The 57,671-nt window shown below is 42.6% G+C and carries 52 protein-coding genes (2 of these 52 running past the window's edge); 19 read left to right on the forward strand and 33 right to left on the reverse strand.

What is annotated here, in order from left to right; all coding sequences use genetic code 11:
• Positions 1 to 1,590, reverse strand: the 5' portion of a protein-coding gene (locus tag IGJ74_RS11385) for a beta-glucoside-specific PTS transporter subunit IIABC (RefSeq protein ID WP_218192953.1). It extends 243 nt beyond the left edge of the window; 1,590 of the gene's 1,833 nt are visible here — the first part of the coding sequence; it begins with the start codon at positions 1,588 to 1,590; its stop codon lies beyond the left edge, outside the window.
• Between the two features lie 336 nt (positions 1,591 to 1,926).
• Here IGJ74_RS11385 and IGJ74_RS11390 point away from each other — a divergent pair, with 336 nt between their 5' ends.
• From IGJ74_RS11390 to IGJ74_RS11425, 8 genes are all read left to right on the forward strand, one after another.
• On the forward strand, positions 1,927 to 2,817 hold the full coding sequence (locus IGJ74_RS11390; RefSeq protein ID WP_218192952.1) for a dihydrodipicolinate synthase family protein: 891 nt from the start codon (positions 1,927 to 1,929) through the stop codon (positions 2,815 to 2,817).
• Positions 2,818 to 2,839: 22 nt separating this feature from the next.
• On the forward strand, positions 2,840 to 3,487 hold the full coding sequence (locus tag IGJ74_RS11395; protein WP_086299345.1) for an HD domain-containing protein: 648 nt from the start codon (positions 2,840 to 2,842) through the stop codon (positions 3,485 to 3,487).
• A gap of 316 nt (positions 3,488 to 3,803) precedes the next feature.
• Positions 3,804 to 4,868: an ABC transporter permease gene (locus IGJ74_RS11400; protein ID WP_005235249.1), complete on the forward strand. Its 1,065-nt coding sequence runs from the start codon at positions 3,804 to 3,806 to the stop codon at positions 4,866 to 4,868.
• A gap of 11 nt (positions 4,869 to 4,879) precedes the next feature.
• Positions 4,880 to 5,596, forward strand: a complete 717-nt coding sequence (locus IGJ74_RS11405) for an ABC transporter ATP-binding protein (protein ID WP_016620478.1) — start codon at positions 4,880 to 4,882, stop codon at positions 5,594 to 5,596.
• Entirely contained in the window at positions 5,593 to 7,080 is a 1,488-nt protein-coding gene (locus IGJ74_RS11410; protein ID WP_005235239.1) for a phytoene desaturase family protein, read from the forward strand. The genes IGJ74_RS11405 and IGJ74_RS11410 overlap by 4 nt, the downstream gene beginning before the upstream one ends.
• Positions 7,070 to 7,993, forward strand: coding sequence for a phytoene/squalene synthase family protein (locus IGJ74_RS11415; RefSeq protein WP_016620479.1), 924 nt, complete (start codon positions 7,070 to 7,072; stop codon positions 7,991 to 7,993). Before IGJ74_RS11410 ends, IGJ74_RS11415 begins: the two co-directional genes overlap by 11 nt.
• A gap of 2 nt (positions 7,994 to 7,995) precedes the next feature.
• Complete coding sequence (locus IGJ74_RS11420; RefSeq protein WP_008378578.1) at positions 7,996 to 8,556, forward strand: TetR/AcrR family transcriptional regulator; 561 nt, start codon at positions 7,996 to 7,998, stop codon at positions 8,554 to 8,556.
• A 99-nt stretch (positions 8,557 to 8,655) separates the two neighbouring features.
• Positions 8,656 to 9,234 (forward strand): TMEM175 family protein, encoded by a 579-nt coding sequence (locus IGJ74_RS11425; protein WP_042890962.1) that lies wholly within the window; start codon positions 8,656 to 8,658, stop codon positions 9,232 to 9,234.
• Between the two features lie 106 nt (positions 9,235 to 9,340).
• On the opposite strand, the gene IGJ74_RS11430 is transcribed toward IGJ74_RS11425, so the two are convergent.
• The 9 genes from IGJ74_RS11430 to IGJ74_RS11470 form a co-directional block, all read right to left on the reverse strand.
• Positions 9,341 to 10,345 carry a sugar kinase gene (locus IGJ74_RS11430; protein ID WP_016620482.1) on the reverse strand — a complete coding sequence of 335 codons (1,005 nt, stop codon included), beginning with the start codon at positions 10,343 to 10,345 and terminating at the stop codon, positions 9,341 to 9,343.
• A gap of 10 nt (positions 10,346 to 10,355) precedes the next feature.
• Entirely contained in the window at positions 10,356 to 11,105 is a 750-nt protein-coding gene (gene dagF / locus IGJ74_RS11435; RefSeq protein WP_194188318.1) for a 2-dehydro-3-deoxy-phosphogluconate aldolase, read from the reverse strand.
• A complete protein-coding gene (locus IGJ74_RS11440; protein WP_194188319.1) occupies positions 11,102 to 12,208 on the reverse strand; it encodes a DgaE family pyridoxal phosphate-dependent ammonia lyase in 1,107 nt (368 codons plus the stop codon). Before IGJ74_RS11440 ends, dagF begins: the two co-directional genes overlap by 4 nt.
• Positions 12,192 to 13,304 (reverse strand): amidohydrolase/deacetylase family metallohydrolase, encoded by a 1,113-nt coding sequence (locus tag IGJ74_RS11445; RefSeq protein WP_194188320.1) that lies wholly within the window; start codon positions 13,302 to 13,304, stop codon positions 12,192 to 12,194. Before IGJ74_RS11445 ends, IGJ74_RS11440 begins: the two co-directional genes overlap by 17 nt.
• Before the next feature lie 4 nt (positions 13,305 to 13,308).
• A complete protein-coding gene (locus IGJ74_RS11450; RefSeq protein ID WP_061054292.1) occupies positions 13,309 to 14,403 on the reverse strand; it encodes a DUF871 domain-containing protein in 1,095 nt (364 codons plus the stop codon).
• Position 14,404: 1 nt separating this feature from the next.
• Entirely contained in the window at positions 14,405 to 14,656 is a 252-nt protein-coding gene (locus tag IGJ74_RS11455; RefSeq protein ID WP_005235223.1) for a hypothetical protein, read from the reverse strand.
• A gap of 28 nt (positions 14,657 to 14,684) precedes the next feature.
• A complete protein-coding gene (locus IGJ74_RS11460) occupies positions 14,685 to 15,983 on the reverse strand; it encodes a PTS sugar transporter subunit IIC (RefSeq protein WP_194188321.1) in 1,299 nt (432 codons plus the stop codon).
• A gap of 387 nt (positions 15,984 to 16,370) precedes the next feature.
• Complete coding sequence (locus tag IGJ74_RS11465) at positions 16,371 to 17,675, reverse strand: PTS transporter subunit EIIC (protein ID WP_194188322.1); 1,305 nt, start codon at positions 17,673 to 17,675, stop codon at positions 16,371 to 16,373.
• A 12-nt stretch (positions 17,676 to 17,687) separates the two neighbouring features.
• Entirely contained in the window at positions 17,688 to 19,079 is a 1,392-nt protein-coding gene (locus tag IGJ74_RS11470; RefSeq protein WP_194188323.1) for a glycoside hydrolase family 1 protein, read from the reverse strand.
• A gap of 171 nt (positions 19,080 to 19,250) precedes the next feature.
• Here IGJ74_RS11470 and IGJ74_RS11475 point away from each other — a divergent pair, with 171 nt between their 5' ends.
• Positions 19,251 to 20,021 (forward strand): MurR/RpiR family transcriptional regulator, encoded by a 771-nt coding sequence (locus tag IGJ74_RS11475; protein WP_086299339.1) that lies wholly within the window; start codon positions 19,251 to 19,253, stop codon positions 20,019 to 20,021.
• Positions 20,022 to 20,044: 23 nt separating this feature from the next.
• On the opposite strand, the gene IGJ74_RS11480 is transcribed toward IGJ74_RS11475, so the two are convergent.
• The 5 genes from IGJ74_RS11480 to IGJ74_RS11500 all read right to left on the reverse strand — a co-directional run bounded on the left by IGJ74_RS11480 (position 20,045) and on the right by IGJ74_RS11500 (position 24,253).
• A complete protein-coding gene (locus IGJ74_RS11480) occupies positions 20,045 to 20,782 on the reverse strand; it encodes a MurR/RpiR family transcriptional regulator (RefSeq protein ID WP_194188324.1) in 738 nt (245 codons plus the stop codon).
• A 14-nt stretch (positions 20,783 to 20,796) separates the two neighbouring features.
• Positions 20,797 to 21,300 (reverse strand): GNAT family N-acetyltransferase, encoded by a 504-nt coding sequence (locus tag IGJ74_RS11485; RefSeq protein WP_005235209.1) that lies wholly within the window; start codon positions 21,298 to 21,300, stop codon positions 20,797 to 20,799.
• 549 nt (positions 21,301 to 21,849) lie between these two features.
• On the reverse strand, positions 21,850 to 22,020 hold the full coding sequence (locus IGJ74_RS11490) for a hypothetical protein (protein ID WP_005235207.1): 171 nt from the start codon (positions 22,018 to 22,020) through the stop codon (positions 21,850 to 21,852).
• 131 nt (positions 22,021 to 22,151) lie between these two features.
• A complete protein-coding gene (locus IGJ74_RS11495; protein WP_005235206.1) occupies positions 22,152 to 23,027 on the reverse strand; it encodes a cation diffusion facilitator family transporter in 876 nt (291 codons plus the stop codon).
• 200 nt (positions 23,028 to 23,227) lie between these two features.
• Positions 23,228 to 24,253 carry an NAD(P)/FAD-dependent oxidoreductase gene (locus tag IGJ74_RS11500; protein ID WP_005235204.1) on the reverse strand — a complete coding sequence of 342 codons (1,026 nt, stop codon included), beginning with the start codon at positions 24,251 to 24,253 and terminating at the stop codon, positions 23,228 to 23,230.
• A 266-nt stretch (positions 24,254 to 24,519) separates the two neighbouring features.
• Here IGJ74_RS11500 and IGJ74_RS11505 point away from each other — a divergent pair, with 266 nt between their 5' ends.
• Both IGJ74_RS11505 and mprF read left to right on the forward strand, forming a co-directional pair.
• On the forward strand, positions 24,520 to 25,245 hold the full coding sequence (locus tag IGJ74_RS11505) for an alpha/beta fold hydrolase (protein WP_005235202.1): 726 nt from the start codon (positions 24,520 to 24,522) through the stop codon (positions 25,243 to 25,245).
• Between the two features lie 2 nt (positions 25,246 to 25,247).
• Positions 25,248 to 27,794: a bifunctional lysylphosphatidylglycerol flippase/synthetase MprF gene (gene mprF, locus IGJ74_RS11510; RefSeq protein ID WP_218192951.1), complete on the forward strand. Its 2,547-nt coding sequence runs from the start codon at positions 25,248 to 25,250 to the stop codon at positions 27,792 to 27,794.
• Between the two features lie 65 nt (positions 27,795 to 27,859).
• Here the strand turns inward: mprF and IGJ74_RS11515 are convergent, their stop codons facing one another.
• Complete coding sequence (locus IGJ74_RS11515) at positions 27,860 to 28,819, reverse strand: SPFH domain-containing protein (protein WP_005235198.1); 960 nt, start codon at positions 28,817 to 28,819, stop codon at positions 27,860 to 27,862.
• Entirely contained in the window at positions 28,816 to 29,091 is a 276-nt protein-coding gene (locus IGJ74_RS11520) for a hypothetical protein (protein WP_016620494.1), read from the reverse strand. Before IGJ74_RS11520 ends, IGJ74_RS11515 begins: the two co-directional genes overlap by 4 nt.
• 185 nt (positions 29,092 to 29,276) lie before the next feature.
• Between IGJ74_RS11520 and IGJ74_RS11525 the strand changes: the two genes are divergently transcribed.
• The gene (locus IGJ74_RS11525) at positions 29,277 to 29,687 is read left to right on the forward strand and encodes an organic hydroperoxide resistance protein (RefSeq protein ID WP_034872372.1); all 411 of its coding nucleotides are present in this window, start codon (positions 29,277 to 29,279) and stop codon (positions 29,685 to 29,687) included.
• A 58-nt stretch (positions 29,688 to 29,745) separates the two neighbouring features.
• Positions 29,746 to 30,180 (forward strand): MarR family winged helix-turn-helix transcriptional regulator, encoded by a 435-nt coding sequence (locus IGJ74_RS11530; protein WP_061054296.1) that lies wholly within the window; start codon positions 29,746 to 29,748, stop codon positions 30,178 to 30,180.
• A 50-nt stretch (positions 30,181 to 30,230) separates the two neighbouring features.
• On the opposite strand, the gene IGJ74_RS11535 is transcribed toward IGJ74_RS11530, so the two are convergent.
• Together IGJ74_RS11535 and IGJ74_RS11540 are read right to left on the reverse strand one after the other, a co-directional pair.
• The gene (locus IGJ74_RS11535; protein WP_008378626.1) at positions 30,231 to 30,593 is read right to left on the reverse strand and encodes a hypothetical protein; all 363 of its coding nucleotides are present in this window, start codon (positions 30,591 to 30,593) and stop codon (positions 30,231 to 30,233) included.
• A gap of 278 nt (positions 30,594 to 30,871) precedes the next feature.
• Complete coding sequence (locus IGJ74_RS11540) at positions 30,872 to 31,240, reverse strand: DUF7006 family protein (protein WP_005235188.1); 369 nt, start codon at positions 31,238 to 31,240, stop codon at positions 30,872 to 30,874.
• A gap of 453 nt (positions 31,241 to 31,693) precedes the next feature.
• On the opposite strand from IGJ74_RS11540, the gene IGJ74_RS11545 reads away from it, so the two are divergent.
• Entirely contained in the window at positions 31,694 to 31,870 is a 177-nt protein-coding gene (locus IGJ74_RS11545) for an acetyl-CoA carboxylase (protein WP_086373083.1), read from the forward strand.
• A gap of 55 nt (positions 31,871 to 31,925) precedes the next feature.
• On the opposite strand, the gene IGJ74_RS11550 is transcribed toward IGJ74_RS11545, so the two are convergent.
• Genes IGJ74_RS11550 through IGJ74_RS11560 form a run of 3 tightly spaced genes read right to left on the reverse strand, consistent with a single transcriptional unit; the run spans position 31,926 to position 35,793 of the window.
• Positions 31,926 to 34,088: a lectin-like domain-containing protein gene (locus IGJ74_RS11550; protein WP_061054298.1), complete on the reverse strand. Its 2,163-nt coding sequence runs from the start codon at positions 34,086 to 34,088 to the stop codon at positions 31,926 to 31,928.
• 18 nt (positions 34,089 to 34,106) lie between these two features.
• The gene (locus tag IGJ74_RS11555) at positions 34,107 to 35,156 is read right to left on the reverse strand and encodes a DUF916 and DUF3324 domain-containing protein (protein WP_218192950.1); all 1,050 of its coding nucleotides are present in this window, start codon (positions 35,154 to 35,156) and stop codon (positions 34,107 to 34,109) included.
• Positions 35,157 to 35,172: 16 nt separating this feature from the next.
• Positions 35,173 to 35,793: a WxL domain-containing protein gene (locus IGJ74_RS11560; protein WP_005235179.1), complete on the reverse strand. Its 621-nt coding sequence runs from the start codon at positions 35,791 to 35,793 to the stop codon at positions 35,173 to 35,175.
• Positions 35,794 to 35,932: 139 nt separating this feature from the next.
• Between IGJ74_RS11560 and IGJ74_RS11565 the strand changes: the two genes are divergently transcribed.
• Complete coding sequence (locus IGJ74_RS11565) at positions 35,933 to 37,438, forward strand: helix-turn-helix domain-containing protein (RefSeq protein WP_218192949.1); 1,506 nt, start codon at positions 35,933 to 35,935, stop codon at positions 37,436 to 37,438.
• Positions 37,439 to 37,520: 82 nt separating this feature from the next.
• Here the strand turns inward: IGJ74_RS11565 and IGJ74_RS11570 are convergent, their stop codons facing one another.
• The 7 genes from IGJ74_RS11570 to IGJ74_RS11600 all read right to left on the reverse strand — a co-directional run bounded on the left by IGJ74_RS11570 (position 37,521) and on the right by IGJ74_RS11600 (position 47,177).
• The gene (locus tag IGJ74_RS11570) at positions 37,521 to 38,408 is read right to left on the reverse strand and encodes an SDR family oxidoreductase (RefSeq protein WP_005235175.1); all 888 of its coding nucleotides are present in this window, start codon (positions 38,406 to 38,408) and stop codon (positions 37,521 to 37,523) included.
• Positions 38,409 to 38,653: 245 nt separating this feature from the next.
• A complete protein-coding gene (locus IGJ74_RS11575; RefSeq protein ID WP_218192948.1) occupies positions 38,654 to 40,354 on the reverse strand; it encodes a DUF4091 domain-containing protein in 1,701 nt (566 codons plus the stop codon).
• 2 nt (positions 40,355 to 40,356) lie between these two features.
• Positions 40,357 to 41,328 (reverse strand): alpha/beta hydrolase, encoded by a 972-nt coding sequence (locus IGJ74_RS11580; RefSeq protein ID WP_061054302.1) that lies wholly within the window; start codon positions 41,326 to 41,328, stop codon positions 40,357 to 40,359.
• 3 nt (positions 41,329 to 41,331) lie between these two features.
• Positions 41,332 to 42,696, reverse strand: coding sequence for a glycoside hydrolase family 1 protein (locus tag IGJ74_RS11585; RefSeq protein WP_218192947.1), 1,365 nt, complete (start codon positions 42,694 to 42,696; stop codon positions 41,332 to 41,334).
• Positions 42,689 to 43,594: an ROK family protein gene (locus IGJ74_RS11590; RefSeq protein ID WP_061054304.1), complete on the reverse strand. Its 906-nt coding sequence runs from the start codon at positions 43,592 to 43,594 to the stop codon at positions 42,689 to 42,691. Before IGJ74_RS11590 ends, IGJ74_RS11585 begins: the two co-directional genes overlap by 8 nt.
• A gap of 9 nt (positions 43,595 to 43,603) precedes the next feature.
• On the reverse strand, positions 43,604 to 44,956 hold the full coding sequence (locus IGJ74_RS11595; protein ID WP_144330551.1) for a PTS sugar transporter subunit IIC: 1,353 nt from the start codon (positions 44,954 to 44,956) through the stop codon (positions 43,604 to 43,606).
• Positions 44,957 to 44,975: 19 nt separating this feature from the next.
• A complete protein-coding gene (locus IGJ74_RS11600; RefSeq protein WP_144330550.1) occupies positions 44,976 to 47,177 on the reverse strand; it encodes a glycoside hydrolase family 3 N-terminal domain-containing protein in 2,202 nt (733 codons plus the stop codon).
• Positions 47,178 to 47,277: 100 nt separating this feature from the next.
• Between IGJ74_RS11600 and IGJ74_RS11605 the strand changes: the two genes are divergently transcribed.
• From IGJ74_RS11605 to IGJ74_RS11615, 3 genes are all read left to right on the forward strand, one after another.
• Complete coding sequence (locus IGJ74_RS11605) at positions 47,278 to 48,513, forward strand: helix-turn-helix domain-containing protein (protein WP_016613441.1); 1,236 nt, start codon at positions 47,278 to 47,280, stop codon at positions 48,511 to 48,513.
• 106 nt (positions 48,514 to 48,619) lie between these two features.
• Complete coding sequence (locus IGJ74_RS11610; RefSeq protein ID WP_005235163.1) at positions 48,620 to 48,877, forward strand: hypothetical protein; 258 nt, start codon at positions 48,620 to 48,622, stop codon at positions 48,875 to 48,877.
• Positions 48,878 to 49,223: 346 nt separating this feature from the next.
• Positions 49,224 to 49,439, forward strand: a complete 216-nt coding sequence (locus IGJ74_RS11615; RefSeq protein ID WP_061054308.1) for a hypothetical protein — start codon at positions 49,224 to 49,226, stop codon at positions 49,437 to 49,439.
• 20 nt (positions 49,440 to 49,459) lie between these two features.
• On the opposite strand, the gene IGJ74_RS11620 is transcribed toward IGJ74_RS11615, so the two are convergent.
• The 3 genes from IGJ74_RS11620 to IGJ74_RS11630 form a co-directional block, all read right to left on the reverse strand.
• A complete protein-coding gene (locus IGJ74_RS11620) occupies positions 49,460 to 50,929 on the reverse strand; it encodes a glycoside hydrolase family 1 protein (RefSeq protein ID WP_086299326.1) in 1,470 nt (489 codons plus the stop codon).
• Positions 50,930 to 51,020: 91 nt separating this feature from the next.
• Positions 51,021 to 52,922 carry a beta-glucoside-specific PTS transporter subunit IIABC gene (locus tag IGJ74_RS11625; protein ID WP_016613444.1) on the reverse strand — a complete coding sequence of 634 codons (1,902 nt, stop codon included), beginning with the start codon at positions 52,920 to 52,922 and terminating at the stop codon, positions 51,021 to 51,023.
• Positions 52,923 to 53,091: 169 nt separating this feature from the next.
• Positions 53,092 to 53,934, reverse strand: coding sequence for a PRD domain-containing protein (locus IGJ74_RS11630; protein ID WP_008378663.1), 843 nt, complete (start codon positions 53,932 to 53,934; stop codon positions 53,092 to 53,094).
• 1,048 nt (positions 53,935 to 54,982) lie between these two features.
• Between IGJ74_RS11630 and IGJ74_RS11635 the strand changes: the two genes are divergently transcribed.
• Positions 54,983 to 55,846 carry an Rgg/GadR/MutR family transcriptional regulator gene (locus IGJ74_RS11635; protein ID WP_218192945.1) on the forward strand — a complete coding sequence of 288 codons (864 nt, stop codon included), beginning with the start codon at positions 54,983 to 54,985 and terminating at the stop codon, positions 55,844 to 55,846.
• A 311-nt stretch (positions 55,847 to 56,157) separates the two neighbouring features.
• Here the strand turns inward: IGJ74_RS11635 and IGJ74_RS11640 are convergent, their stop codons facing one another.
• Positions 56,158 to 57,671: the 3' portion of an oligopeptide ABC transporter substrate-binding protein gene (locus IGJ74_RS11640; protein ID WP_008378667.1), read on the reverse strand. Its footprint extends 280 nt past the window's final position; only the last 1,514 of its 1,794 coding nucleotides appear in the window; the start codon falls outside the window, past its right edge; it ends in the stop codon at positions 56,158 to 56,160.

Raw genomic sequence — 57,671 nt, forward strand, 5'->3', positions numbered from 1 at the left:
AAAGAGCAATTCTGCGCCATTACGAGTTTTTAACCCGATCGCATGGTTGGTTTCAAACAACATCGTGATTTCGCCATCTTCCGGTGCGATCAATTCGCCAGACGTCGGGATAATCCCGAAACCTTCTCCAATCATACCGCTTGAAAAGACTTCATCGTTGACTTCAGATAGGGCTACCACTTGGCCTTCTACTGGTTTACTCAATACTTCGGCTTTCGGATCGGCAACTGTCGTCTTATTTTCCACTGTTTTTTCTTTGAATAAGAAAAGGACAAGGACGAAGGAAACAGCAAAGGATACCCCTAACGTGACTAATGCCCACACAAGATTCATCGGGTTGGCTTCATCGACGAACATAGTGATACTTGCTAGACCGGGACCAACTAATGCGAAGGCCTTGATGGCAAATAACCCAGCCACTGCACCACCAACTAGGCTGGAAGCCATCACGCCGTAAAGCACTCGTTTGTGCAGGATCGTCACCCCATACAAAGCAGGCTCGGTGATGCCAAAAAGGGCGGAGATGCCTGCAGAAACAGCGGTTGAACGAAGTTTTTGGTCTTTGGTCCGAACACTCACCGCAAAACAAGCACCGGCTTCTGCGATGTTATGTGCCAATGAGGCAGGTAAGTATAACAGCTCTGCCCCCATCTCACTCATGGACGAAACAGCATAAGGAATCATAGCTTTGTGCATACCGGTAACCACCATCAATGGTAAAACAGCGGCTAAGATCCCCGTTGCCACCCAACCTAAATGGGCATACAGCCAAATGATCGCTGCTGAGAAAATCGTTCCGACTTCAAAGCCTAATGGGCCTAAAATCAATAAAGCAACTGGAACCGTAATAACTAAGCTCATCATTGGAACAAAGAAGATACGGATCGGTTTTGGTGAGATTCGGGTAAACAGTTTTTCAATTTGAGCGTAAAATAAAACCGTTAAAATGGCTGGAAATACTTGTGACGCATAAGCGATATTTTGTAAACCGAAGCCCATGAAAGCTGCGCCATCTGTCAATAGTGTCGTTAGTTCAGGCAAAATCAAGGCACCGACAGCGGAAACCGCCACCAATTGGTTGACCTTTAATTTATTTGCCGTGGTGATCGCCACTAAAATCGGTAAGAAATACAATGGTGCGCCACCGATCAGATTCAAAATTTGATACGTCTGGCTCGTATTGTCCATCAATCCAGTGACAGAAGCAAGTAACAGTAAGGATTTCAAGACGCCCCCTCCAGCGACTGCTGGAATCAACGGTTGAAAAATCGAGATAATAAAATCAAGCAGGACCGCACCCCACGATTGTTTTTGTTTGCCTTCACTTCCTCCATCCGCTGTTAGCTCATGACCTAACACGTTCATAACCTCATCATACACTTCGACGACATCATTGCCGATGATGACTTGGCATTGGACATTTTGTCGCACCCCAATCACGCCATCGACTTTTTCCAAGGCATCTTTTTGTACGAGGCTATTGTCTTTTAAGGTAAAGCGCAAGCGTGTGGAGCAATGTTCCAAATGTGCGATATTTTCTTTTCCGCCAATCAACTCAACGATGGCAGTTGCCGTTTCTTTTACATTCATAATTTTCTTCTCCTTTAATTAGTTTTCCTTTGTTGGCCAAACAAAGAAAAAAGCAGGCAGCACCTACAAAAACATTGAACGGAATCCAACGATCCCTTCCATGTTTTTTATAGGTCCTGCCTGCATTACCAGTCACATGCCTGTTTTATTACTTGCATAATACCATGCTTTATTTGAAAACGCAACCACCGTTTTAAAAATATTTTGCTAAGCCTTTTGCTGAAACGAGAAGTTTGTTACACTTAGTGGATAATCAGTTATTTCGTCTTCCTTGGCTTGCACCAGAAGCAAGAAGAACATCGCTGGCTAAACGTATCACAAGAAAGGATGAATCGGATGACTTCATTGAATCACTCACTGCATGTTGCCGTCCCCACAGCATTTGTCCATGCAGAAAGACTTGACACGAAAAGGACGATCGCTCATATCTTGCAACTGCAAAAGCAAGGGATCAAATCGGTTTTGGTGTGTGGCTCCACCGGTGAACAGCATTCATTGACTTTAACAGAAAAAAAACAGCTTCTACATGCCTTAGCGCAAGAAACCAGCTGGGCAGCCGATTTCGAAGTCCTCTTCGGTTTAGCTGGCATTGTATTTCATGAAACGCTCGCGTTGGCAGAAACAATCAGCAAAAATCCCCGAATCGATGGTGTGGTTTTAGGCTTTCCCCCTTATCTTTGCCTGACCCAAAAGGAAGCCGTCCTCTATGCTCAGGGATTGATCCATACTTGCGAAAAACCAGTTATTTTATACAACAATCCCCGCCGCACGGGCTTTGATTTATCTGCAGAAAGTCTCTTGACCTTGATCGCTGACCCTCGGGTGATCGGCTTAAAAGAAGCTGGCAGTAAGGAGCGAGTGCCTCAAATAAAAACAAAGACGGCTGCCGATTTTCGTTTTTATGCTGGTGGTGAAGCGGACTTGGCGGAAAAGGTCGCACTAGGGTTTAACGGGCTGTCATCAATGGCAGGAAACCTTTGTCCCGAGGAGATCCAGGTGATTTGGCAAGGGTTACTCAAAGGTGCTGCAACGATTTCTACGTCGAATGAATGGCAGAAAATGGAACAAGCAGCTGCCGGCGATCCAACAGATACCATCAGCTATCTTCCGTGGCTCAAGCAGCAAATCACCATTGATGGACAGCCCTTTGGCTTTTGTCGTCAGCCGCTAGGTCTAGAAACGAGTGATCGGTTTAGCACTGGCTCAATTCCTCCTCATCTAGCATAAGAAAGGCAGGAGAACCAGATAAATGAAGATTGATCCACAACTAAAGCACTATATTGAAAGCTCCATCATCCCACAATACAACCAATTGGATAGCAGTCACTCCCCAGCGCACGTCCACCAAGTGATCCAAAATAGTTTTGAGATTGCTGAAACATTGCCTGTTGACCTGAATATCGTCTATACGGTAGCTGCCTACCATGATATCGGCTTGCTCTATGGCCGCAAAAACCACGAAAGCAATTCCCGCAAGATCGTTGAACAAGATGCTGTGTTGCCACGCTTTTTCTCTCCTCCAGTCATTTCAATGATCGGCGAAGCAGTAGAAGACCATCGCGCCTCGCTGCCCTATGAGCCTCGCTCGCTTTATGGCAAAATTATTTCCGAAGCCGATCGTGACTTAGATTTTGAGCGAATCCTCAAGCGAACCTTGCTTTTTGCTTATGAGAAAAAGCAACTCACAGATCTAGAACAATTGCACCAAGAAGCGTATCAGTACATTTCAAAGAAATATGGTCCTCAAAGTGAGCTGAAGGTTTGTTTGGATTATCGCAAAAACCAAGACGGTTTGGCGATCATTTATCAAAAGTTAGCACAACCTGAAAGCTTTCGTCACTCCTTTGAAAAAATCGTGCCGTTAGTTATCGCTACAAGCAAAGAAACTGACGATTGACACTTTGATCCAGCACCAGACTTTAAATAGAAACCCTCTGATTTCAAAATACGCCAAGTGTTTGCGTGCGCTGAATCAGAGGGCTTTTATTGTTATTCTAGTTCTTTTTTCACGGAAGTCGCCCCTCTCCTTCATTGCTCAAACGATTCTATCGAAATAAAAGAGCAGTAATTGGTTTTCTTCAATCGACAGACGCCCTTCTAAATAACCTTCCTTTTTTCACCGAATTTACTCTTTGTAAGCAAGATAGTTTGCTGAAAATAAAAAAAATGGTATTTTTATTTTATCAAGTGATAAAATAATAGGAGGAATCGTTATGTTTTTGGCAATCAATGAAATACGCCATTCCAAATTGCGTTACGCCCTAGTCACAGGAGTCATGTTTTTAATCGCCTATCTGGTCTTTTTTTTAACTGGCTTAGCGTATGGGTTGGCTCAAGATAATCGGATGGCGGTCGACAAATGGGAGGCAGATCAAATTTTGTTGACTGAAGAAGCAAATGATAATTTAAACATGTCGATGCTTCCTCGCAGTCTTTATGACGAAGTCGATGCACCAGAAAAAGCTGTTTTGGCGCAAACCGCTGGGGTAGTGACTAAAGAAGACAACGGTGAAAAAGTCGATGTCACCTTTTTCGGCATTGATCCAGATCAATTTCTAGCACCAAATATTACCGATGGCGAGATGTTTGCGTCAGATGATGAAGCGGTCGCAGACAGCAGCATTGAGGAAGAATACGGGATTTCCATTGGTGACACCATCAAATTAGCCGGCAGTGACAAAAAATTGAAAATCGTCGGTTTTACAGATAACGCCCGCTTCAGTGTTGCTCCGGTCCTCTACACCTCGATCGGTGCCTATCAAGAAATTCGTTTTGAAAAAGAAGATGATTCAGAAAATGCCCGTATCAACGCGATCGTAACTCGTGGCAAAATCAAAGAAGTGCCAGATGATCTAGTCGCTACGGATATCAGCAAATTTATTAATGAATTGCCTGGTTACAACGCACAAGTGCTGACCTTTGGCTTTATGATCGGGTTCTTGATCGTGATCGCTGCCATCGTTATCGGTATTTTTATCTATGTGCTAACGATGCAAAAATCAGAAATTTTCGGTGTCATGAAAGCCCAAGGGATCTCTAGCCGCTACATTGCTTTTTCGGTGATTGCCCAAACGTTCTTATTGGCAACCTCGGGTGTTTTGATCGGTGGGTTGGCAACGATCGGTACCGCCCTCGTGTTACCTGCAGCAGTGCCATTCCAAATCAATCTATTATTCTTTGCTAGTATCAGTGTAATGATGATTCTGATCGCGATGCTAGGTGCTTTCTTCTCGGTGCGAACGATTGTAAAAATCGACCCATTGAAAGCAATCGGATAGGAGGAAAAAACATGAGTGCCATTGAATTCAAACAAGTCAAAAAATCATTTAAAGATGGGGACGCGACGATTGAAGCCTTGAAAGAAACCAACTTTTCGGTAGAAAAAGGCGAATTTGTCGCCATCATCGGTCCTTCCGGCTCTGGGAAAAGTACCTTTCTGACGATTGCCGGTGGTCTACAAGCTCCCTCTGAAGGCGAAGTATTTATCAATGACGAACCCTTTAGTAAACAAAAAGAAAAGCAAAGGGCAAAAACTCGTTTCAAAAAAATCGGCTTTATTTTACAAGCTTCCAACCTTGTCCCTTTTTTGACGGTCAAAAAGCAACTTCAATTGGTGGATAAGGTCAGCAAAAAACCCCAAGAGCAATCAGCTACTGAATTGTTTGAACAACTAGGGATTGAAAAGCTGCAGAACAAATACCCCGATGAACTATCTGGTGGTGAAAGGCAGCGTGTGGCTATTGCCCGAGCGCTCTATCATGATCCCACCATCATTTTGGCAGATGAACCAACGGCGAGTCTTGATTCAAAAAAAGCCGTCGAAGTCGTCAAAATCTTAGCAAAAGAAACCAAAGAAAAACAAAAAGCCACCATTATGGTGACCCATGATACCCGTTTGACAGATTATTGTGATCGGGTCCTCGTCATGAAGGATGGCGTTTTAGAAGAAAAAGAACACACGAAAAAAGAAGCCGAATCAAGTGATTCGCAGAAGGAGCAAGCATGAAAAAAATTATTGTTGTCGGTGCGGGCGTGTCAGGATTAGCTGCTGCTGTCCGTTTGCAAAAACTTGGCTATGACGTCACCCTCTACGAAAAAGAAGGTCAACCTGGGGGCAAAATGAATCAGATCAAGGAAAACGGCTTTACCTTTGATGTGGGACCCACCATCGTGATGATGCCTGAAATTTATCGTGAAGTGTTTGAATTTGCTGGCGTTGATCCGAATGACTATATTCCTATGGAGAAAGTCGATCCGATGCTGCAGCTGTATTTTGCTCAAGACGAACCGCTGACCTTCTCAAACGACTTAGTAGAATTGACCAAAACGCTAGAAGCGATCTCGGAAGAAGATGCTCAAGGCTATTTTGCCTTTTTAGCAGATATTTACAAACGCTATGTGATCGCCAAAGAGTCCTTCATCACCAAGTCGTTTCGGACATGGCGAGACTTTTACAATCCCAAATCATTATGGGCAGGGTTAAAGCTGCGAACGTTTAGTGACGCCTACTCTTCCATTTCTAAATTTGTCAAAGATGATCGCCTGCGAAAATCATTGGCGTTTCAAACCTTGTATATCGGTGTCTCCCCTTACCAAGGGCCGTCCCTTTATACCATCATCCCTATGATCGAGTTGATGTATGGGGTCTATTTCATCAAAGGCGGCATGTATACATTAGCCACTGGTATGGCACGTTTGTTCCAAGAATTAGGCGGAACGATCCATTACAATACCCCAATCGATGAATTATTGATCGAAAACAAGCAAACCAAAGGCGTTCGTGTCAATGGAGAAACGATCACCGCAGATGCTGTGATTTGTGCGGCTGATTTTCCTTATGCTATGGAAAGCTTGATTCCTGATGAATCAAAACGCGGCAAATACACCAATCAAAAAATCGCTTCGATGGATTACTCTTGTTCTTGTTTCTTGCTTTATTTAGGACTGGACAAAAAATATGAAGATAGCGCACTCCATAGCATTTATTTTGCCAATGATTTCAAACGCAATGTAGACGATCTTTTCGAGGCTGGCAAGCTGCCAGAAGATCCATCCTTCTACTTGTATCGTCCAACCCTGAAAGATGCTTCCTTAGCACCTGATGGTCAAGAAGGTCTTTATGTTTTAGTCCCAGTACCTGAATTATCTAAATTTGATCAATGGACGGATGAAACGATCCAAAGCTACCGCCAGCAGATCATTGGATTATTAAAAGAAAAAACGATCTTTACGGATATCGATGAACACATCGTGTATGAAAAAATGTATACGCCAGATACGTTCAATGATCGGTTCAATGCTTACAACGGTGCGACATTTGGCTTGAAACCAACCTTGGCGCAAAGCAATTACTATCGTCCCCATAATAAATTTGATTATGCAGAAGGCCTATACTTCTGCGGCAGCAGTACGCATCCGGGAGCGGGTGTGCCAATCGTGATGCAAAGTGCCAAGTTAGCTGTGGAGGAGTTGTTAAAAGATGACCGTTAAATCATTAAGCGTCTTTGATGAATACGACAACGATTTTTTATACTGTGAGGCCATCATAAAAAAGCATTCGAAAAACTTTCATACCGCCTTTTCTCAATTGCCAAAAGACAAAGCACGCGCCGTCTATGCCGTCTACGCCTTTTGTCGACGTGCCGATGATGCCGTCGATGAAAAGCAAGACCCATTGTTGATCGAAGCCATGAAAAAACGCTTGGAAAAAATACAAGAACTATTAACCGGCGATGCGATCGACTTGCCGCAAGCCATCAAGGAAGAAGATCCTGATGAAGCCATTTGGCGGGCATTGACCCTTTCTTTCCAACAGTTTGACCTACAGTTTCAGCCCTTTTTCGATCTATTGGTGGGACAAAAACAAGACCTTGACTTCCAGCAGCCCACCTCTGAAAAAGAGCTTTCCGACTATAGTTACTACGTAGCCGGCAGTGTGGGTCTGATGCTCTTGCCGATTCTCTCACAAACAGCCGCTGCGATTCAAGAGCCCGCCATAAAATTGGGTGAAGCGATGCAACGCACCAATATTTTACGTGATATTGGCGAGGATCTGCGAATGGGCCGCATCTATTTGCCACAAACGGTCTTGGCGCAATTCAACCTTTCGCGAGAGGCATTAGCAGCTGGCAATCAAAACCAGCAGTTTATCGAGATGTGGGAACACGAAGCGCAACTTGCTGAGACGCTTTATCAGGAATCTTTTGTCATGATGCCGCAAATCGATGAAGATTGCCGTGAAGCTCTATTAGCAGCTGCTTTGATCTATCGGGAAATCTTGACTGTGATCCGCAAAAACAACTATCAAGTATTTGCTGAAAAAACAGCGGTACCGAAACAACGGAAAATCCAACTTTTGTTTACCGCGAAAAAAATGCTTCGTCAGGAACGTTGGGAGGGCTGACTTTGAACTTGCGAGAAAAAATATTACGAGTCGCAGAAAACCTGTTTATGCAGCAGGGGTATCAAGCAACTTCTACTAGACAGATCGCAGAAGCCGTCGGCATCACCCAACCCAATCTTTATTATCACTTCAAAGGCAAAGAAGCCATCTATTATGAAGTGATGGTCTCTTTGGCACAAGAGGTTTCTGGAAAACTAAATCAGACTGTTGAAGATACTTCCTTGACGATCTCTGAAAAAATCTTAAACATGTTTCTTTTTTTAAGAAGTCGGCATCGCATCAATTTTTATATGATGATGCACGACATTCAGCATACCGTTTCTGAGGACACTTCAAAAAAACTGTACTTGCTTTGGCGGAAAAATTACAAAGAACCGTTTCTTGACTTGTTCCGTCGCAGTGATTCCAATCTTCGTTCGGATGTCGATCCAGAATTTGTTACCAGCCAGTTGTTAGTGCTGATGGCGGCTCACTTGGACTCACCGGGAAAAGAAGACAAAATGCCAGAAGCGATCGATTTGTTTTTATTCGGTGCACTAGGCAGTGGGCCAATTGCGAAATAGCGAGTCCAATTGGGTAATGCGCGAGAAAAATTATTAGACGAATTTCTGACAATCGCGTACACTGATCCTGTAAACTGGAACATAAAAGGATGGATGTACATGTCAAAAAATCGAATCGAAGCCTTTACGGATGCGGTCATTGCGATCGTAATGACCTTATTAGTACTGGAATTGCACCAGCCCGAAGGCGATACATTTGCTTCTTTTTTAGGAGTGGAACAGCAATTTATTATTTATTTGATCAGCTTTGTGATGTTAGCGATCTATTGGAACAATCACCATCATCTATTTCAAGTAGTATCTAAAATTGACGGTTGGACCTTGTGGGCGAATCATTTATTGATCCTGGCACTAACCCTCTTTCCTTTTGTAACGTCATGGGTCAGTCGTTATCCAGTCGCTCTTGCCCCTCAGCTGCTATACGGGTCTGTCATTTTATTGACGGATTTCAGCTATTTCCTTGTAGGAAAGTCCTTGGTGCGTGCCAACCCTGACAATCAAGCCATCGTAGAACTGTTTCGCGGATACAAGAAACTCTACTTTACGTTGTTTATCAACGTGCTGGCATTGCTCCTCGGCTGGCTGGTCCATCCACTACTTATCATCACGCTGGATAGTCTCGTGCTATTGTTGTGGGTGATCCCTGAGAAAAAAGTAGAAACCTTTTTAAAACAATAAAAACACTTGCGGTCTTCTCCTAAAAGCGATGGATGATTGCGCAAAAGCAGCCGATTGTTCTGCTTTTGCGCAGTTATCCATCAAGAGAAGGACGCAAGTGTTTTTTCTAGCGAATCAAGTCTTTTCCTGGTGCCTGTAAGACTTGTTCCACTTGTTCTTTGGTGGTTAATGGGACATCTCCCAGCATCGTATGAGCCAATACAGCATTCGTGATTGCAAAATCAGCGGTGCGTTGGAGCGACCATTTTTCGGCATAGCCTAATAATACACCAGCGGCATAGGCATCCCCTGCCCCGATCCGATCCAATACTTGCAGCAGCTGCGGTGCCGTTTCATAGGCATCCTGCGCCGTAATGATTCTTCCACTGATAAATTGCTTGTCTTCCACGGCTAGACGGCGTGTCCCGCAGAACCATTCTAGTTGATACTGGTCAATAAAGGATTGGATCAACGCAAGCTCGGCTCCTTCTGTTTCCTCTAAGGGATATGCCAGCAGCTCCTCCAAGTCACGGACAGAGCCGAAAACTAGATCACAATAAGGTAGAATCGTTTCATACCGTTGTTTTAGTACCTCACGATTTAATTCTTCATTCAAGCTTGGGCGGAAGTTAAAATCAAAGCAGACGCGAATCTGCTTTACATGGGCCTGTTTCGCCAAAGCCAATGCAGTTTGCCAGGTTTTCTCAGTCAAACTAAGAGAGATCCCGCAAATATGAATGAGATCGACTGTTTCTAGAAATCCATCGATGGCATATTCTTCTGGACCTGAAACGCCAAAGGAACTATGATGGCGATTTTGATAAGTCACGTAAGTCGGACGAGCGCCGTAGCCGATCTCGGCGAAATAACTGCCGATATGGCTGTATTTTTTGCCAACAAATGCTGTTTGAATCCCATAGGAACGCAAGCTGGCTTTCGCCGTATCCCCTAAACGGTTGGCTGGCACTTGTGTCAGCATCGACGTCGTTAAGCCGAAATGCGCCAAATTGCCTAACAGATTGACCCCTGTTCCTGTAAAATCCATCCGCAAAGAGTGGGTCTGTTCCAGTGTTCGATATTCTGGTGGCGTCAATCGCATCATTACCTCACCGTAAGCACCGATCCGCATCATTGATCCCTCCCTATTTGGCTGCTGCCAACACCTTTTTCGTCATTTCTGCTAATGTCTGTACATCTTCAGGGCGTGTGTCCCCTGTTTCGCCATCGATGATCGAGCTGTAAATATGTGGAATGATTTTTTTTACTCCTGCATCAACAGCGATCTGCAAGATTTCTTCAAAGTTTTCTAAATCGATGCCGCCGGTCGGTTCCAAATAAAAATCATTCGCAGCACAAGCCTCTGCTACTGCTTGATACTCTGCTTTATGAGCCAACCCTTTCATTGGAAAATACTTGATAGAACTAGCCCCCATGTCTTTTAATAAAGCGATCGCTGTTTCGACGGGGACTTCTGCAGCTGGAGTTTGTGAACTCAATGGTCCAGTAGCAATATTGACATAGCCGACTTTTCCGGTTGGTGAAACAAGGGCATTGACGATCGTTTCAGATTGTCCTAACAAAGCTCGTGAGGTCCCTGCCCCCGTGAATACTTGGTTGACATGCTGTGGCTGTAGAACAGCGGAAATTCGGGAGACCATTTCACTTTGGTTGGGGTCGCCAGCACCAAGCCCTACAGAAAGGGCATTATTTGTTGCCGCTTGATAGTTCTTCATGTCAGCGATAGCTGCCTCATCGCTAGCATAATTTTTTGATAAAACACCTAGGACGATGTTGCCCTCTGCTGCTTCATAACAAGCTTTCGCATTTTCAATAGAGTTTGCTAACACATTCAGACAGATACGGTCAGCGAAATAATTGGGTGAAGTTTTCATTTTTGGGTTGCTCCTAACATAATTTCTTGTAAGCGATCGGTGATCACTGCCATTTCTTGTTCATTGACTGCTCGGATATCAAATTCAATAATGCCGTTATTGGCTTGGTATTCACGGGTATAAATCGCTGGTTCTCCCGCTTTTAGCGCGTCGATCACTGCTTTGGCACTTGGTTCTTTCACTTTGACACTCGCTCGATAAATGTCTCTGCCAGCGCTATCTTGAACGATTTTTGCTTCGAAACCAGTGATTTCATTGATTGCCGCAATAAATGGTTGTAGGCGCTCTTGCATCGAAGCGCCAGATTCTGTTCCCTCCGCTAGATAATCCGTCACGGCTTGGGTAAATCCGAGAATATTGTCTTTACCGATTTTCATTGCTCGACCAATACCTTTGGATTGCAGGCGCACCCAAGAGACATAGGGCTGCTTGCCGATCACTAAGCCAGCACTTGGTCCTGACAGTGCTTTCGCACCTGAATAGATCACTAAATCAGCACCTGCTTGGGCATAGGCAAACAAATCTTCCTCAGCAGCCGCATCAACGATCAATGGAAGATCGTGTGCCTTGGCAACTTGGGCCGTTTCTGCTACCGTCAGCATACTTTTTTGAACGGTGTGATGACTCTTTATGTAGAGGATTGCCGCTGTTTCGGGCGTGATCATCTGTTCAATGTGCTCGGGTGTGCACATATTGGCATAGCCTGCTTCCACGACTTTTCCGCCCCCTTGCGCCACCATCACTTCCACCGGTGTGCCATAATCTACGTTGTGGCCTTTGGGCAAAATGATCTCCCGCTTGCTGATTTTCTCACTATATGGGTGGTACAAATGATAGCTGTCTCCTTGACCGATGAGTGCCGCCACTGATTGGGCGATTCCCGCCGAAGCGGAAGAAACGATTTGCGCATCTTCCGTTTTCAACAATTTTGCTAAATAGGCACCGGTTTTTTCTGCTAGATCTGCCATTTCAAAGAAATGCTCCCCGCCATAGCGCTGGGCTGCAAGCACGCCTTCGCTGACTTTCGAGACACCTAGAATCGTCATTTTGCCAGAAGCATTGATGACTTCTTTCAAGCCTAGTTCTTCAATATTCAGTGTCAAAAAGTTCCCCTCCTATCACCGCTTTTTGCGGCACGATCTGTTGTGTCGTGATTCGGCGATTGCCGTTAGAATCCGTCAATTCCTTTTCGCCCTCTTCAAAGCGGAAAATCGTAAAATCAGCATCATATCCCAATGCGATCTCGCCTTTGTTCTGTAAATGAAATTGCTTCGCAGGGGCACTGGTCACCTTCTCGATGATCTCACGCCAATCATACCCTACGACCGCTAATTTTTCCATAGTCGTCGCTAAATCAAAAACAGGTCCATTGGTACGATTGCGGATGTAGATATCCGTACTAATGGAAGAAGCCTTTAGCTGATTGGCAAAGGCCGTCTCCGCCACATCAAAATTGAAACTGTCTGTCCCATGACCAATATCGAAGACCAAGCCTTTTTCATAGGCAGCAAAGACGAAAGGCTTGATGGTTTGGTTCGTCTGATCCAAAATCCCATTGGCTTTGCCGTTAAAGCAATGGGTCACCACATCACCTGCTTCCAATTCAGCGAGAATCTCTGCTAAATTCGGTGGTGCTGAACCAATATGGACCATCAGAGGCAACGGTTGATTTTCAGCTTGGATCGCTTTGGCTAATTTCAACGGCGTGATGCCATTTTCGCCGATCACCGTTTTACTCATTCGGGCTTTGATCCCGACGATAAAGTCAGGAAACTTCTGCAACGCTTCTTTGACCAATTCTTTTTTGACTTTTGACAGATCCGCAAGTTCATCCTGCTCTACGATCCCCCATTTGGAAATATTGACTAAAGCAAAGACATTGGTTTTGGCTTCTTTGGCTAAATCATAAAACCGATGGATATTTTCGGCGCCAGTCGTCCCCGCATCGATAACGGTCGTGACGCCTTGTTTGACACCGATCTCGTCTGGATAATCATAATAGAGCGTCATTTCCTCGAAACAATGGACATGGTCATCGATCCAACCAGCTGACAAGAACTCCCCTTCTGCTAAGGTCAGCTCTTGTTTCGCCTGCTCCTTCAACGTGGGTGCCAAAGCAGTGATTTTGCCGTCTTGAACCCCAATATCAAATACTTCTTCATCGATCGTGTGGGCTTGACGAATAATCAAATCAAACATTTCGTTACACCTTCCTCTCTGTGAAAGTGAATTTCGACCAAGGATGGATAAAGGGCAGCAGAACTAACTCTTGTTCGACGATCGAACCGATTTTATTTTTTCGTGGGTCTGAGTGAGGCTCTAGCACTACTTGCAGCTCGTTTTTGTACTTGCCAAAACGATCATTGCCGATCACAACATCCCCTCGTTGAAAGACTCCTTCGTGGTCATGAGCAGGATTGTCATGGTTCTTATACTTTTTACGAACTTCTGTGGAACGGATCATCCGATCGGTGATGTCGCCTCGACGGTAATGCTGCTCGTCCAGGGCGATTTGGCGTTCAACTTCATTGATTTCAGGCACAAATTCAATCGCAAATGCGGTCTGGTAGCGATCAATCGCTCCTAGTGCCGCCAATTCTGCTTCCGAAGCATAAGCATTGCCGATAATGACATCATCAATCAAGCCTGTGGCAAACAAATGCTTTGCGGCAGTTTCTACAGGCATTCTTCGGTGCATTTCTAAGGTCGGTAAGCCATCATTGATATCCCAAGGTCCGATCGTTCCCGTTTGAGAAGAGATAAATGCGGCGGTTCGAATGCCTTTTTCCTTGAAACGACGACTGCATTTTTCAAAGAAATCATAGGGTAAGGCAGTCCCTTCTTGCGGATAGAAATTGTGGCAGCCGTATAAGTAAGGAATGTTGGCTTGATAGGTCAAAATATTGTCTAAATACGCCACATCATTGCTCATATTCAATTCAACAGCTAAACCAAAGGGATTATAGGTCAACATCGCTTCTTTGTTGCCGTCAAAACCTAAATCTAAACGAATTCCATCGGCACCTAGTTCATGGAAAAAGGTCAAATCATCATAGGAGATGCCTAGTTCAGAAAAGATGGCTGGTGCCACGTCTAAAATCGTTTCATAGCCTAATCCTTTGGCAAAATCAATCAACGCTTTAAATTTTTTCTGCACGTTTTCTTTGCCGTCACTCACTTCCAACATACTCATAAAAATGCGGCTAAAGCCATAATCATGGGCTAATTGCAGATAGGCTTTATCTGTTTCAAAATCACTGTGATCGGGATACACCGATACTCCTAGTTTTCTTTTCAACTTATCTCATCCTCATTTCTTCATAAAAAGCAGTAAAACGTGTCAGTAAAAGCGAACTGCAAACAATCGTCGCCGTCATCGTCAAAAATGGTCCCCACGGAAACTGACGGCTCAGTAGGATCGCTGCAGCAACGCCAAGAATCCCGAACAAAAGCATCCGCCAAAACGGCACTTCTTGAATTTTTTTCCCTTGTGCTGATTTTGTTAACCAAATTTGACAACCAAAAAATAAACAAATGGCATAAATCCCCATGTTTGCACCTCACTCTTTTTTGTTTTGCTTAAGCGGCTGTTTCTTCTTCTTGCTCTCGAGCAATCTGCTGTTTCTCAAAGACTTTAAAGAATGGGTAATAGATTGCGAGTGTGATAAAGAAGTTGACGATCACTAAAATCGCTGCTGCGATACTCCAGTCCGTACTCATCCAGGCGGCGATTGGTGCTGGAATGGCAAACCCAAGTCTGGCAGCCATCATCGGTACAACACCGGTAATGGTAGCGAAGTAAGAAATCGTTGTCGTAATCAACGGTGCCACCAAGAAAGGAATACCTAAGATTGGGTTCATTACGATCGGTGCACCGAAAATCACTGGTTCATTGATATTGAATAGGCCTGGCAAGATGGACAAACGGCCCAATTGTTTCAAGTATTTTGATTTGGAGAAGAAGAACAAAACGACCAACGCTAAGGTCGTACCGGCTCCACCGATCCATACGAACCATTGTAAAAATTGTTCTGTAAAAATATTAGGCAATTCATGCGCATTGCCAGATGCTTGGAAGGCTTCCATATTTTCAGCAATGGAAATATCCCAAAATGGACGAATGACAGGACCCATGATGGCTGGTCCATGAATCCCCAGTACCCAGAAGAAACAGATCAAGAAGACAGTCAATAAACCACCAAACAAGCTGTTACCCGCTAGCACGTCTTTTAACGGCATCAACAAATTACTTAAAAAGCCATTGATATCAAAACCAAGCATATGACGGATCACCCAGAATAAAATCAGGATCGCTCCACCGGGAATCAACGCCATGAATGAATTCGTCACTTCTGGCGGCACACCATCTGGCATTTTGATGGTGATGTTTTTTTCGATAAAGAAACGATAGATTTCAACGGACAAGATTGCCGTAACGATCGCGCCAAACAAAGAGCCGGAGCCTAGGTTGGCCACATTGATATAACGTCCGGCATCAATGATACCTTCCACAGAATCAAAGACTCGCAACGGTGGTGCAGCGGTTACAAGAAAGGACATCGTTGCTAAAATACCCGCAGTCAATGAATCCAGCTTGTAGCTTTTGGCTAGCGATGAAGCAATCCCATACGTTGCATATAATGCCAATAATCCGACTGTATAACGAAATGGAATATCCAAAACTTCCCGATACGGTTCGATCACCGCAGCGACCGATTCAATGGGGAAATTCAGCAAAATCGTAAAGAACGACCCAACGATCGTTAATGGTAAAGTAGCGATGATCCCCTTTCGAATCGCTACCATGTGCCGTTGCATCCCCACTTTATTTGCAATCGGCATCAATTTCTGTTCAATAAATTCTACAAACCCTTTCATAATTGCCTCCTTAGTTTATAACATTATAATGTTTATACAAGGATAATAGCACAGAGGATCAAGGTTCGTAAATAGTTTTTTAAACAGTAGATAGAATAATCTTTTCGCAATAACATTTCTTACAGTAACCATCAAGCGTCCTATCGTTGTCCTTTCGGTCGATACTGATACATAAATCGATTTTGGATGACGGTACAATTGATGATAAGTAACAAAATGAAAACTGGCGCCAAAGGAGTGCGGATCAACAGGAAAAACAAACTGAGTAAGAAAAGTAAGGAAACAAGTAATAGTTTCCAAAAAGCCAGCGTGATTCTAGCATTATTTTTTTCTAAAAGAAGATGGGTCAGAAAAATCAAGAGCAAACAACTCACTACTAGAACCATTCTACTCACCTTCTTTAACTGTTTCTAGCTCTTGCGCCACTTGAAGTTTCTCAAATGCTTTGAAGAATGGATAATAAATCGCTAACGAAACGAAGAAACAGACGAAGACCATCAAACAAGCAACCCAATTCCAATTTGAGGTAATCAATGCGCCAAGAGGTGCGGGAATCGAAAATGGTGGTTTGACCATCATCTTAGGCATCCAATCTAAAGCGGTAACGATATAGACTAAGATAGTATTAGCGATTGGCACAAGAATAAACGGAATTGCCAACAGTGGATTCATCACAATTGGCGTCCCAAAGATCATCGGTTCATTAATATTAAAAATCCCTGGTAAAATGGAAAGACGACCCAATTGTTTTAAATAGTTTGAACGAGAGAACATAAACAAAACAACCAATGCAAGCGTTGATCCAGTACCACCCATTTGCGCATACCATTGATAAAATTGTTCGGTAAAAAGATTTGGTAGATCAAAGGCAGACATACCGTTTTGGAATAATTCCGCATTTTCTAAAATTGCTTGATCCCAAAATGGACGAATGATGGGTCCTAAAACGGCATGGCCATGAATACCCAATACCCAGAAAACGCAGATAACAAATTGTGTGATGATTCCGCCAACCAAATTATTGCCTGTTAAGAAACCTTTTAAAGGAGAGATGGCGATCGTCAGTAATCCATTTAAATCGAAGCCGAAAAAGTGGCGCGGAATCCAAAAGACTAAGATAACCAGCAAGGTTGGTAGGAGTGCCGCAAAGGATTCGCCTACAACAGGCGGTACGCCTTCTGGCATCTTGATTTCCAAGTTTTTTGCTTTCGTAAAATGATAAATCTCTACTGAAACTAGCGCCGCAATGATCGCACCGAATAATCCTTGTGATCCAAGTGAAGCAATGGGTAAATACCTTCCTGCAAGTACGGCATCTCCTGTCGTGCTGATGCCTTCCGCCAAATTGATTGGAACGACCATTAAAATCGTCGCTAACATGGATAAAAACCCACTTGTTATCCGATCGAGTTTGTAACTAGCACCTAAGTTGGAGCCGATCGTAAATGAGGCATAGAGAGACATTAGCCCCACCGTAAATCGAAAAGGAATGTCAAGTGCCGGTAAATAAGGAGCGACCCATTCGGTATAACCAGGAATCGGCAAATTTAAAATAATGGTGAAAAAAGAGCCAACGATCGTGAGCGGCAAAATAGAAATCAACCCATTTCGAATTGCCTGCAAGTGCCGCTGCTGTCCAATAGCATTGGCAATCGGTAATAACTTCATTGCAACCGAGTCTAAAACTTTCATTATAAAAACCTCCTAAAATTCGTTTGAAAAACCATTTCTTTGAATCACTTCTTTAAACCATAGACCAGACTTTTTCACCGTTTTTTCTCCTGTTTCTAAATCTAAGCGATAAAAGCCATAGCGATTTTTGAACGCATTTTGCCAACTCCAACAGTCCACAAATGTCCACATGTGATACCCCAGACAGTTACTCCCCTCCGTCATTGCTTGGTGAAGCTCAATTAAATGCTCTTTTAAAAAAGCAATCCGATAGTTGTCTTGTACTTGCCCCCCTTCGATAAATGTTTCTTCTCCCTGAATCCCGATACCATTTTCTGAAACAAACCAATCAATATTCCCGTATTCTAACTGGATTTTTTTGGCGATATCATACAAGCCATGAGGATAAATCTCAATCCCCCTTGAAGTATTCATCCTTCTGCCGGGCATCTCGTAATCATCGTAAAACCATTCTGGCGAAAAAACTCCCTCGGGATTAGGCAATGATTCTTTGGCTTTCACTCGCCGTGGACGGTAATAATTGATCCCTAACAGATCAATCGTTGTTTCAGCAATCAAGGCAAGATCCTGTTCTTCCACTCGTGGCATTTGGTCGTAGCACGTTAAAATAGCCTTTAACTCTTGAGGGTAACGACCTTTTAATATCGCTTCATTAAGGGAGCGAGTATAGAAGAGGTCTGCCATTTCCGCTGCCTTTAAGTCGGCAGGATGCTGGCTTCTTGGGTAAACTGGGATCACATCCATGATGATACCGATTTTTCCTTGATAAGTTCCTTGTCGAAAGACCTTAACTGCCTCACAGTGAGCAAGGATGATATGGTGAAGTACTTGTGCCGCTCGTTTAAAATCAACTACATAAGGATAGTGCCGGTCATGCAAATAGCCGGCTTCTGCTGGAATCATCGGCTCATTAAAGGTAAACCAGTACGCAACTTTCTCATGAAATAAATCAAAACAAATTTTCGCATACGCCCGATACGCTTCGATGACCTCACGATTTTCAAATCCGCCGATTTCTTGTAATTTCATTGGCATGTCAAAGTGATAAAGATTGATAAACGGTTTGATGCCTCTTTGATTTAATCCATCAAGCATTCTGGTATAAAAGTCAACTGCTTCTGGATTGACTTCCCCTGTACCTTCGGGAATAAGACGTGACCAAGAGATCGAAGTCCGAAAAGAATTAAAAGAAAGTGCCGCCATTCGATCCAGATCCGCTTCCATTTCCTGATAAAACCTTGATGTATGTTCTGTTGTAACTCCTTCAAAAAACCGATGGTTATAGTTTTTTGATGCATAATCCCAAATGTTTTCTCCTTTCTTGTCTCCAGCTATCGTTCCTTCTGATTGTGTCGCACTCGTTGCTGCACCCCAGAAAAAATTCTTTGAAAAATTATACTCCATGTCGCCCTCCTACAATTCCTTTTTTACTAAGCGAAGCATCCGCTTACATCGTTGAACAACGAAAGTATAGCATGAAGTAAAATCAATATAATGTTATAATCCAAAATAGAGAACGTTTTCATCCCTTGTCATTTGTTCCACAAAAAAAACACTTTGCTACGGAGGTGCATCATGCTTTTTCTTGACTACAATCCTGAACTTACTGCACTAGAATACGAGGTTTACCGATTTGTATCAAAAAACTTGGCTTCAGTGTCTAAAATGAAGATGAAAGAACTTGCCAAAGAGACCCATACCAGTACTGCTAGTATTAGCCGCTTTTGCAAGAAATTTGAATGTGATACGTTTACCGAATTTAAGATCAATTTGCGCTTTTACTTAGATTCTCTCGTAAAATCCAAAATATCCGATAGTGATGAATCTCAAACAATTGATTTCTTAAAGCGAGTAAACCAGCCCTTTTTATCTGAGAGAATCAATCGAGCAACAGAGATTCTTAAGAACAAAAGCTTCGTTCTATTTATTGGATCAGGCTTATCTGAAACGATTGCGGAATATGGCGCACTCTATTTTACTGACTTGGGAAAAACGGCATTAAAAGTTGACGATCCCTCAAATTATCCTATCGACTGGTTTCCAGAAGACATATTGTGCAAAACCGGTATCATTGTTTTGTCGATTTCTGGGGAAACACAAGAAATGATTCGATACTTACAAAAGTTAAATCAAAAAGATTGTCAGATAATTGCCATCACGAATACGGAAGATTCAACCATCAGCCAGTTATCCGACTTAACGGTGCCCTATTACATTGAAAGAGAGACCATTTTTAAAGCTAGTCAAAAAAAAGAGAAAACCATTGAACTGACTTCTCAGCTACCAGCAATCTATTTAATTGAAAAAATTGCCAAAAGAATACGCCTATCAGAAGAACTTCTCTGATAGGCGTAGGTAGTTTTAATTATTCAGCGGCCTTCACAATCAGTAACTAAATCAAATAAAAGTTCCACCAAATAAATGGCTGGAATTTGTGAGGACAATGAATCAGCTTCTTGATTATCGGAATAATAATAAGCAAAATTTCGCTCAGATAGTTTAGCAATTGACGTTGTTGAACGATTTGTCAGTGAAATGGTTGAAATTCCAGCGAGGCTACATTCAGTGATCAAAGATTCAAGGAATGGATCGGCGCCTTTATTAGAAAAGACTAGCAACGTGGTTTCGCTACTTAAGGTTCGCCAAACGGATTTAATCGATGTTGCTTCTTCCTCTACGCTCACGATCTTATCTAAACGTGCAAACTTTTGTTGGGCATAGCTCAAAGCAAGTGTCGATTCCCTATCACTGGCTAAGATCAAAAGTTTTGCTTTACTTATTCTTTTGGCGATCGTTAATAATGCTTCTCGATAGAAGGATTCATCCATACGTTCAAAAAAATAGTGCAGGGCTTTTTTATCTTGTTTGAATAATCGATTAGTCTTTCCTTGTTTCTGTAACGTCTTTTTCAATTTGATTTTAAATTCTGAAAAACCTTCGCAATCAAATTTTCGACAAAACCGCAGAACAGTCGTTGAGCTAGTTTTTGTTGTATCAGCCAGTTCACGAATAGACATCGAACAGACTTCTGCTTGCTGATTTAAAACGTATTGAAATAGTTGCCATTCTTTCTTACTGAACGACTTATTCTTGGCAGTGAGTTCCATTCGTTTTCTCCTTGTTACGCCCCTTCGTCTCCAGCAATCTTCTTCTCATAAATAAAATCATCCATAACAAATCCCGAACCAATCGTAACGGTGCGTTCAGAAACGCGTTCAAAGCCGCGATGTTCATAAACAGCGATCGCCTGCTGATTTTGTTTGTTGACGTTTAAATGCAACGTTTTGCCTGAGGCGATTTCCTCATACCAATCAAAGACTTGGCTGGCATAGCCTTTGCCTCTTGTGGATAGGTGGAGATACAATTTACTTAAATAAATCTGCTGCGGCGTTTCTTCATACGCTGTATACCCCACTGCTTGGTCACCTTCCATTAGTAAAAGATAGACGGCTCCTTGCTGGACTTCGTTTTGAATCGCTGCTGGTGATTGATAATGAGCCAGCATATACGCGACTTGATCCGAACCAATGATTGGTGTAAACACTTCTGGCCAGATTTCTTTGATCAAACGATCCAACGTTTGGAAGTCTTCTGGTGATTGAATGATTTTTTGTGTAATTGCCATAAGAATCCCTTCTCTCTGTTGCTGTGCGAAACAGAAACTCGCTTATAAATATCTCTATTATAAGGGAAGAACCAAAAAAAGAAAGGGCACGTTGAATAAAGATCCCTAAAAGTTTCAAAAGATGGTAAACTAGAAGTGAAAAAAAGGTGACGAAAAGGAGGTAGCAACACGATGCAACTCTTACAACTACTTTTACTGGCAATCATTTTTGTTTCTTTCTTCATGGTGTTGATTGGATGGGTTTTATCGATGACCAATGGCTTGATCTTTTCTCGTTTTCCTTAGCAATTTAAAGCACACGCTCATGATCCTAACTATGAAAAAGAACGACAAGCAGGCAAGCGCTTGAAAGAGATTATATTTCGACGCATTATTCCTTTAGGAATAGCCTCTTTGCTCGTCTATGGATTAACCGCACTATTAAACGTCCTTTAAAAGTTTTTAAAAAGACTTGGACAAATCAAAAAAAAACCAGCATCTTTTCCTGTTGATCAATGCTCCTTTCGCTTTCGCTGTGGGGAACATCAATGCATAAGATGCCGGTTTTTTTTATTTGCTTACTGCTGCTTTAGAGGCTTGAACTTTTTTCAGTAAAGCGAAGAGGACTTGGCTATCATCGATAGCCGCAATATATTGTTGGCAAATTGCCATCATTTCTGTTTCATCCATTTTATCTAAAGAAATAACTAATTCATTTTCTACTACCTGCTTATTATTCATAGGGCTCCCTACTTTCTTCCTTTGTTACCTCTAGTTTGCCATGAATGAGCAGGTTCCGTAAGAACTTTTCAGTTTACAAACAGGAAACGGGTGGTTTACATCCTTGTCCTACCAAGGTTTTTCCAGAAAATTTATTCGGTAGCTGGCTCAATGTGGATGTCAGTATCAAACACCTGAAAACGATCAGCTAAGAGATCTTCAATAGCATCTGCCACGTTATGACTCTTTTCAACCGTCAAAGATTTGTCCATCGTCACGACGACATCAAGAAAAACATTGGCGCCATACATTCTTCCTCGAATCGATTTAACAGATTTCACTTCAGAAAAACCAGCGATTGCCGCTTCATACTCCACGACTAACGATTCATCAAACCCATCAGAAAGTGAAAAGGCACTCTCGCGAAAAATATCAACGGCGGTTTTGATAATCAAAAGAGCTACCACGATCGCAGTCAAACTGTCTAACCAACCGATACCAAATGAGGCGGCAAAAATAGCGATCGCCGTTCCAATACTCGTCCACGCATCGCTGCGGTTGTCTTTAGCAGCTGCTAGCAAAGCGGAGCTTTTTACGCGAGCGGATAATCGCTTATTGTAGTAATACATACCATACATCAAAATAGCTGAAATGATACCGACGACTGCCGCAATCATATCGGGACTTTGCGTTTCACCGAGTAGAATCGTTTGAATGGAGGACCATAAAACCTGCAGACCGACCGCCAGCATAATCAAGGATGTTACGAGACTCGCCACATTTTCTGCTTTCCAATGACCATATTTATGGTCTTCATCTGCTGGCTTTTGAGCCAAACGCAAACCGATCAAAACAGCGATAGACGCTACGATATCCGTCGCATTGTTTAATCCATCCGCCCATAATCCTTCAGAGTTTGCCAAACGACCAATAACTAGTTTGGCGATGGAAACAAAAATGTAGGCAACGATACTTAAGATAGCGCCTCTTTCTGCTTGTTTTAATTCTGCATATCTTGTTTGATTCATGTCATCCCCTCCAATTAGTCAACTTGAAAATAATAGCTGAAATTTTCATCAATTGCATCATTTATTTGAGAGATTTTATTTTTTAGGAGTGGCAAACATTCACTTCTAGTGAAACGAATTTCTGTTCTGAGGTTACCAAAAAAACAGGACTCCCAAGGGAATCCTGTTTTTTGCTTTTTTTCTTTCACAAAGAATCGCTGCTACTCGTTCACCAGCAGCTGTCGATTTCTTTCACTGAATTTCTCATTATGGGAAGAAACCATCGCCTGTGGGACACTGGTCGGCTCTAAATAGTGTTTGATTTGGTTGACTGCTTGCGCAGCATCTTGAAAGGCGCCTGCCAAAAGATTCACTTTGCCTTTGAAGTAATGGATGTCACCAGCTGCAAACACACCGGGATGGCTGGTTTTTGTTGGAATCTCACAGTTCAAATAAAAATCTTCATGACGCGCGAGATCAAAGGAAACTTTATCTAACAAGGCACTGTCCCGGTCATAGCCATGTTGGATCAACAAATGATCGCATAAAAAATCGATCGTTTCTTGGTTAGCACTGTTTTTTAATCTTAGAACCATATTGAAGGTTTCGGCTTGATTCACCCCGTCAATCGTGTGATTCATCAGCACTTGAATCCCTTCTGCTTTCATCTTCTTTACTTGTGCTTCATGGGCCTTCAATTTCTCGCCCCGATAACAAAGCGAAACTTTTGCCCCATAAGACGCCGCTTCAATCGCATAATCAACTGCTGCATCCCCGCCGCCAGAGATCACAAGATGTTTGCCTTGGATCGCTTGCTGGTCAGGAAACTGATAGTGGATATAGTTGTCGACATTATTATGGATGAAACAAGGCAATTTTTGCGGAGAAACGACACCGCCGCCAATACAAACTAAAACGGTGCGTCCAACATGGGTCCTCCCTTGGTCATCCACTGCATAAAAAAGATCGTCTTCCTTGGTCAATTCGATGATTTTCGTTTTCAGATAGATCGTTGGATCAAACAACTTAGCCTGTTCAATCAAGTGTTCTTTGACTTTCTTCCCCTTGGTTGGCGGCAATGCACCCACATCCCAGACCATTTTTTCAGGATAAAAATTGATCTTCCCGCCTAATTCGGCTTGTGCTTCAAACAATACGACCGATAGATCACGTAATCCAGCATAAAAACTCGCATAAAGCCCCGTGGGCCCTCCTCCGATAATCAGAACATCTGCTATAGTGGTCATTGGCTAGCCTCTCTTTCATAAATGAAAATCATTCTCAATTAGTTAGTTCGATTATAGTCAACGAAACCGTGTTTGTAAAGAATTTTCTGAAAACAAATTAATTAACTTAGCCGATTATTTTTATTTACATTGTAAAGAAAAAAGCCTTTTCCTAAATATCTGCTAAAGAAAAAATGAGTAGAATGTTATTTTTTCTCATTTTATCTAGTGATATGTTTGTGATAGCTACTGACTTCAAGGTATACTCTTAGAAAGTAGGTGAAAAAATGAAAGTTGAAAAATGTTACGCACCCTTACCGGATGGGTCTGTCCTCTATTACGAAAAAACCGGTTCAGGATGCCCTCTTTTTTTATTGCACGGAAATGGCGGTAGCAGTGCCTATTTCTCAAAGCAGGTCGACGCATTGCGACAAAAACATCAATTGTACTTAATCGATAGCCGTGGGCATGGCAAGTCCACTAACACACAGAAAAAGATCGATTTTTTTAAAATGGCAACGGATCTTTTAGCAATCATTCAGCAAGAAAATTTGTCTAAAATCGCCCTATTAGGATTTAGTGATGGGGCTAATCTAGCAATGGTCTTTTGTCATCTTTACCCTGAGTATGTTAGTTGTATGATTTTAAACTCGGGCAATACTGAGCCACGGGGAGTTAGACTCTTTTCTCGAATGGGGAGTGTCTTGCAATATCTGATCGTTTGGCTTTGTTCCCCATTCTCAAAAGGAATGCGGGGCTTTCTCCCTATTTTGGGATTGTTGTTTCGTCCAATCGGTTTATCTACAGCCGATTTGAATCACCTCAGTGTGCCGACATTGATTTTGGTCGGCAAACGTGATTCGATCAAGCTTTCCCATTCTTTTTATATTGCAAACAGTATCCCTCAGTCCAATTTTATCGTCGTCAAAGGACAAGGACATAGTTTTGCACGAAAGAATCCAGAGGTATTTAACACGAAAGTATTATCTTTTTTAGAAAAGGTCGGTGAATAACTATGAGAATCTTTACTTGGCTCCGCGACCACCGCTCACTGTTTAAAACACTCTTCTTGATTGCAGTAGCCGTGATCGTGTTGGGCGAACTGCTTTCATTAAGCAAGACGATCTCCATTGATCAATTAAAAGAGTTGTTTGCGCAACTGGCACTTTGGCGAGTGGCATTAATGGCTGTCATTGGGTTATTATGTGTCTTGCCAATGGTCTTATATGACATTGTCTTGAACCGCCTATTAGGGGACAAACCTGATCGCCGTTATTTGCTGGAAACCAGCTGGATCATCAACACTATGAACAACTTAATCGGCTTCGGCGGCTTCATCAGCATCGGATTACGCTCGGAATTTTACGGCAAAGGAAAAAAAGGCAAAGAAGTTGCCCAAGCAATTTCGAAGATTTTTATTTACCTGATGTCTGGTCTTTCGATTTTATCCCTTGCTGCACTAGCCTTCGTCTTATTTGGTCCAACGACAGATTATCTGCAACAGTATTGGATCTGGCTTTTAGGCGGTAGTCTTTATTTTCCAGTTGTCTATGCCCTTAGTTTTTCCAAAAAAAATGCTTACTTAGGTGGACTGCAACGGCGTGATCGTCTGCAGTTGATCGCCGCTTCCTTATTAGAATGGCTAGGTGTTTTTGCAGCCTTCTTTACGACTGGTCTCTTGATGGGCATCTCGGTGGATGTGTTTCAATTGTTGCCACTTTTCATCGCTGCCTCCGTGATTGGGATCGTTTCGATGATTCCCGGAGAACTTGGAACCTTTGATGTAATGATGATCATGGGAATGGGCTCACTGCAGATTCCCCGTGAAAGTGTCATTGCTTGGCTGTTGCTTTTCCGCCTGTTTTATTACATCATTCCCTTTTTGATCGGTTTGCTTTTTTTCTCAAAAAATGTCGGCGTCTCCCTCAACCAGCGCTTTTCTGGTATTCCAAAAAGCTTGTTGTTGGAAGTGTTCCACAAGATCGAAGTGTTGCTGCTTTATTTGACGGGAACGATGTTGGTGCTCTCCGCCACGATTCCAGAAGCCTTTGATCAAATCAAATGGTTAGCCCACCTCAATCCGATTCGCTTGAATTTTGTGATGCAGTACCCGAGTATTTTTCTCGGTTACCTCTTTTTAATTGCCGGTCGAGGGATATCTGCCCGTGTCAGTCGCGCGTACGTGCCGACGCTTTTGTTGATTGCAGCAACAATCGGTTATGCTATTTTTGCGGGCTTCCGTTTTTCGACCATGCTGTTTCTTCTATTATTATTAGCAATCATGATTTTTTCAAAAAGCGAGTTGTTCCGTAAACAACTCGTCTTCTCGTGGGAATGGCTGACGATCGATGGTTTGTTAATTGGTTCGTTGACGATCCTCTATGTCATTATCGGGGTCTACAATATGCCTCATATCAATCGACATCCAACGCATCACCATTCGATGGATTTTTTGCTTTTCCCTTCTGAAAAATTATGGCTGCAAGGGTTCGTTGCGATTTTATTCGTCGCCATTGCGATGCTGCTGTTTGCCCGGTACTTGATGGGACCAAAACACCAATTAGGCGTCAGTGCTGCCACTGATAAAGTGAAACATGTTTTAAATACTTACGGTGGCAATAGCGACAGCCATCTGGTGTATCTAAAAGACAAGAAAGTATACGTGTATCCAGAAATTGGCGAGCCGACGGTCTTTTTTCAATTTACGACCTTTAATAACAAATGTTTAGTCATGGGGGATCCTTCTGGGAAGCAAACAGACTTTCCACAGGCACTGGAAACTTTCTTAACAGAAATGGATCAATGGAATTATCTGCCGGTCTTTTATGAAAGTAGTGAAGAAATGGTGATGCTGCTGCATGAATTTGGGTATGACTTTATCAAATTCGGTGAGAAAGCTTATGTGGATCTACCTAGCTTCACCCTCTCAGGAAAGAAAATGAAGGGACAGCGAGCATTGAACAATAAGATTACTAAAGAAGGCTTTACTTTTGATGTGCTCACCCCACCCTTTTCAGCCGAAACATTTGCAACGCTTAAGGAAATTTCTGACAACTGGCTAGATGGACGGAAAGAAAAAGGGTTCTCCCTTGGGTTCTTTTCAGAATCCTATCTAAGCACCGCACCAATTGCTGTCGTCCGAAATCAGCAACAGGAGATCGTCGCATTCGCTTCCTTTATGCCCACCTATCAAACAGGCCTAGCATCCATTGATTTGATGCGCCACGATCCTGAAAAAGCGCCGAATGGAACGATGGATTTCTTGTTTATTCAGCTATTCGACTATTTTAAAGAACAAGGCTACCAACAATTTGATTTAGGCATGGCACCATTAGCCAACGTTGGTACTTTCCGCAGCAGTTTCTTGCAAGAGCGGATCGCCTATCTCGTTTACACCTTTGGTTCTCGTTTCTATTCTTTTGAAGGGTTACGCGAATACAAACAGAAATATGCCGCTTCTTGGTCCCCTCGCTACATTTTATACTCTCGGGATAGTTGGATCGGGTATGTCATGATGGCCCTCTTGATCGTCGATAATCAATCGGCGGAAAAAACGAAGTAAAAAAGGTTCCCATACTCCTCTTTCTTTTCGGAGTATGGGAACCTTTTTCAATTGTTGTGCTTAACTTATTCAGCCGATTTAGATGGTGCATTTTCCCAAAGTTGTTTGACGACTGGAATATTTCCCAGTTCCGTCATATTTGATGGCAGAATGACCGTATTGGTATTGCTATTCACCACATCTCTGAAGGCTTCGATCCCTAGATATGATAGTGAGCGCTCGTCGAGCTGGCTTTCTTTGATTGCTTCATTGATGGCTAAAATCCGTTTGCGTTCAGCTTCAGTGATTTTCGCGATTCGTTCTGCTTCCGCCTCGGCATCAATCCGTACACGCTTTGCCCGCGCCTCGGCATCGATTTGAGTTTGTTCCGCTCGGGCTTCGGCGTCGATCGTCATTTGAGAAGCTTTGGCTTCTGCACTCAAGACTGAAGAAGATTTCTCACCTTGGGCTCTTGTGATCATCGATTCTTTGTCTCTAGAGGCAGTGATCAATTTGTTCATTGATTCAATGATTTCTTGCGAAACTTTGATTTCCCCAATGTTGATTCGGTCGATCGCTAACCCATAGCCTGCCGTGATATCTTTGATTGAAGTAAACAATGCTACGTTGATTTCTTCAGTCCCATTTAAAACTTCATTTAAATCCATTTTCCCGATGATTCCCCGCAAGTTAGATTGGGCATCTTGGATCATTGAAACAACGGAGTTTTCATTTTCGTAGACAAAGGCACGCACATCTGTGACATGGTATTTGATTGCTTCATCAATTTGAACGATTACATTATCTTTTGTGATTGCACTTTGGGGTTCGATCTCCAAAGGAATCTGTTTCAAGGACACTCTTTCTCTAACTGTATACAAAATCGGAACAAGAAAATGAAGCCCTGGTTCCAACGTTCGAACGTACTTCCCAAAACTTTCGACAACTTTGACTTCCCCTTGACGAACGATCACAGCAGTGCTTGCAATCAGCCAAATCAGAATCACTAATACTAAAATAACTAAAATAATTTGGATAATGATCATTGTAAAAACCCTCTTCCATTTTCAAATAATGTATTGTTTACACGGGTCAATAAGACACCGTTTTCAACCCCGATAATCTCTAACATGACATTTTCAGCAGGAATCCCTGCAATCACCCGATATTCTGTATAGGTGCCATAAAGCCGTATATAGCCTGAATAATGATCCGTCAACGATCGAAAATAGCGCCCTACCGCTCGTTTTTCCATATAATCTACGATGATTTTCACCCTCTTTGCCTTCATGCAGTAAATTTGAAGCTTCAAACTCATTTGTTAATCTATTACAAGTGTTACTAACTATGATAGCACGTTTCACCCAAGAGAACAGTAAACTTATGCTGATTCCGGTTTTTTTTAGAAAAAAAACATAGAACGAAAACCAATTCCTTGCATTTTTCAATTAAATTGCATACAATTTAATTGTACAAAATATAAAAATCAGGAGTGAAGAAATGATGAAAAAAATGTATTCGACTAAAATGATCAACACTGGTGGCCGTTCAGGAGAAGTACACAGTCCCGATCATTCATTTGAGCTAAACATCACTGCACCTGGCAAACGTGTCGAAAATGCTACCAATCCAGAACAACTTTTTGCAGCTGGTTTTAGTGCTTGCTTCAACAGTGCCCTTGAATTGGTGAAAAGCAGCAAAGGAATCGATGGTGCTTCTACGGTGAGCGCACAAGTGACCTTATACGCAGAAAGCGAATCCAGTTTTGTCTTGGGTGTTGAGATCGAAGGTCAAATCGAAGGATTGTCAACAGAAGAAACACAAGAATTGCTTGAGATCGCTCATACCGTATGTCCTTATTCAAAAGCCACAGCTGGCAACATTGAAGTGACTGTCAAAGCCGTTAGCGAGTAGACTTTCGTTGAAAAAACAGCTATGATAAGAGGCGGATATTAGAAAAAGGGGTGAAAACATGAATGTCTTAGCGTTAGAAAACCAATTGTGTTTTCCTCTATACGCCGCTTCAAAAGAAATTATCAAACAGTACAAAGACTTACTGGACCCGTTGAATTTGACCTATACCCAATATTTAGTGATGTTGGTGTTATGGGAAGATGAAGCGATCAGTGTCAAAGCATTGGGGAAGCAATTATGTCTCGACTCTGGCACACTGACACCGGTTTTAAAAAAGCTTGAAGCAAAAGGCTACCTAGCAAGAAATCGAAATCAAGACGATGAACGTTCTTTGCGGGTCACATTGACTGACTCAGGCAAAGCGCTTCATGAACAAGCGTTAGAGATCCCCTACAAAGTGACCGAATTCTTGCCTCTTGAACCGGAAGAACTGTCCGTGCTCCATCAATTGACGACAAAAATGGTACAAAGATTTCAAGAACAAGAAAAATGATCCGCTGTTTTCACAGCGGATCATTTTTTTATCATGCAAACGAGTATTCTTTAAGAAGCTTTAGTTTTCAATTCACCAATCACATTTAGCAACTGGGTTAATTGTTCAGGATCTTCGATTTTTCTGATGGCGATTTTCACTAATTCAAAAATCTGGTCATCGGTTAGGCCTGTCTGTAATATCTCCAATTCACTTACAGCTGGCTGAAAGCGACGAGCCAAGACTGATCCGCTCATTTTGATACTTGCAATCTCCAGAACTCCTTTGTTTACTAACTTGCGAATCACGGACAGTGATGTGTTACGGTTTAAGCCGAAACGTTCACTAAATTCTGTACAGCACAGAGGTTCATCCACAGCCCAAAAACAAACTAAGACTTCCCACTCTTTTTTTGAAAAACTCAAGTAATCCATAATTGCTCCTTTCCATGCCGATGAGGCTGGTTCTTATTTTCTAAATTAAAACAATCGCAGCTATTTCAGTCAGCTGGCTTTCCTCTTCCTTTTTTCGATTGTTTTTTCTTTCACTAAAAGGATTATATACCAATAATAATCTATTTTACTCATAATTTCAAAATAATTTTTATTTTAATGATAAATAACATGTTTAATTATTCTTTTTCTTGATAAAAAAAAACGACTAGATCAGCTAGTCGTTTTCTTACTCTACTTGATATTCCTACGAGAAGTGTTTATTGAACACTGAAGATCAAACTCTCATGCTCTTGTTCTTTTAAGGAATAGCCACAAAATTCTTTATTCAAATTCGGAAAATCACGTTCGATCATCTGAATAATCTCGATTTCCGTCAACAGTTTGTCTTCTGACAATTGCAGCGAGTTCAACAAAACAAAGCGAGAATCATAGCCTAAAATTTCCGGCATCAACCGCCAAAAATTTGTGCTGTCAATTTGTTGGATCGTTTGTTCCATAGCAACAATCAAGTTTTGCACGTGTTCATAGACTTTAGGATAATCAGATTTTAGTAGATCCAACAGTGCTTGGTCTAGCACTTTATCTAAATAAGCCTTTGTATCGGTATAAATTATTGAAGAAATCACTTATTTCATCAATCCTTTCATTCAAATGCCATATTCGACATTGTCAAGGATGGCTCCTTGTTCTTATATATAGCATACTATCGGTGATTTTCGTTCTCAGATTAAGGATAGAATATAGAAAAAAAAGAGAAGCGTCTTTTCTTGTCCCCTAATCTTACTCCACAATAGCAAAATTTTGCTAAACTGATAAGCAAAGCGATTCAGCACCTATCGAAAATGAGAAAATTGTCAGATTTCCTTCCTTTTTTATCTATAGCGATTCCTACCCATCGGGCTCTGTAACTGCCAATAGCCTCGCAATTACACACTTCCACGCCCCCCCAATAAACGTAGGTTTTTTCTCATTTTAACAAACGTCTTACACAGCATAATTTCAGACAGAACCTTATACAACATGTATAATTAAATTATAGAAAGTCATCAAAATAAAACGAAACGAGGAGTGGATCACAGATGAAGAGTCATTGTAAATGTGGAAAAAAAATGAATGCCCATGAAAAAAACTGTCCAGACTGCAAACACAAAAAACAGCAAACCTTAGAATCCTTGGAAAAATTCGTTAAATACGGCAGTTTTGCTTTAGCAGGCCTATCATTAGTTTTAAAAATTGCGAAAAGTCGCCAAAGTTAAAGGGACCGACTTAAACTTTTAGACGAAAAAAACGCCTTCTAGGCGTTTTTTTTTGCTATTCATTAATGATTGTACTCTCCAACAGCCAGTCGACTGTGCCTGTATAGGTACCTGGTAAAATCAAATCTAACTTGGGGACAAAGCGAAAGTAGCAATCATATTCCTGAAGATCCAAGGTTAAGTCCGTTGCTCCTGTTGGCTCCTGCTGGAAAATCACTTGCTCTTCAGAAGTGACAGAAGCCACCAGCTGATTGGTCACCGGATCATAGAGTACCAACTGAATTTCCTCTGCCAATAGTTGCTGCTCTTGCATAAAATCCTTTATCTGTCCACTTAACTGCCAGGTCCCTTCGCTGGTATTGCTGACAGACAAAAGAGCTTCTTGATCAAAAGAAATCGTTAAATAAGCAAAGCCATCGTCTCTGATGGATCGTGCGAGTTCATTCAAGGTCACTGCCGCTGCGTTGATTGAAGCAGGCGCACGCTCAAATACCACGATCCCTCGAAAGTCAATGCCATAATAACGTGTCGCCGATCGATTGCCTTCTGTATCGATCACATAGGAAGCCAGATAATAGGTTGTGCCTGGTTCTAGTTCTTCGGTGTCTAACACCAATGTATCCGTTAGCGGCTCCGACAATGTTCCCCGTTCAACCAACGCTGCTTCAGAGAAATCGGTTTCGGTGATTGTCACATCCTCCGTAAAGAACTCCGTGACATATATTTTGGCTTGGGTCGAGTTTTGGTCATCAATCGTGATCGGTATATAGGAATTGCGCTTTTGCCGCACGATCTGCAGGTCTGCTTTTGCTTCTGCCAATGACGCCGAACCTGTTGTAAGCGTTGGTGGAAAGATTCCAGTCATTTGATAATAATGAATTTCTGGATCACCTGACGTCATACTGGAAACAAAAGCATTTCCATTAAAAACAGTTTGGACAGGGATGGCTATATCTAAATTCTGATTGAGCGGCGCTTCTGTGTAATTGACGGAAAAGTGAACGATGTATTCATTCCCTTTGACCATGTCAGGCAGTGTCGCAACCAATTGCCCATTTTCAATGACAAAAGGTAAGGCAGTTCCGCCTTCCGGCATGCCATTAACCATGATTTCACTGGCTTTTCCAAAATAAACCGCCTCGGGAACTAATGATAGTCCTTCTGGAAAAAGCGATGAGAGCAAGATTCCCGATTCCAAGTCAGCTAGATCACTGGTGCTTTTATAGGAGAGATAGGTCGCATAAGTAATGGTTTTGCTATTGTCGACAGTGGCTGGCTGGGAAAGTGTCGTACCAGTATCCAACAATAGTTTGACTGGGTCTTTTTCAAAAACACCGGTTCGCATCTCAAGTTCTACTAATCCTTCAACATCGACAAACGCCACTGCTTTTTCTTGAACATAGCCCCCGTTTGCACCAGTAAAACCAAAATAGACCGGTGCACTATTAGTCAGGTTCAAATTTGATTTGAAGGTGTCATCAACAGGTACCGTCACATCAACACCGAAATCTGGTACGGTGTAACGCAACGTTTGCGTTGGCTGATCAAAAACTACTGTAAAACTATGCCACACCCCATCGGAAATATCACTCACTGATACCGTATCACGATGATTTAAGACTTTATCGATAATCAGCCAGCCATCGGTGGTATATGCGTCATTTGAGCCGGGAAAATTCCATGCGATATGATGGCCGGAAGGAACATCGCGATCCATCATACCGTCCCCAGTCAAACCGGCATTATTATAGAACGTATCGAATTCAATCGCAAAACTTTGCGGGATTGCCCCCGTATTTAAAGGAGTCGTTCCTCCTGTATTTGACCAGACGCCAATCGTCGGTCCTGCTTGTTCTGCCAGCGCATTTAAGCCATTGCTTTGCATCACAAAAGCGAGCCCATCGCTGTCCGTTGCTGTATTATCGATACAAAATGCCATTTCTAACCGAAAAGAGCGAGTAAAAGAAACCGGCTTATTGAACCAGACACCACCACTGGAGTTGGTAGTAGCTCCATCATTAATCTGAACATAATTAACGCCCGGTTCCCCTTGTGGCGACCCCGCTTGTCCCACAGGAGTGATCAGAGAATGGTCAATCGCTAACGTAGGAAAATCTGGCGCAGATACCGCAGCATGGACGATTTCTTGTTTCCCACATAGCAGCAAAATGCTAAAAAAGAACACATAGCCCCATCGGATAATGCCAAACTTTTTCATCACTGTCCTCCGCTTTCTTCATTCTGATTCTTCTTGCACTGACAGCCTAACATCTGCTTCTGCTTTTTTACGTCTCCTATATAAAATGAACAAGAGAAGTAGGACAAACAGGAAGAGAAGTAGCCCTCCTGCATAGAGCCAGTACTGTTTTTGAAGATACGCTGCACCTAACGTTGTCTGACGGTTGATAAGGTTGGCTTGCTTGCGATCAACCACCACCGAATCCTCAAACACCCATGTTCCTTTAGGCGCATTCAACTCAATCCGTAATAGATAGGTCCCCGGTTCGAGAATGTTCTGATCAAAGGCACTAAACAGCTCCAAAACCGAATTCGGAGCTATTTGAAAATTCTCTGCAGAAAACCCACCGACCTTGTTGCCGCTATCTTGCTCACGTATCACTGTTTTGACAGTGATGTTGCCAAAGGCTGTGGGCTGATCATTGCGGATCCTACTTTTGAGAGCTGTAGAACCATATCTTTCCACCGCCTCAGAATTGACCAAAGACAACTGGGGGTCAGGCATGGTTGCTACATTCTGACGCAAGCGGACCCCTTGTTGAATTTTATAGTTGGCTTGCAGATTTGTTTGCTGACTTTCAGTTGTTTCCGCCGGTTCTTCTTCAAAGTCAAACACACCAAGTATTTCTCCTGCAAATTCTTTTGCCTTCATTGAAAGGGTAAAATGGACCTGACGACTTTCTCCAGGGTCAAGCTGGATCGTCTGTCTCGGATTTTCAATCAATTGACTAAACGAGATTCCTTGGTTCTCTTCGGCGGTCTGTTCTGCTTGGTACGCGATGATCCCAGTAGAGGCCGTATAACTATTTAGTGCTGCTGCTTTAATGGTCAACGGCTCTGAACTTGTATTATGAAGGGCAACGGTCAAGTTCTGTTCGGTCTCATGATTTACCAGTAAGTCGAAATAAGTGACGTCACTGACTTGATTTTGGGGAAGTTCAGGGGTTACAGTGAACCGTGTGGTCTGTGCATGACCGGTGACTTTCGTAAAGCAACACAAACTGATAAAGAAACTAATGAGTACGAAGCACTTGATTTGTTTTTTCATTGTCGCCCTTTCCTTGCTATTCTGCTTGATAGGTGTTTGATAATGTCCAAGTGATCGTTCCACTATAAGTGCCGCTGTTCACATTTTGTTTTGGTACGGTTAATGAAGCATTGGAAAAGTTAAAGTCATTGGTTGCTAAGCCGGTCGTCCCATTAGCAGAAGCGATCAATGTAGGTTCTGTTGCTCCTACCATCAATTCGGTGCCCGATACTAGCGTTGCATCGCCCGAAGCCGTTGAACCATTTAAAGTGACTTTGGCATTTGCTAGCTCGTTATCGCTGGCATTCGTCATTTTCGATAATTGCGCAGTCAACTGCCAGCCAGCTTGATTTGGTCCACGGTAATCCGTGATCGATGTCACTTCATCCGACGTTGTTTGAATCACTTGTTCATCGGTAGCGATATCTTGGATACTGCTTGTACCGAAGTTAAAATTGGTCACCTGATCCAGTGACAAAATTCCTTGTTCGATCGTTAGTGTTGCTTGACTCGTCATTGAAGCCGTTGGATTCGCTTCTGCTGCAGCTGCCGCAGTGGGCGCCATTCCTAAACCCATTCCGACCAAACCTAACATTCGTACCTTTTTGTTCATTTTCATCTCTTCCTTCACTTTTTTTAATGAGAAACCGAGGGTCATCGAAAAAACAGCCTTAAAAAATAATAATTTAATTGGTGTTTTTTCATTCTATTCTCATCTATCATAAGTATAATCCATCATGGTTATCATACGGTTCACAGATTTAGCGTAAAAAAAACGCCAAAAAGGAGAATCCCTTATGTATCGAGAATTCATTTCTCCCGCAGAAGAAAAGAAATTAGAGATTTTCAAAGTTGTCTGCAATTCCAACGGAGTGACATTGGTCCAACTGTCAGAAGTTTTGAATATCCCGCAAAAAAGCCTGCAAAAATATATCTATTTTTTAAATGAAGATTTGCAACTGCTCTCACCTCACCTGCTTCTATCAAAAAATCATTACAATCAGTATTTTCTTGATCGAACAGAGGATGATGAACCTTTCTATGCACAATTGATGTATCATTACTTGCTCAACTCCACACAATATAACCTGATTCATTACTTGATTGGGCGCCCGCAAATGACCTTGACTCAAGTATGTTTGGATTTGCATGTCAGCCAATCGCATATGTATCGGTTGATCAAGAAAATCAACCAACTATTGGAAAAATTTCAAATCCGAATTCGAACAGACCTGAATAATCGCATCGTTCTTGCTGGAAAAGAGCTTGATATCCGTATTTTCACCTACAGTTTCTTGACCCAAAGTGCGCCTGCTGATTTGTGGCTTTTGCCGAGTGTTTCCCATAAAAATGTCGAAGAATTTACGGCATTCTTTGCTGTTTCTCACTTTGATCCGTTGACGAAAAATAAACTCGCTGCATTTTGGCAAGCAGTGGTCAGCCGAACGATCCAGAAAAAATATTTGCCGCCGATTCCTGAAAAATACATGGGATTGATGAATTTCTATTGTTTTTTACCAGAAGAAATTCTCGAATCACTTTTTTTGAGTGCCGATTATGCCTCAGAAAAGATGCTTCAGTCAGAGTATCTTTACTTGAATTTCTTTTTGCATGTCTTTTTGCCAGGGGTTGTTCCCCAAGAAAAGAATCAAACGATCATCCAAGAAATCAAACATTCTGATACTGATCTTGTGCGCTTTTTCACTGCAATGATCAAAGATTGGCACGATACCTTTGCTCCAAGTCAGGAAGCCGCCGAATTCGAAAAATTATTAAGCAGCTGTCTGCTGGTCTTCAATCTATCGATTATTATCGGCATCGATCTTCTGGAAGTGTGGCAGCTAGAACACCAACTGTTGACTGAAAATGCTCCTTCCAAAGACAGAACCTATGAAGCAATCTGCACACTTTTACTGACCCATGTTGAAAAGTATCCATTTGCTGACTTGGATAAAGAGTATTTTGAACAGACACAGTTGCCTTATCTGGCTCATCTCTTGTATTTGGAAACACAGATGAATACGCCCCCGACCGTGTCGATCTATATTCAAACGACGATTCAATACCGCACAAAGCAAATGATTGAGACGAGGATTCGTTCGATTTATTCTAAAGCTTCTGTGACTTTCGTCAAACAAATGGAAGCCGCAGATTTATTGATCACGGATAATTATGAAGAAGTGATGTTTTCCGAAAAATTAGTCTTACTGTCTAACCTGCAAGCCGAGCAAGAGTGGGCAGCCGTTTTTGCAAAGATCAATCAACTGATGATGACCAAGATGTTTGCCGAACAAGGAAAATAAGTTGCCGATTCCATTTTCATCCGCAAAAAAGCCCGAGCCTCTTTGCTCGAGCTTTTTTTCTACTATTTTAGTCCTAGGAATTTTAAGCGAAGAAGCTACCGCCAGTTACACTGTAAACTTGACCAGTTACATAGCTTGCTTCATCAGAGGCTAGGAAAACATAGACTGGCGCTAATTCGACTGGTTGTCCAGCACGTTTCATCAATTCTTTTTGACCAAATTCTGGGATCGCAGATTGTGGCTGTCCACCAGAAATTTGAAGTGGCGTCCAGATTGGACCAGGCGCAACGGTATTGACCCGAATGCCTTTTTCACTTAATTGCGCAGCTAGCCCTTTACTAAAGGAAGTAATGGCACCTTTCGTGGCTGCATAGTCTAAAAGATGGGCGCTTGGTTCCGCACTTTGGATCGAAGTGGTCGTGATGATGCTCCCACCAGCTGGCAGATAATCCAACGCTTCTTGGACTGTCCAATACATCGAGATGATATTCGTTGTAAAGGTATCTTGAATTTGTTGTGTAGTCAACTCTTTGATGTCCTTCACCGCTTGTTGCATCCCAGCATTTAGAACCAACGTATCTAACCCGCCTAATTCTTTGGCTGCTTCATGAACCAATTGACGAGCGAAAGTTTCATCTTTCAAGTCTCCTGGGATCAAAACTGCTTTGCGTCCGGCTTTTTCAATGACTGCCTTGACTTCTTGCGCGTCTTCTTCTTCAAAAGGAAGATAGTTGATTGCAACATCGGCGCCTTCTTTGGCAAAAGCAATCGCTGCTGCTCGACCAATACCAGAATCACCACCGGTCACTAATGCTTTGCGTCCAGCTAATTTGCCTGAACCTGCGTAGCTTTCTTCCCCGCAATCAGGTACTGGCTGCATCTTTCCTTGAATTGCCGGTGCTTCTTGCACCTGTTTTTCAAATTTGCCATCATAATACTTCGTTAACGGATTGTTGATTTTTTCTGACATGCTCGTTTCCTCCTTGATTATTTCTACTTCTATTTGTCATAGTTTGTTATGACCTTACTTAAAAGTGTAAAGGAAGATGGAGGGAATGAAAAACGAAACGCTCACCAGAAAAAAAGCATCTGTAAGAAAACAGATGCCTAGTAAAACGAAAAAGCTGCGTGAATCAGTAGTGAAAACGCCCACAGGTATCTCACTATTCTTCTGGAAAATCGTAGTGAAATTTCTGGGTGCAGTGTTTGATTTTGCTACTTTTCTAGCAGTTCGAGGAGGGCCCGATGAAAGGCCTCCATCTCCTCCGCGGTCTGTAGAAAAACATCGGGATGACTGTGATGGCTGTCGATCATCCAGTGTTTCGTGTCTGTAACTTTAAGAAAATCTGCTACTACGGCGTCGGTTTGCTGCGGTTGTGCAGCTTGAGCGGTCTTCAAGAGATAGAAATCTTCAATCCCCCGCTGTAGTTGTTTATACCTTAGGGACAACAATAAATGTCCGTGATTGCCAGGATAGACGAAACAAAGATCACCGATCGGTAGTGAGCTCGTATTGTACCGAATATCGGACCGAGCATGTTCTGGCCAGCAATTGTAGGCCCAACGCAGAAAGCCGTCTGTTTTGAACTGATACGATAAGATTCCTTGCATTCGCGTCTCTAACAAGGGACTATGCAAAAAGGTATTTGGTTTGTCGGGATAATTGCAGACATAGTACTGCATCTTGCCCGGATGGCTTTGTGCTAGTGTTTCGTAATGGTTGCAAGTACAGTAATAGGAAGTCACAGGATGATCGATCACTGGCAGCAGCTCAAATAACACGTCTTCTTTATCAAAAGCAGCTTTGATCTGGATCGACGGATCAATTTCTTTTAAAACAGCTAACGAGGCTCGGAAACTGTCGATTTGATGTTTCTTCGGTTCGTCAGAAACGATCCGAACCTTCTCCCACAGATTCTTTCCTTTAAAATGATCAAATACTTGGCGTAGATACTCCTGCAACTCGGCCTTTTGATGAATAAAACCGAAGGTGCCTTTTCCCTCATCGTAAAAGCGAATCACCAATTTTTCTGGATGGTCCAAGTCGACCAGTGGGAAAAACGGCGGTTCCCAGACACCGAGTAAGCCAAATACATCGATTTCTTCAGAGATACCCGCTTCAAAAAAACATTCGAGGTAACGAGTTAGGACAGAAAAATCACAATGCAACTGTCCGTCTTGAGCCTTTTTAACTTTGACCATCGAATACTCATATAAATTGGCGGGATAATCTTTGACGATGTAATTGAACCAGCCCTTCCAAGGGATCTCTCCGGCGATCACTGTGATCGCTTTTTGTCCGATCGCAGCGAGACTCTCAGCCATTTCCTTGATCAAGTCAAAGTGGGCATCGCTCCATAACGGAACGTCAAAGGTGCGAGCCAAATTGCTGGGCTGCTGCCACATATTTAAGTGGAACGTTTCTAAATATTCTTTTGGAAAAGTAAAAGTGCCCACTTCAATCGTTAGGTTCTTTTCTAACAAGCACTCCTCTTGGCTAGTCAAGTGTGCCCGATAGACCTTGATTTTCACGGGATAAACTTTCGGTTTGATTGTCTCATCGATCTGCCACTCCAAATAAAGAGGCGCAAAGCGATCGCCAGGATAGGTTTTGGCAGTTCGTTCAAGTAATTTATCGGCGTACGCCAATTCCTGCTGACCGACATAATAGTCGACGAATTGCGCTTTGACCGGCAATTCGCTAAAAATCTCAACGCGTATCATGGGAATCTCGATTTCATCGGGGATCGAAAACTCGTCGCCAATAATATAATGATTGCGGTTGCCATCGTGCAGCAGCAACTGACAAGCAGCAGTACTGTTACGAACAGCTGATAACTGTTCAATCGCTTGTGGCTCTTGGGTGATCAATTCTGTTGAAGCCTTATAGCTTTCATGGACCAGGATTGCTTTCATTTTTACTCTTCCTTTCTAGGATCAATCAGCTGCAAAACAAGCGCTTGATAAGAAACATTCTCAAAAGCTTCTGGCATGATCGTTAGTAGTTGCTGCAAGCTGATGTTTTTTACGATTTTTAAGCGGCTTTTGTCTGCCCATGATGGAAAAGCCTGCAACAGCAAGCGTTTGTTTTCACCTGACTCGAGTAATGCCCGAATTGGCCACTGCCCTAAATCAGGAAACAAAGCTGGCTGGGCAACTTTATCTGCCCAGTTCAACTCTAGCCATTCGACGCATTCATCAAACCAACGGGCAAAACGTGGATCAACCATTTCTTTACGATTACCGAAGCGTTCGGTCGCCAAAGAAAGACCGTGACGTCCTTTTTGGAAAATATGACTTTCAAAGGGAACCTCGTGATCTTCTAGGGCCTGCAGATACGCCAATGAATTTTCGATAGGAACGACGTTGTCTTCAAAGGTTGAAAACAAAAAGGTGGGCGGCGTATCTTTTGTGACACATTCCTCTAATGAAGGGGCATCGATCTTCATCACAGTAGCAAATGAAGACAATATCGCTGGGTAGCCTAAAATACATAAGCTCGGTTTCATTGAGGAGAGTGTTGATAACGCCGCTGCCAAATGGCCGCCGGCAGAAAAGCCGATCACAGCGATTTTTTCGGCATCGATTCCCCATTCACTTGCAAGTTCTCGGATTTTAGTAATCGCTTTTTCTGCATCTGCTAAGGAATGGCTGAAACTGCGATGTGTCCCTACATGATAGCGTAAGACCCCGGCGTGAAAGCCTTGGGCAGCAAAATTTAAAGCAATCGGCTCAGCTTCCCGCTCACTACAAAAGGAGTAGCCGCCACCGGGAATCACCAAGACAAACGGACGATCGCCCACCCGTTCATACTCGGCTTTTTCCTCATGCAGGTACACTGTCAAACCGGCTTGCGCTTCTGGATCAAATAGATATTCCTGAAAAAACATCGCTTACTCTCCTAACCCGTTTTTATCGATGACGTTTTGATACCAATAAAAACTATCTTTCTTGTATCGCGCCAAGTCCAACAGCTGCTCGTCCGTACGATTGACATAGATAAACCCGTACCGTTTAGCGATGCCTTCATGAGTACTGACTAGGTCAATCGCACTCCATGGACAATAGCCGATCACATCGACGCCGTCTTCGATTGCGAGCGCCATTTGTTCGATGTGCTGTTGCAAGTAGTCGATCCGATAATCATCGTGGATTTTACCATCAGTTGTCAAAACATCCTTGGCACCAATGCCATTTTCCGTGATCAAAAGAGGCAGACGATAACGGGAATAGATTTCGTTCAACGTAAAACGAAAGCCCTCTGGATCAATCGGCCAGCCGAATTCAGTCATGGGCAAATGGGTGTTTTCTACTGCTTGGAAAAAGCCGGGAATCCCGAAACCAGACTGTTGATCGAGTTTTGTCTCTTTTTGAAAATAGCTGCTGACGGTCATCGTATTATAATAATTCAATGCGATGTAATCACATGTTCCAGCCGCCAAAATCTTTCGATCTGCTTCAGTGACTGTCGGTGCTGCACCAATCGTCTCTAACAAATGCCATGCGTTATGGTTGTATGTGCCGAAAACAGCCGCATCTAGGAATAACCAATTTCTCAGCGCACTCATAGAAAGAGCTGCCAGCTGATCGGCTGGTTTTTCAGAAGCTGGATAGACACTGGCGATATTCGGTGCTGGGCCAATCTTGCCGCTAAAATTACCGGCATGAAACTGTTGGGTCACCAATGCTTGGGCCACTAGCATATGGTGATTTTCTTGAAATTTTTCTTTCATGGATTTTTGACTCGTACCAATGACCGAACCAGCAAGTGCCATCACATTTTGCTCGTTGATGGTTTGCCATAGCGGGACTTGATGACCAAAGTTTTCGAACAGTACTTGGCAGTAATCAGCAAATGCTTGGATCGTCTCTCGGTTTTCCCACCCACCTTGCTTCGCGATCGCAACGGGCAGGTCAAAATGGAAAACGGTGACGATCGGTTGAATCTCGTTTTCTAGTAGCAGATCGATCAGTTTTTGATAAAACGCCAATCCTGCTGGGTTGACCTGACCATCGGGCATGACTCGACTCCATGATATGGAAAAACGATAGGCTTTTAACCCTAATTCTTTAAACAATTTCACATCTTCTTCATATCGGTGATAGTGATCTGATGCTACTTTAAAATCAATGGTCCCTTGCGGAATCTCTTTGATATCTTGCACTGAGGGACCTTTGCCGTCTTCTGCCCATGCGCCCTCTACTTGATAAGCACTAGTGGATGCTCCCCACAAAAATGCTTCCGGAAATTTACTCATCCCACGGTTCCTCCTTGGCTGCGCCGATCAAATTGGCGTCCGCTTGAAAATAAGCGGCTTGGATCGCAACTGGCTGCAGCGTTTTCTCAATGATTGGTGCGGTTTTAAAAATAGTTTGATAGCTGCTAGCTATGGCTTCGATCAAGCGTGGCTGACGGCTGATCCCGCCACCGATAACGATTTTCTCCAGAGCTAAAAGACACTGAAGATCGAAACACAAGACAGCGACTTCTTTGGTATAAGTTAAAAATAAAGCCTCTGCCTCAGGATCAGCAGTTTTCGTAAGGGTATCAAAGACCAAAGGACCATCAGGCGCGATAGCCATACTAGCAGCCAAACGCTCAATTAATCCGACAGCCGAAAGACCGATCCCCACAAAAGAGTCCGCGCCTCTCATTTGTCGGTCACGAATCATAAAACTGACTTCACCAGCTTGTCCATGATGCCCACGATAGAGTTTTCCATTGAGACAAAGACCAACTCCCACGCCGGTTCCTAAAATGATCGCCGCACCATTTTGGATCCCTTGCAGATTGCCGGCTTTCATTTCCCCTAGCGCGGCGGCTTTTGCGTCGTTTTCGACAGTAACCTCTGTCACCATGCCATCGCTTAACTGGCAGATCAATTCTGGCAAATTTACCCCATCAAGGTATGGCAAGGCACCACCAAAGAAGACCGTCCCTGTTTCATTAACTGAACCAGGGACTGCGATAGCCACTTTCGTGAAAGAAACTTGACGGGCATAGCTTTGGAGGATCGTTTTGATAGTTTCACTAAATGCCGCCAGCGTTGCCGGGGTGGGAAAACTTCGTCCGTCGGTGACTTCATTGTTTTCAACCCATCCCGTTTTGATGTGCGTCCCACCGATATCAATTCCTAAATAAACCAAATGTGCCACTTCCTTTGTTTACGCTTGAATTTCTTCCACGACTTTTTCTGTCATTTTTGCTGCTTCACTTGCTTGCTTTTTTTCAGCAGCCATTTCTAATTCGTACTCTTTTTTATCCGCAATTTTTAGAAACGGATACCACATAACAATACCGATCAGCATACAGATGATCATTAAGATCGTGTAGTTAAGCCCTCCTGAAAAGGGCATTTTGATAAAAGTCGGTGTGGTCCATGGCAATAGACTCATGGTTGGATTCAAGCTGATTGGGAGGATCGTTGTTGCCAATCCCCAGGTCACAAAGCCAGCGATCAATTGTGTAAAGACTTGCGGAATAAAGAACAACGGATTCAAAATAATCGGCATCCCGAACATGATTGGCTCTGTGATGTTAAAGATCGACGGGATAAACGACAATTTTCCTAATTGTTTCATTTTTGCCGATTTGCTGCGGATCATAAAGAAGGTCACAAAGCCCATGAAGCCAGCAGCATACATGCCCATATAAATCACTGAAGGAATCAGATAAGGCAGCGCTTGTCCTTGTTGGTAAGCGGCAATATTTGAAACGACCATGGTCATACTAATCGCCCCGAGCGGTCCTTGTAAAACTGCATTATGAATTCCGAAAAACCATAAAACAGCTAATAATTCCATAATGATGATGATCGATAGCGGGCTAGCAACTAAGGAGTTCAACGGCGCATTGATCACATCGATAAAGAATTGGAAAATCGAGCCGGATGAAGTAAACCCAAACAAGACGCGTATGACAAAGACGACGACAAAAATAATCGTGACCACAAACACTGGTGCTAAGGATTGGGTTACCATTGGGGGAACACTATCCGGTAGCTTGATCATAATATTTTTTCTTGATAAGAAAGCATAGAAACGTGTCACCAATAAAGCGGTCAGCATGCCGATAAACAGTCCTTGTCCGCCTAAGAAATCAAGCTTCAAAGCTCCAATCGTTTGTTCCACTGCTTGACCATCTTGCATGACAGTCGTTGCAACGGTTTGAGGCATCAACATAATGAAACTAGCTAAAGAAATAATCGCTGAATTGCGTTCATTGCTTCCTAATTGTTTTGCGTAAGAATACGCCAAACTGTATACAACATACAAGGCAAAAACGCCAGTTGCTCCGTTGGTGATCGCTTCAACATGCTGGAAGATGCCAATTTTCGTCAAATAGTCCGTCCAACCAGGAATCGGAAAATTTCCAATGATCGTGATAAACGCAATTCCTAAAGTGATGGGACTTGTTCGAATAAACCCCTCCATCAAAGCGGCCAATACTTTGTTTTGTTGTAATTTTTGTGACATTGGTAATAGTTTGCTACTTAAAAATGCTTCTAATTTTTCCATTCTTTCTCACTCCTTTAGTTTAGATCGTTACACTAAGCATCGTTTCTTTTTGATCGATCCGCATTAGGAATCGATAAGTACCTTTGGTTATGTGTTTCTTCCCTTGATTGTCATAGAAAACAAGTTCTGACAACGGCAGTGACAATCTGCGCTCTTTTTCTTCTTGGGGCGCGAATGAGATGAGGTCACTCGCAATTAATTGGCGACTTGGACGAACCATTGCCGCTGGACGCTGCATGAGATAAAGTTGGATGACGGTTTCTGCAGCTATTGCCGATTGGTTTTTCACTCGATAAGCCAAATGGATTGTCTCGCTAGATACTTCACTACCAAGCCATTCACCAGTAAACGAACTGTAACTAAGACCTGTTCCGAATGCGAATAAGGGTTCATTTGATTCATCTCGGTATTTTGACAAAAAGCGATCAGAATGCTCACTATCTGTCAAAGGTCTGCCCGTTGGCAGTTGGGCACTGTATAGTGGGATCTGTCCTTCACTCCGAGGAAAGGTCATCGCCAGTTTTGCTGTCGGAGAAGCCTGCCCACTCAGCAGATTGCCGATTCCGATCCCGCCCATCGTTCCCGGATACCAAACCAGCAACAGACTATCAAATAATGCTTCCACTTGCGTTAAGACTAACGGTCTGCCAGTGTAAAGCACGCCAATCAAAGGCTTGCCAGTCTTTTTCAACGCTTGGATCAAACGAATTTGTTTCAATGGCAGCTGCAAATGAGCTTTTGATGCCCCTTCGCCGCTCTCCAAAAACTGCTCTCCAAAAGTCAAGACGATAACTTCGGCGGCTTCGGCGGCTTCCATGGCTTCCAAAAGCAACTGATCTTCTGGTTCGATCGGTCCATTCAGCTGTTCGATCCCGGCTTTTAAAGGACCAAATTGCTCATACGAGTCGAATAGATTGTATCCACGAGCAAAGATCAAGTTTTCGGGTGCGAAATGCTGCAGCAAACCGGTTTTTAAAGGAATCGTGTCTTGTGGCTTGCCGCTGACTGACGCCCAAAAACCTAAGGTCAACCGGCTTTCTCCATAAGGACCGATCACAGCGACGGTTTGGTCCTTTTTCAAAGGTAAGCTGCCCTCATTTTTTAACAGCACACAGCTTTTTTCTACTAGCTTAACGGCTAGCTCTTTGGCTTCATCCGACAAAACTTCTCCCGTCTGTTGCGTTTTCAACCCTCGATAAGGGTCTTCAAACAGTCCTAGTTGATTTTTTAATACCAGAATACGCCAAACTGCTTCGTCTAATAAAGCCGCGAGTTCAGGTTGCTTGATCAGTTCTGGTAAGTAAGTTGCATAGACCGATGTCATCATATCAAAATCAACGCCCGCTTCCAAACCTTTCTGAGCGGCCTCCCGTTCATCTTTGACAAAACCGTGGGGGACCAATTCTTTGATGGCGGCATGATCGGAGACCAGTACCCCATCAAAACCGAAACGTTCGCGCAAAATCTCTCGGTTCAACCAGCGGCTACCCGTTGCAGGTTCACCATTCAATAGGTTGAAGGCTGTCATCACTAGCAGTGCTTGGGCTTCGATCGCCGCTTGATAGGGTTGCAAATATTCATTGAATAAGCGCTGATTGGACATATCAACCGTATTGTATTCTCTGCCCGCTTCGGGTGCACCATAACCAGCAAAATGTTTGATGCAAGCAGCAACGTGATTTTCTGCCACTCCTTGATCAAGATTGCCTTGGTAGCCGGTCACGACGCTTTTAGCAAAACGTTTTGCCGTATACACATCCTCTCCTGGCGACTCCATCACTCTGCCCCAGCGAGGATCGCGAACAAGATCCAGCATGGGTGAAAAGATCACATGAAGGCCATTTTGGTAACATTCTTTGGCGGTCATCTCAGCGGCTTGCTCGATCAAATTAAAATCGTAGGAACCTGCTTGGGCAAGGGGAATCGGAAAAATGGTCCGAAACCCGTAGATGACGTCCGACATAAACAGCATAGGAATCTTGAGTCGGCTGTGTGCTAACGTTTCCCTCTGTAACTGAATCAATTTTTGGTAATCGTTCACATTATAAATCGAACCAATCTCGTGAATCTTCAAATTTGGTGGAAGCCCTAAATCTTGCATCGGGCCAGTAGTCATCACCTCATTTTCAATGACTAAACTGCCATTCAATTGAATCGTCTGAGCGATTTTTTCTTCTGGCGTCAATTGCTGAAACAATTCTTTCAATTTTTTACTATCCATGTTTACTCCTTCCTGTAACCGTTTTATTTATCTGAATTATAGAAAGAATCCTTCCTTAGATATACTAAAAAACTAGTGTTTATAATAAATTGTTTATTGAATGCTAAAAAATTTACGTTATACTAAAAGAAAAAACAATGTTTGGACTTTGAGGTGTCTCATGAACAAAACAACACTTACGACCGCCATGGATCTGCTTTATCGCAAATATTTGATCCCGATGATTCTCTTGGATCAAGAAGGGACTCCGCTGTATCCCCCACTCACCTTAACAGCCAAGAATCCTCTGAAACACTATTTGGAAGAAACGAACGGCCCAGTTGCAAATCTCTATCATTTCGGCAAATATATGCTTGGTTGTTTTGCGTTTCAGTTAGCTGGAAAAACCTGTTATATGGTCATCGGACCCTGTGGAGTGATTGGTACACCAGATACGTCTTACCTATTTCTTGAACATGAATACCACTACAATGTGCACTATTCCAAAGAAGACAAATACTCCTTTGAAGAATACATCCAGCTGCTTTATACGCTGTTTGCGGAGCAGCCGTTGGCAAAAGACCAAATCCATTGGCATTACCAAACTGAATCCCACGACCGATCCATGCAAACAGATCTTAGCTTGGAAACCAATCTTTATGAACGCCGTGTGCATGAAGCTACCTTTGATTCCTATCATTTTGAATTGCGCTATCTTGACTACATCAAACGAAACGAGCCGGAAAAAGTAGTCTGGGTATTTAACAAAATGAAAGAGACCTACAGTGTTTCCCTTTCCCCTCATGAACTGGAAGGCTTAAAACTAAAGTTTTCGGCCTTTGTCGCTGTCGTGACCCGCATGAGCATTGATGAAGGAGTACCAGTCAACCAAGCATTCGGCTTATCTGATTCATTGATCCAAGGTCTGGTTTATATTCATTCTGCCGAGGAGTGCCTCCGCTATATCAAAGAAGCCACCTACCGCTTTATGGAGCTTCTGCATAGCTATCCGCTGGCGCAAAAATCACTGTTGGTCAAGACGATTGTTAATTATGTCGACAGCCATCTCTATGAAAAAGTGACCATTGATGACCTCGCAGCCATCACTCAAAAACATAAGACCCATCTATGTAATCAGTTCAAAAAAGAAATGAACAAAACGATCCACAGTTACATTCAGGAACGAAAAATCAGTGAAGCCAAACATTTATTGTTGTTCACAGACTATTCCTACGAAAAAATCAGCACCCAATTAGCCTTTGCCAATCAAAGCCATTTTATCCGCAATTTCAAAGCAGTTACGGGGCAAACACCAAAAGAATTTAAAGAACAGCATTACGCCCATGCTTTAAGTTGAAAACACAATTTCCGAAAAAATGCTCAGAAACAATGGTTATTATTTTTAATAACAAACGTTGTAAGCTATCCTTTTACTCAAATCAATTTGAATGAGGAGAGATAAAATGATCCAACTTGCTCGCTTGATCTTTTGGGTACCAGTCATCTTTTTTTCGTTAGGATTGATCATCGTAACGAAACGATTGCCGCGTTTCACATGGGTTTCCTTATCCATCACGGTTTCTTTAGTGATCTTTGTTTGTAAGATTTTAGAGTATTCCTATACGATGCCTGACATGCAGCTAACTTTCTATTTTATGGGTTTCTTGATTTCGGCTAGTCTTCTTTGTTTTATTTTCTACTTGAGGATCAGAAAACGGTGAATGACAGTGGCGGGTTTTCCACGTAAATTAGTCAGGTCCCCAGTAACTAGGGACCAATAGCTTCATCAAATACACGGGTTTCTTCCTATCTTTTTAAAGAACTCCCCTCCCCTGAAAAGGGGCTTTTTTATTGCTAGTTCTGATTCTAACCTCAAGCTTACTGTGTTACTCTAGAAAGATTCGAATCAAAATACAAGGATGTGCCACTCGTTTTTCTCCCCCCTTCCTGCACACAATCGTTATTCCATGAGCTCCTTGCCTTTTTAACGAACTAAATATATAATGAATTTGCAAAATAATAACACGAAAGAACAAATCATCAATCCTCATAAAAGGAGCTTGCCCTATGAACTGGCTGACCTTTGTCGTCCAACCACTGACCCTGTTGTTTTTTCTTACAGTATTCTCTCTTGTCTATTTGATGCCCGAAGCCGTTGTGCCTAAGCCCAAAATGAAAAAATGGGCGTTGACTGTTTCATTGATCTTTCTAGCATGGCAGCTGCTAACCCCCTTTCTCTTCTTTTTTTACCGAGCACAACAAAAAAGCGGCTCTCTTTTTTGAGAGCCGCTTTGGTTTATTTTTTAATCCTGTAACAAACTACCGCCATTGGTGGCAATGACTTCTTTGTACCAGTAGAAACTATCTTTGCGAGAACGATCAAAGCTGCCATTTCCTTCATCATCCGCGTCTACATAGACAAAGCCATAACGTTTCGACATTTCTGACGTTGAAGCCGAAACTAAGTCTGTACAACCCCAAGGCGTATAGCCCATCAATTCCACACCATCTTCGATCGCTTCATACATTTGTTCGATATGCGCCTTCAAATAATCGATTCGATAGCTGTCATGGATCGAACCATCCTCTTCCACCGTATCCAAGGCACCTAAGCCGTTTTCAACGATAAACAATGGTACTTGGTAGCGGTCGTACAAGTTATTCAAAGTCACACGCAAGCCGATTGGATCGATTTGCCACCCCCAGTCAGAGGCTTCCAAGTAAGGGTTTGATTCGCCTAAAGAAAAGTTGCCGGCCGTTGCTTCGCCGCCTTCTTCAGGATTGTGGCGGGCAATAGAACTCATGTAGTAAGAAAAGGACATGAAGTCGACAGGGTATTGCGCAAGAATGTCTAAATCGCCATCTTCGAAGGTCACTTCGATGCCGTTTTCTTTAAAGAAGCGCTTCGTATACGCTGGATACTTCCCACGAACTTGGACATCAGAGAAGAAGAGATTCTCGTGGTCACGCTTGATTTCTTCCATCACATCTGCTGGATTTGGTGTAGCTGGGTAGGCTTGCATCCGTGCCAACATCATCCCTACTTTGATGTCAGGATTGATTTCGTGGGCAAATTTTGTTGCTAAACTAGAAGCCACAAATTGATGATGCACAGCTTGATACATGTCAGAAAGATTTTGCGTGCCATCTTCAGATAGCAAGGCACCGCCAACATAGCCAGAGATCCCCATGATATTGATTTCATTGAAGGTCAACCAATATTTGACTTTGTCTTTGTAGCGGGTCAACACAGTTTCTGCGTATTTGACGAACAAATCGATCACTTGGCGATTTTTCCAGCCGCCATAGTTTAACGCGATCCCGATAGGTGTTTCGTAGTGAGAGAGGGTCACTAAGGGTTCGATCCCGTATTTTGCACACTCATCAAACACGTTGTCATAAAATTGCAAGCCTTCTTCATTTGGCTGAACATCGTCACCATTTGGAAAAATTCTTGACCAAGCGATGGACAGACGGAACGTTTTAAAGCCCATCTCTGCGTACAAGGCGATATCTTCTTTGTAACGATGATAGAAATCTGATCCCCAACGTTTTGGATACAAGCCTTCTTTGTCATTTAAGGCAAACAAGACTTTTTCCCGAGTCATTGGTGCAGCAAATTCTGCCATGTTTTTGCGGTCTTCTGGTTTGACAGCGATCGCCGTATCGGATGTCGCTGGGCCACGTCCGCCTTCGTTCCATGCTCCTTCAAATTGGTTGGCTGCAGTGGCGCCGCCCCATAAAAAGCCTTCTGGAAATTGTTTTTCTGTCATGATTAGCCTACTTTCTTTTTCTTTATTGATCGACACAGCGGATCAGCAAGAAAGCATTCTTACTGATCCTACGACGTGCCGATAAACGCATTTATTTTACGACTTCGATCAAATTGTCGTTCGCTGTTACTTCTTTTGACTGTGTCGTTTGGATGTCACTGTAGTCGTTAGAGTTTGTGACGATGACTGGTGTCAGTAAGGAATAGCCTTCCGCACGAATCGCTTCAGTATCAAATGAGATCAATTTTTGACCGGCTTTGACTTTGTCTCCTTGGTTGATGTAGGCAGTAAAGTGATTGCCTTCAAGTTCCACCGTATTCATGCCGATGTGGATCAATAATTCTGTCCCATCCTCAGTGACTAAGCCGATGGCATGTTTTGTTGGAAACAAGATTTTGACTTCTGCATCTGCTGGAGCAGTGATTTCACCGATCGCTGGTTCAACGGCGATCCCTTTTCCCATAGCACCTGAAGAAAATACTTTGTCTTCCACATCTGCTAAAGCAACCACTTGACCGGTTACTGGACTTTTGACTGTTTCATCTTTGACGCTGGCAGAAACGGTTTTTACTTCTGGTGCTGGTGCTGCTGGTGTTGCTTGACCGTCGACTGGTGAATCAACAGTTGTATACAAAGTTGGTACTTTCAATAACATCATGATGATAAATGACGCTACGATTGCAATAACTGTACCGATGGCTAAGTGGATCACGCTATGGAAGCTGCCTGTTGCTGGATCGATATATGCAGGATACAAGAAGATGCCCATACCGCCCATTGCGTAACCAGTGACGTTAAAGATTGACAAGTAGATACCGACGAAACCTGAAACTAAACAAGAAACGATAAATGGTGTTTTCATTGGCAAAGTGTAACCGTAGATCGCAGGTTCAGTCACACCGAAGATCGATGAGATCAATGCTGGCATTGCGCCTTGTTTGACTTTTGGTTCTTTCGTTTTCAACCAAATCGCTGCTAACACACCCGTTTGCGTGAAACATGGTAGCACTGCGGCGGTCAAAATAATCGAAGAGCCGTTTTGCGCCATATCCATGATCGCCAATGGCACAAGACCCCAATGAAGACCAAACATTACCAATACTTGCCATAATGCCCCTAAAGCAAATCCATAAATGATTGGGCTGAAATCATAAACCGCTTGGAAAGCAATACCGATCCAGCTAGATGCTGTATTTGCGACTGGACCTACCACAAAGAAGGTCAACGGCACAGTGATCAAAATCGTTACAAAAGGAACCACAAACATTTTGACTACATCAGGTGTAACTTTGCGCATAAACTGTTCAATTTTCGAAGCGACAAAAATCGCTAAAATAATCGGCAGTACGCTATTAAAGTAGCCACCTGCTGGTAAGGTCAAGGTTAGACCAAAGACTTTGCTCGCTTCAGCAACGCTTTCTGCTAAACCAGGATAGACCATCGCACCTGCAATCGCTAATGCTGTATAGGTATTCATCTTGAATTTCTTTGCAGCAGTTACGGCTAAGATCATAGGTAAGTATTGGAACAAACCATCGCCTAGGGTATTCATTACTACATAGATTCCATTGGTCGCTTCCATCCCAGTTGCTGCAAGTAGCGCCGTGATCCCTTTTAAAATACCGGCTGCCGCTAATGGACCTAAGAACGGTTGAAACAAGCTTGAGATGACATCGATAAAGCGGTCAAACAAACTGCCTTTCTTTTCGTCGCCTTCGTCGATATCAAGACTGCCGCCATCGGCTAATCCGCCGACTTTCAGCACTTCATCGTAAACATCTGGCACATGATTACCGATAACCACTTGGTATTGTCCGCCTGCTTTGACAACGGTCACGACACCGTCACGTTTTTGCAAATAATCTGTGTCTGCTTTGCTTTCGTCTTTTAAGTGGAAACGTAAGCGAGTCACACAGTGTTTTACAGAAGAGACATTTTCTTTGCCGCCAACGTGGGCCAAAATGTCTTGTGCTAATTCAGTATATTTTGCCATTTTGATTTCTCCTTTTTAATAGATCATTTAATAAAAATAAAAAGACCGGCCATTTCTACAATAAACAAGCAGGAGTATCACCCATAAAAAACGAGACGGGTCTCCTCAACGAGTATTGTAAGAAAGTGCAGGTCTTGCCAGCCGAACTGTAACGAATCCATTTCCATTCTTAGGTTAATTTTGAGTGAGCGGCTAAGTTACCGATATGCAGAATCAAATACATCAATTCCATATCGTTGACATGCCAGCCCTTTTGTTCAAATAAGTATTCTTTGATCGAATCTGCGGTTTCTTTTTCTTTCGGATAGCTGCTGAAAGCCAAGGCAATCATCGGATTAGCCAATACTGGCTCTTCTTTTTCTTGACTTTGTCGAATTAAATAATAGCGAATGTGGGTCACAAACCGTTGGAAGTAGGAAGAATTCTCATCGTACTCGATGTTCATGCTATACTTAACGATCCGTAAAATATTGTTGGTCAACTCGGTGTGCTCATAGGCACTTTGATTGGCGCTTTTTTCAATTTGCGCATTGACGAAATGCAAAGTGATAAACGCAGCTTCTTCTTGCGAAAAATCGGGATACAGCTCTTTGCGGATCAACTCGACCGCTTGGACACTGACCGCATATTCCTTGGCATAGATTTTCTTGATTTCCCAATGCATGGGATTGGTCAAAACAATTTCTTGCTTTTGACGACTGATGGCAAACAAGATATGATCCATCAGTGTGAAATAAACGTTTGGATTGAAATCGGTTCCAACACTTTCCCGAAAAAGACGCACGATTTCATAAATGACGGCCATTTGTTTCTCGTCAGCCTTCGTCATGACTTTCGACATATGTTCCACTGTCAAGTCATCTTCTGGGTAGTATTTTTTTTCGATTCGCTCAGCCGGAATCAGGTCACCCGGTTTCGTTTGAAAGCCGATCCCTTTTCCCATTAGGATCACTTCAACTTCATCTTCTTTTGAAAGTACAACATTGTTGTTGATCCTCTTGATAATCTTCACGAACGATCCTCCTTGATCAGCATAGCGCATACACAGCTTTGCATCGTTTGACGTCTATGCAGAAGGTCTTGTATTTTTTTCTTTCTCTGACTTGCCATTAAGTGACGAGGTGAATGTCTGCTCCAGGCAGTACTGCAGGATATCGTCAAACCTAGCTGGCACTTCATTGCGTTTTACTTCTCCCCTCCTTTGATGATCAATGACTGGACCTTACCTTGGAACCGGTTCTTTTTTAGCGAATAGAAATAATGGAGCAAAAAAAGAAGACCAAAGCAAAAAAGTGTACAACCCAAGAAACTTTGGGTAATCAATGCACTTTTTTCCTCTGGTCTTGCCTGCCGAACAGTAACGAATCCAGTAATGAGAACACTCTCGTGTTCCGTTGAGATAATAATACTCATTCTGAGAAAAAATGTCAACACTTTTTTTGCAAACGTTTTTCTTTTTTTGATTTTGACTTTTTTTCACTATCTTTCTCACTGAATTTCTTTTCTAGCTTTGGTCTTTTAGTTCACTTGAAATACATGGTTTACTGTGTAGCACAATAAGACCACAAAAAAACCGTAATCTTCGTGCATTACGGTCATAGCTGGAAGTATGATGCTTGAAAGACGATCAATCACAAAGAATCAGAAAATTGGGGAAGGTCTGGTGCATGACAGACATTCAATGGGACTGACCACCTTGCGCGATTCATGCGTTTCATGACTTCCACAAACGAAAAGGTCTCTTTGAGTGGGGGAATCAACCAAATAACCTTTCGATTCTTCAAGATCTTCTCTTTCCTGCTTAGAATGTTCGCAGTTCGCCGCGAAAAAAGCAGGACGTAAACTAAATTTCATTTATCAATCTGTCACTGATCCTTCAATGACAAGTATCTAAATGAAAGCCTGTACTAGTTTTTAAATGGGTTGATTTCCCAAGGACCAAATGGTTCAAATTCCATGAAAAACGACCTCCTTTATTATTTGCTATACCCTATTATATTTGATAACATGTTATTAAAATCACATTGTTCAGAAATGCGTCACAATTAAGGAGGTCCCCCATGAAACAGCAAGGCTCTTTAATCAAAAAACTGCGCACAGATCGCAAAATCTCGCAAGCCAAGCTTGCCGAAGGTATTTCCTCTCGCACCACCCTTTCTTCTTTCGAAAATCGCAAAACAAATCTCTCTTCACAAACCTTGTTTGACTACTTAGACAAAATGAATATCACGGTTCATGAGTTCAGTCTGTTGATCGACAGCGAAGCCACAGGACAGAAACGTCAGCTGGTGCAAGATTTCTATACCCAATACTATGATCGAACACTGACTATCGACTACTTGACTAGCCTTGAGGAACGCTACTTTGAGACACAAAATTTTTTTTATTATTCTTTGTATGTCCAAGGCCTGCTGCTGCTCAACCGTGAATCATTTCTGATGAATCGAGGAGCTTACACCCAAGAAGTTGAACTGGTAAAGCAATACTTGTTTGATATCGAAACCTGGGGGCGCTTTGAGTTGAACTTATTCTCAAATTTGTTATTTATTTTCGACCAAGAAACCATCAGTTACTATTTAGATCATGGGATCAAAAAAATTCTTCGCTATGCCAATGATCCCTTTTATGCAAATCTGTTAAGTGTTGTGATCTTAAATGGCTGCGCCTTTGCCAGTGAAAGTAAGGATTCCTATCTGCTTAACAAGTTTCTGCTTTTGTCTCATCCCTTGCCTAATACACCTCTGTATTTTTATTTGAAAATCCATCAAGTCTTGTATCAAGAAATTTACTCCTATTTGCAATCTTCTCAATTAAACAAAGAAGTGTTAAGAAACAGCTTAATCGTTATCGAACAAGCCGGTTACCAGAACCATAAAAATGACCTGCAAAACTTGATTCATACCGTGACGAATATCTCCATTTAACATTCTTCCCTTTGAATCATCCTATATACTTACAAGCATGATTTATCTTTTTCGTAAACGCCTGTCTGCTCATTGAAGGACAGGCGTTTTTCAGTCAAATGCTGGCCTAACTTGTACACAAAAAACCAGTTAGGTGCGTAGACCTAACTGGTTTTCGGGCTAAAATCTTAAAACGTATCTGGTTTATCCTGACCCAGATTTGATTTTGCACAACTCATCCCTCCGGTTAACTATAGAAGTAAACTGAGCTGGCTTTTCAGAAAACGACAAAAGCGTTGTTCTTTTTTGATTTCAGTGATTCAACAAATCGATTAGCGAGATTCTGAAGTCACTCCAACTCGTGCCCATGGATTATGATCTGGATCATATGCCCACGTAAAGTTTGCGACACGATCAGAGACCGGCAAAACTTGGTTACGGTACAATGTCGGAATAGCAAACGCTTCTTCAAATGCATATTCTTGCCATGCATCAAATGCTTCTTTACGTTTTTCTTCATCGAAGGAATCATTTGAATCGATGGCTGCTAACAATTCTGTATTGCGTTCAGACTCGTAACGAGTGTAGTTAAAGGCTGAATTTGGTCCCCATAAGCTAGTTGGTGATGGATCTGATCCAGTAGACCAAGCAGCTTGGAAAACATCGATATCTGGATCATCATTTTTCAACTTGTCATAGAATGCTTGGAAGTCGATCAAACGTCCTGTAGAGTATTGGACATCCAAACCGATTTCTTGCCATTGTTGGACATAGTAATCTGCCAGTGGTTGTGCCACTTCTCCACCTGACATTGAAGCAAAATTGATGGTTAATTTATTGCCATCTGGATCTTCCCGGAAGCCATCACCATCAACATCGATAAAGCCAGCATCATCTAGGAGTTGATTTGCTTTATCCATATCTAAGTGGTAACCTTCCACATCAGTGCTGTGCAAACTACCATAAACCGGTGGGATCAATGTTGTACCATTTGAACGCAAGCCATGGTAGAAACGCTCACCAATCGCATCATTATCGATAGCATAGCCCATTGCTTGACGCAATGCTTTGTTGGCCATTTTTGCGTTTGGATCAAAATCAACACTATTTGTTTCGTCATTCCATGTTCCTAAATTAAAACCAAGATAGGTGTAAGATTGTTCTGGTCGTCCTAACATTTGGTAGCCATCCATATCTTGATACGTATCGAACGTATCTGTTGGCATTTTCAATACTAAATCATATTGTTTTGCATTTAGTGCTTCATTGATCGATGCAGATGGAACATTACGCATCACAATTTTTTCTAATGTTGGTGTTCCCCCATAATAATGTTCATTCGGAACATACTCTACGGTTTCCCCAGGTACGATATTCGTCATCTTGTAAGGACCAAAACCAATTGGGTTTGTCCGTACAGGATCACTGGATGGCATATCTGCTACTTCAATACCTTCAAAGGTATGTTTTGGTAATGCCGCGTTCCAAATTGCTCCACCGGATTGCTGCATTCCAGGATGCATTTCCTTAAATTCGATCTCAACTACTTTATCGCTAACTGCTGTGATCCCAGAAATCGTATCTGCTTCACCGCTATGGTATTCTTCCATTCCAACAATATTAGTAAAGTCATTATTGTAGCGAACGCCATCATAGTCTTGATGACCAATGACTTCATAAGAAAAAATGACATCTTCGGCTGTAACATCTACCCCGTCCGACCATTTTAGTTCATCACGTAATGTGATCGTCGCTTTATTGTTTTCGACATCCAAGTCTAAGTCTGCAGGTCCACCATCAATAATCTTAAAATCCTCATCTTGTAAGAATAGATATTCATGACTTG

It is taken from the genome of Enterococcus sp. AZ009, from assembly GCF_050548785.1.
Lineage (GTDB): Bacteria > Bacillota > Bacilli > Lactobacillales > Enterococcaceae > Enterococcus_D > Enterococcus_D entomosocium.

What these genes read in the sequence shown, in the direction of transcription:
- IGJ74_RS11475 (WP_086299339.1), top strand. Translation starts at nt 19,251, where the DNA reads ATGCTTTTTCTTGACTACAATCCTGAACTTACTGCACTAGAATACGAG.
- IGJ74_RS11605 (WP_016613441.1), top strand. Translation starts at nt 47,278, where the DNA reads ATGCTAAAAAATTTACGTTATACTAAAAGAAAAAACAATGTTTGGACT.
- IGJ74_RS11455 (WP_005235223.1), bottom strand. Translation starts at nt 14,656, where the DNA reads ATGGGGATTTATGCCATTTGTTTATTTTTTGGTTGTCAAATTTGGTTA.
- IGJ74_RS11560 (WP_005235179.1), bottom strand. Translation starts at nt 35,793, where the DNA reads ATGACCCTCGGTTTCTCATTAAAAAAAGTGAAGGAAGAGATGAAAATG.
- IGJ74_RS11495 (WP_005235206.1), bottom strand. Translation starts at nt 23,027, where the DNA reads ATGAATCAAACAAGATATGCAGAATTAAAACAAGCAGAAAGAGGCGCT.
- IGJ74_RS11445 (WP_194188320.1), bottom strand. Translation starts at nt 13,304, where the DNA reads ATGTTTGATTTGATTATTCGTCAAGCCCACACGATCGATGAAGAAGTA.
- IGJ74_RS11525 (WP_034872372.1), top strand. Translation starts at nt 29,277, where the DNA reads ATGAAAAAAATGTATTCGACTAAAATGATCAACACTGGTGGCCGTTCA.
- IGJ74_RS11470 (WP_194188323.1), bottom strand. Translation starts at nt 19,079, where the DNA reads ATGGAGTATAATTTTTCAAAGAATTTTTTCTGGGGTGCAGCAACGAGT.
- IGJ74_RS11465 (WP_194188322.1), bottom strand. Translation starts at nt 17,675, where the DNA reads ATGAAAGTTTTAGACTCGGTTGCAATGAAGTTATTACCGATTGCCAAT.
- IGJ74_RS11610 (WP_005235163.1), top strand. Translation starts at nt 48,620, where the DNA reads ATGATCCAACTTGCTCGCTTGATCTTTTGGGTACCAGTCATCTTTTTT.
- IGJ74_RS11580 (WP_061054302.1), bottom strand. Translation starts at nt 41,328, where the DNA reads ATGTTTTTTCAGGAATATCTATTTGATCCAGAAGCGCAAGCCGGTTTG.
- IGJ74_RS11615 (WP_061054308.1), top strand. Translation starts at nt 49,224, where the DNA reads ATGAACTGGCTGACCTTTGTCGTCCAACCACTGACCCTGTTGTTTTTT.
- IGJ74_RS11520 (WP_016620494.1), bottom strand. Translation starts at nt 29,091, where the DNA reads ATGAGTTTGAAGCTTCAAATTTACTGCATGAAGGCAAAGAGGGTGAAA.
- IGJ74_RS11625 (WP_016613444.1), bottom strand. Translation starts at nt 52,922, where the DNA reads ATGGCAAAATATACTGAATTAGCACAAGACATTTTGGCCCACGTTGGC.
- IGJ74_RS11410 (WP_005235239.1), top strand. Translation starts at nt 5,593, where the DNA reads ATGAAAAAAATTATTGTTGTCGGTGCGGGCGTGTCAGGATTAGCTGCT.
- IGJ74_RS11480 (WP_194188324.1), bottom strand. Translation starts at nt 20,782, where the DNA reads ATGGAACTCACTGCCAAGAATAAGTCGTTCAGTAAGAAAGAATGGCAA.
- dagF (WP_194188318.1), bottom strand. Translation starts at nt 11,105, where the DNA reads ATGAAAACTTCACCCAATTATTTCGCTGACCGTATCTGTCTGAATGTG.
- IGJ74_RS11515 (WP_005235198.1), bottom strand. Translation starts at nt 28,819, where the DNA reads ATGATCATTATCCAAATTATTTTAGTTATTTTAGTATTAGTGATTCTG.
- IGJ74_RS11575 (WP_218192948.1), bottom strand. Translation starts at nt 40,354, where the DNA reads ATGAAAGCAATCCTGGTCCATGAAAGCTATAAGGCTTCAACAGAATTG.
- IGJ74_RS11600 (WP_144330550.1), bottom strand. Translation starts at nt 47,177, where the DNA reads ATGGATAGTAAAAAATTGAAAGAATTGTTTCAGCAATTGACGCCAGAA.
- IGJ74_RS11490 (WP_005235207.1), bottom strand. Translation starts at nt 22,020, where the DNA reads ATGAATAATAAGCAGGTAGTAGAAAATGAATTAGTTATTTCTTTAGAT.
- IGJ74_RS11415 (WP_016620479.1), top strand. Translation starts at nt 7,070, where the DNA reads ATGACCGTTAAATCATTAAGCGTCTTTGATGAATACGACAACGATTTT.
- IGJ74_RS11635 (WP_218192945.1), top strand. Translation starts at nt 54,983, where the DNA reads ATGAAACAGCAAGGCTCTTTAATCAAAAAACTGCGCACAGATCGCAAA.
- IGJ74_RS11545 (WP_086373083.1), top strand. Translation starts at nt 31,694, where the DNA reads ATGAAGAGTCATTGTAAATGTGGAAAAAAAATGAATGCCCATGAAAAA.
- IGJ74_RS11430 (WP_016620482.1), bottom strand. Translation starts at nt 10,345, where the DNA reads ATGATGCGGATCGGTGCTTACGGTGAGGTAATGATGCGATTGACGCCA.
- IGJ74_RS11400 (WP_005235249.1), top strand. Translation starts at nt 3,804, where the DNA reads ATGTTTTTGGCAATCAATGAAATACGCCATTCCAAATTGCGTTACGCC.
- IGJ74_RS11530 (WP_061054296.1), top strand. Translation starts at nt 29,746, where the DNA reads ATGAATGTCTTAGCGTTAGAAAACCAATTGTGTTTTCCTCTATACGCC.
- IGJ74_RS11550 (WP_061054298.1), bottom strand. Translation starts at nt 34,088, where the DNA reads ATGAAAAAGTTTGGCATTATCCGATGGGGCTATGTGTTCTTTTTTAGC.
- IGJ74_RS11620 (WP_086299326.1), bottom strand. Translation starts at nt 50,929, where the DNA reads ATGACAGAAAAACAATTTCCAGAAGGCTTTTTATGGGGCGGCGCCACT.
- IGJ74_RS11460 (WP_194188321.1), bottom strand. Translation starts at nt 15,983, where the DNA reads ATGAAAGGGTTTGTAGAATTTATTGAACAGAAATTGATGCCGATTGCA.
- IGJ74_RS11585 (WP_218192947.1), bottom strand. Translation starts at nt 42,696, where the DNA reads ATGAGTAAATTTCCGGAAGCATTTTTGTGGGGAGCATCCACTAGTGCT.
- IGJ74_RS11565 (WP_218192949.1), top strand. Translation starts at nt 35,933, where the DNA reads ATGTATCGAGAATTCATTTCTCCCGCAGAAGAAAAGAAATTAGAGATT.
- IGJ74_RS11395 (WP_086299345.1), top strand. Translation starts at nt 2,840, where the DNA reads ATGAAGATTGATCCACAACTAAAGCACTATATTGAAAGCTCCATCATC.
- IGJ74_RS11505 (WP_005235202.1), top strand. Translation starts at nt 24,520, where the DNA reads ATGAAAGTTGAAAAATGTTACGCACCCTTACCGGATGGGTCTGTCCTC.
- IGJ74_RS11570 (WP_005235175.1), bottom strand. Translation starts at nt 38,408, where the DNA reads ATGTCAGAAAAAATCAACAATCCGTTAACGAAGTATTATGATGGCAAA.
- mprF (WP_218192951.1), top strand. Translation starts at nt 25,248, where the DNA reads ATGAGAATCTTTACTTGGCTCCGCGACCACCGCTCACTGTTTAAAACA.
- IGJ74_RS11485 (WP_005235209.1), bottom strand. Translation starts at nt 21,300, where the DNA reads ATGGCAATTACACAAAAAATCATTCAATCACCAGAAGACTTCCAAACG.
- IGJ74_RS11555 (WP_218192950.1), bottom strand. Translation starts at nt 35,156, where the DNA reads ATGAAAAAACAAATCAAGTGCTTCGTACTCATTAGTTTCTTTATCAGT.
- IGJ74_RS11595 (WP_144330551.1), bottom strand. Translation starts at nt 44,956, where the DNA reads ATGGAAAAATTAGAAGCATTTTTAAGTAGCAAACTATTACCAATGTCA.
- IGJ74_RS11535 (WP_008378626.1), bottom strand. Translation starts at nt 30,593, where the DNA reads ATGGATTACTTGAGTTTTTCAAAAAAAGAGTGGGAAGTCTTAGTTTGT.
- IGJ74_RS11390 (WP_218192952.1), top strand. Translation starts at nt 1,927, where the DNA reads ATGACTTCATTGAATCACTCACTGCATGTTGCCGTCCCCACAGCATTT.
- IGJ74_RS11500 (WP_005235204.1), bottom strand. Translation starts at nt 24,253, where the DNA reads ATGACCACTATAGCAGATGTTCTGATTATCGGAGGAGGGCCCACGGGG.
- IGJ74_RS11425 (WP_042890962.1), top strand. Translation starts at nt 8,656, where the DNA reads ATGTCAAAAAATCGAATCGAAGCCTTTACGGATGCGGTCATTGCGATC.
- IGJ74_RS11405 (WP_016620478.1), top strand. Translation starts at nt 4,880, where the DNA reads ATGAGTGCCATTGAATTCAAACAAGTCAAAAAATCATTTAAAGATGGG.